Source organism: Rhizobium album (genome assembly GCF_003122325.1).
Classification (GTDB): domain Bacteria; phylum Pseudomonadota; class Alphaproteobacteria; order Rhizobiales; family Rhizobiaceae; genus Metarhizobium; species Metarhizobium album.
Genome location: NZ_QFBC01000028.1, coordinates 1 through 44,450 on the forward strand (window position 1 = coordinate 1; position 44,450 = coordinate 44,450).

59 protein-coding genes and 1 tRNA gene are annotated in these 44,450 nt (G+C 58.8%); 7 read left to right on the forward strand and 53 right to left on the reverse strand.

The window, feature by feature from the left end; translation table 11 throughout:
• The 53 genes from DEM27_RS31550 to DEM27_RS31805 all read right to left on the reverse strand — a co-directional run.
• Nucleotides 1–571, reverse strand: a 571-nt coding sequence (locus DEM27_RS31550; protein ID WP_205909000.1) for a baseplate assembly protein, incomplete at its 3' end; no start/stop codon positions are given.
• On the reverse strand, nt 568–948 hold the full coding sequence (locus DEM27_RS31555) for a GPW/gp25 family protein (protein WP_109462204.1): 381 nt from the start codon (nt 946–948) through the stop codon (nt 568–570). The genes DEM27_RS31555 and DEM27_RS31550, both read right to left, overlap by 4 nt.
• 9 nt (nt 949–957) lie before the next feature.
• Complete coding sequence (locus tag DEM27_RS31560) at nt 958–1,497, reverse strand: phage baseplate assembly protein V (protein WP_245446256.1); 540 nt, start codon at nt 1,495–1,497, stop codon at nt 958–960.
• Nucleotides 1,494–2,282 carry a hypothetical protein gene (locus tag DEM27_RS31565; protein WP_109462205.1) on the reverse strand — a complete coding sequence of 263 codons (789 nt, stop codon included), beginning with the start codon at nt 2,280–2,282 and terminating at the stop codon, nt 1,494–1,496. The genes DEM27_RS31560 and DEM27_RS31565 overlap by 4 nt, the downstream gene beginning before the upstream one ends.
• Before the next feature lie 17 nt (nt 2,283–2,299).
• Nucleotides 2,300–2,683: a hypothetical protein gene (locus tag DEM27_RS31570; RefSeq protein WP_245446258.1), complete on the reverse strand. Its 384-nt coding sequence runs from the start codon at nt 2,681–2,683 to the stop codon at nt 2,300–2,302.
• Nucleotides 2,684–2,702: 19 nt separating this feature from the next.
• Entirely contained in the window at nt 2,703–3,740 is a 1,038-nt protein-coding gene (locus tag DEM27_RS31575; protein WP_109462207.1) for a major capsid protein, read from the reverse strand.
• Nucleotides 3,741–3,804: 64 nt separating this feature from the next.
• Nucleotides 3,805–4,464 (reverse strand): head decoration protein, encoded by a 660-nt coding sequence (locus tag DEM27_RS31580; RefSeq protein ID WP_109462208.1) that lies wholly within the window; start codon nt 4,462–4,464, stop codon nt 3,805–3,807.
• Between the two features lie 17 nt (nt 4,465–4,481).
• Nucleotides 4,482–5,546, reverse strand: a complete 1,065-nt coding sequence (locus DEM27_RS31585) for a head maturation protease, ClpP-related (protein WP_109462209.1) — start codon at nt 5,544–5,546, stop codon at nt 4,482–4,484.
• Nucleotides 5,547–5,562: 16 nt separating this feature from the next.
• Entirely contained in the window at nt 5,563–5,784 is a 222-nt protein-coding gene (locus DEM27_RS31590) for a hypothetical protein (protein WP_109462210.1), read from the reverse strand.
• Entirely contained in the window at nt 5,784–7,403 is a 1,620-nt protein-coding gene (locus tag DEM27_RS31595; RefSeq protein WP_109462211.1) for a phage portal protein, read from the reverse strand. Before DEM27_RS31595 ends, DEM27_RS31590 begins: the two co-directional genes overlap by 1 nt.
• Nucleotides 7,403–9,361, reverse strand: a complete 1,959-nt coding sequence (locus tag DEM27_RS31600; RefSeq protein ID WP_205909001.1) for a phage terminase large subunit family protein — start codon at nt 9,359–9,361, stop codon at nt 7,403–7,405. Before DEM27_RS31600 ends, DEM27_RS31595 begins: the two co-directional genes overlap by 1 nt.
• Nucleotides 9,273–9,896, reverse strand: coding sequence for a hypothetical protein (locus DEM27_RS31605; protein ID WP_109462213.1), 624 nt, complete (start codon nt 9,894–9,896; stop codon nt 9,273–9,275). Before DEM27_RS31605 ends, DEM27_RS31600 begins: the two co-directional genes overlap by 89 nt.
• A gap of 202 nt (nt 9,897–10,098) precedes the next feature.
• On the reverse strand, nt 10,099–10,716 hold the full coding sequence (locus DEM27_RS31610) for a phage tail protein (protein ID WP_109462214.1): 618 nt from the start codon (nt 10,714–10,716) through the stop codon (nt 10,099–10,101).
• Between the two features lie 14 nt (nt 10,717–10,730).
• Nucleotides 10,731–10,805 (reverse strand) — tRNA-Trp (locus tag DEM27_RS31615).
• A 50-nt stretch (nt 10,806–10,855) separates the two neighbouring features.
• Entirely contained in the window at nt 10,856–11,362 is a 507-nt protein-coding gene (locus DEM27_RS31620) for a hypothetical protein (protein ID WP_109462215.1), read from the reverse strand.
• Nucleotides 11,359–12,189: a hypothetical protein gene (locus tag DEM27_RS31625; RefSeq protein ID WP_109462216.1), complete on the reverse strand. Its 831-nt coding sequence runs from the start codon at nt 12,187–12,189 to the stop codon at nt 11,359–11,361. The genes DEM27_RS31620 and DEM27_RS31625 overlap by 4 nt, the downstream gene beginning before the upstream one ends.
• A gap of 593 nt (nt 12,190–12,782) precedes the next feature.
• A complete protein-coding gene (locus DEM27_RS31630; protein WP_128755610.1) occupies nt 12,783–13,712 on the reverse strand; it encodes a hypothetical protein in 930 nt (309 codons plus the stop codon).
• A 61-nt stretch (nt 13,713–13,773) separates the two neighbouring features.
• Complete coding sequence (locus DEM27_RS31635) at nt 13,774–14,277, reverse strand: VRR-NUC domain-containing protein (protein WP_109462218.1); 504 nt, start codon at nt 14,275–14,277, stop codon at nt 13,774–13,776.
• Nucleotides 14,278–14,720: 443 nt separating this feature from the next.
• Nucleotides 14,721–16,844, reverse strand: a complete 2,124-nt coding sequence (locus DEM27_RS31640) for an AAA family ATPase (protein ID WP_109462219.1) — start codon at nt 16,842–16,844, stop codon at nt 14,721–14,723.
• Nucleotides 16,845–17,101: 257 nt separating this feature from the next.
• Entirely contained in the window at nt 17,102–19,639 is a 2,538-nt protein-coding gene (locus DEM27_RS31650; protein WP_109462221.1) for a DNA cytosine methyltransferase, read from the reverse strand.
• A gap of 11 nt (nt 19,640–19,650) precedes the next feature.
• On the reverse strand, nt 19,651–20,034 hold the full coding sequence (locus DEM27_RS31655) for a DUF6511 domain-containing protein (RefSeq protein ID WP_245446260.1): 384 nt from the start codon (nt 20,032–20,034) through the stop codon (nt 19,651–19,653).
• Nucleotides 20,031–21,101 (reverse strand): DNA-methyltransferase, encoded by a 1,071-nt coding sequence (locus DEM27_RS31660; protein WP_109462222.1) that lies wholly within the window; start codon nt 21,099–21,101, stop codon nt 20,031–20,033. The genes DEM27_RS31655 and DEM27_RS31660 overlap by 4 nt, the downstream gene beginning before the upstream one ends.
• Before the next feature lie 20 nt (nt 21,102–21,121).
• A complete protein-coding gene (locus tag DEM27_RS31665) occupies nt 21,122–22,525 on the reverse strand; it encodes a DEAD/DEAH box helicase family protein (RefSeq protein ID WP_109462223.1) in 1,404 nt (467 codons plus the stop codon).
• Nucleotides 22,526–22,564: 39 nt separating this feature from the next.
• Nucleotides 22,565–22,780, reverse strand: coding sequence for a hypothetical protein (locus DEM27_RS31670; protein ID WP_109462224.1), 216 nt, complete (start codon nt 22,778–22,780; stop codon nt 22,565–22,567).
• Complete coding sequence (locus DEM27_RS31675) at nt 22,777–23,127, reverse strand: hypothetical protein (RefSeq protein ID WP_109462225.1); 351 nt, start codon at nt 23,125–23,127, stop codon at nt 22,777–22,779. Before DEM27_RS31675 ends, DEM27_RS31670 begins: the two co-directional genes overlap by 4 nt.
• Nucleotides 23,124–23,453: a hypothetical protein gene (locus DEM27_RS31680; RefSeq protein WP_128755611.1), complete on the reverse strand. Its 330-nt coding sequence runs from the start codon at nt 23,451–23,453 to the stop codon at nt 23,124–23,126. Before DEM27_RS31680 ends, DEM27_RS31675 begins: the two co-directional genes overlap by 4 nt.
• Complete coding sequence (locus DEM27_RS33755) at nt 23,450–23,644, reverse strand: hypothetical protein (RefSeq protein WP_128755612.1); 195 nt, start codon at nt 23,642–23,644, stop codon at nt 23,450–23,452. Before DEM27_RS33755 ends, DEM27_RS31680 begins: the two co-directional genes overlap by 4 nt.
• Nucleotides 23,644–23,985 (reverse strand): hypothetical protein, encoded by a 342-nt coding sequence (locus tag DEM27_RS31685; protein WP_109462227.1) that lies wholly within the window; start codon nt 23,983–23,985, stop codon nt 23,644–23,646. The genes DEM27_RS33755 and DEM27_RS31685 overlap by 1 nt, the downstream gene beginning before the upstream one ends.
• Before the next feature lie 172 nt (nt 23,986–24,157).
• Nucleotides 24,158–24,352, reverse strand: coding sequence for a hypothetical protein (locus tag DEM27_RS31690; RefSeq protein ID WP_109462228.1), 195 nt, complete (start codon nt 24,350–24,352; stop codon nt 24,158–24,160).
• Nucleotides 24,349–24,999, reverse strand: coding sequence for a hypothetical protein (locus tag DEM27_RS31695; protein ID WP_109462229.1), 651 nt, complete (start codon nt 24,997–24,999; stop codon nt 24,349–24,351). Before DEM27_RS31695 ends, DEM27_RS31690 begins: the two co-directional genes overlap by 4 nt.
• Nucleotides 24,996–25,367, reverse strand: coding sequence for a hypothetical protein (locus DEM27_RS31700; protein ID WP_109462230.1), 372 nt, complete (start codon nt 25,365–25,367; stop codon nt 24,996–24,998). Before DEM27_RS31700 ends, DEM27_RS31695 begins: the two co-directional genes overlap by 4 nt.
• Complete coding sequence (locus DEM27_RS31705; RefSeq protein WP_109462231.1) at nt 25,364–26,137, reverse strand: hypothetical protein; 774 nt, start codon at nt 26,135–26,137, stop codon at nt 25,364–25,366. Before DEM27_RS31705 ends, DEM27_RS31700 begins: the two co-directional genes overlap by 4 nt.
• Nucleotides 26,138–26,353: 216 nt before the next feature.
• Nucleotides 26,354–27,523 carry an RtcB family protein gene (locus DEM27_RS31710; protein ID WP_109462232.1) on the reverse strand — a complete coding sequence of 390 codons (1,170 nt, stop codon included), beginning with the start codon at nt 27,521–27,523 and terminating at the stop codon, nt 26,354–26,356.
• A gap of 81 nt (nt 27,524–27,604) precedes the next feature.
• Complete coding sequence (locus tag DEM27_RS31715) at nt 27,605–29,290, reverse strand: DEAD/DEAH box helicase (RefSeq protein WP_109462233.1); 1,686 nt, start codon at nt 29,288–29,290, stop codon at nt 27,605–27,607.
• Nucleotides 29,290–29,787 carry an RNA polymerase sigma factor gene (locus tag DEM27_RS31720; protein WP_109462234.1) on the reverse strand — a complete coding sequence of 166 codons (498 nt, stop codon included), beginning with the start codon at nt 29,785–29,787 and terminating at the stop codon, nt 29,290–29,292. The genes DEM27_RS31715 and DEM27_RS31720 overlap by 1 nt, the downstream gene beginning before the upstream one ends.
• Nucleotides 29,784–30,050, reverse strand: coding sequence for a hypothetical protein (locus DEM27_RS31725; RefSeq protein WP_109462235.1), 267 nt, complete (start codon nt 30,048–30,050; stop codon nt 29,784–29,786). The genes DEM27_RS31720 and DEM27_RS31725 overlap by 4 nt, the downstream gene beginning before the upstream one ends.
• Before the next feature lie 25 nt (nt 30,051–30,075).
• Nucleotides 30,076–31,035, reverse strand: coding sequence for a PD-(D/E)XK nuclease family protein (locus tag DEM27_RS31730; RefSeq protein ID WP_109462236.1), 960 nt, complete (start codon nt 31,033–31,035; stop codon nt 30,076–30,078).
• A complete protein-coding gene (locus DEM27_RS31735; RefSeq protein WP_109462237.1) occupies nt 31,035–31,247 on the reverse strand; it encodes a hypothetical protein in 213 nt (70 codons plus the stop codon). The genes DEM27_RS31730 and DEM27_RS31735 overlap by 1 nt, the downstream gene beginning before the upstream one ends.
• Nucleotides 31,240–31,437: a hypothetical protein gene (locus tag DEM27_RS31740; protein ID WP_109462238.1), complete on the reverse strand. Its 198-nt coding sequence runs from the start codon at nt 31,435–31,437 to the stop codon at nt 31,240–31,242. The genes DEM27_RS31735 and DEM27_RS31740 overlap by 8 nt, the downstream gene beginning before the upstream one ends.
• Nucleotides 31,437–31,772: a hypothetical protein gene (locus DEM27_RS31745; RefSeq protein ID WP_109462239.1), complete on the reverse strand. Its 336-nt coding sequence runs from the start codon at nt 31,770–31,772 to the stop codon at nt 31,437–31,439. Before DEM27_RS31745 ends, DEM27_RS31740 begins: the two co-directional genes overlap by 1 nt.
• Before the next feature lie 2 nt (nt 31,773–31,774).
• Nucleotides 31,775–32,836 (reverse strand): DNA polymerase III subunit beta, encoded by a 1,062-nt coding sequence (gene dnaN / locus DEM27_RS31750; protein ID WP_109462240.1) that lies wholly within the window; start codon nt 32,834–32,836, stop codon nt 31,775–31,777.
• A 52-nt stretch (nt 32,837–32,888) separates the two neighbouring features.
• Nucleotides 32,889–33,401, reverse strand: a complete 513-nt coding sequence (locus tag DEM27_RS31755; RefSeq protein ID WP_165823708.1) for a 3'-5' exonuclease — start codon at nt 33,399–33,401, stop codon at nt 32,889–32,891.
• Nucleotides 33,402–33,412: 11 nt separating this feature from the next.
• Nucleotides 33,413–33,829 carry a beta-sandwich lipoprotein gene (locus DEM27_RS31760; protein ID WP_109462242.1) on the reverse strand — a complete coding sequence of 139 codons (417 nt, stop codon included), beginning with the start codon at nt 33,827–33,829 and terminating at the stop codon, nt 33,413–33,415.
• A gap of 56 nt (nt 33,830–33,885) precedes the next feature.
• A complete protein-coding gene (locus tag DEM27_RS31765; RefSeq protein WP_109462243.1) occupies nt 33,886–34,503 on the reverse strand; it encodes a hypothetical protein in 618 nt (205 codons plus the stop codon).
• A 23-nt stretch (nt 34,504–34,526) separates the two neighbouring features.
• Nucleotides 34,527–34,676 (reverse strand): hypothetical protein, encoded by a 150-nt coding sequence (locus tag DEM27_RS34280; RefSeq protein ID WP_165823709.1) that lies wholly within the window; start codon nt 34,674–34,676, stop codon nt 34,527–34,529.
• Complete coding sequence (locus DEM27_RS31770) at nt 34,676–35,011, reverse strand: hypothetical protein (protein WP_109462244.1); 336 nt, start codon at nt 35,009–35,011, stop codon at nt 34,676–34,678. The genes DEM27_RS34280 and DEM27_RS31770 overlap by 1 nt, the downstream gene beginning before the upstream one ends.
• Nucleotides 35,011–35,820: an ATP-binding protein gene (locus DEM27_RS31775; protein WP_109462245.1), complete on the reverse strand. Its 810-nt coding sequence runs from the start codon at nt 35,818–35,820 to the stop codon at nt 35,011–35,013. Before DEM27_RS31775 ends, DEM27_RS31770 begins: the two co-directional genes overlap by 1 nt.
• A gap of 90 nt (nt 35,821–35,910) precedes the next feature.
• Nucleotides 35,911–36,156, reverse strand: a complete 246-nt coding sequence (locus DEM27_RS31780; protein WP_109462246.1) for a hypothetical protein — start codon at nt 36,154–36,156, stop codon at nt 35,911–35,913.
• 92 nt (nt 36,157–36,248) lie between these two features.
• On the reverse strand, nt 36,249–37,226 hold the full coding sequence (locus tag DEM27_RS34485) for a ribosomal protein L7/L12 (RefSeq protein ID WP_205909003.1): 978 nt from the start codon (nt 37,224–37,226) through the stop codon (nt 36,249–36,251).
• A 2-nt stretch (nt 37,227–37,228) separates the two neighbouring features.
• Nucleotides 37,229–37,513, reverse strand: coding sequence for a hypothetical protein (locus DEM27_RS31790; protein ID WP_337250489.1), 285 nt, complete (start codon nt 37,511–37,513; stop codon nt 37,229–37,231).
• A complete protein-coding gene (locus tag DEM27_RS31795) occupies nt 37,510–37,767 on the reverse strand; it encodes a hypothetical protein (protein WP_128755613.1) in 258 nt (85 codons plus the stop codon). Before DEM27_RS31795 ends, DEM27_RS31790 begins: the two co-directional genes overlap by 4 nt.
• Nucleotides 37,768–38,104: 337 nt before the next feature.
• Nucleotides 38,105–38,974: a hypothetical protein gene (locus DEM27_RS31800; RefSeq protein WP_109462249.1), complete on the reverse strand. Its 870-nt coding sequence runs from the start codon at nt 38,972–38,974 to the stop codon at nt 38,105–38,107.
• Nucleotides 38,975–39,385: 411 nt separating this feature from the next.
• Nucleotides 39,386–39,988: a hypothetical protein gene (locus DEM27_RS31805; RefSeq protein ID WP_128755614.1), complete on the reverse strand. Its 603-nt coding sequence runs from the start codon at nt 39,986–39,988 to the stop codon at nt 39,386–39,388.
• Nucleotides 39,989–41,164: 1,176 nt separating this feature from the next.
• Between DEM27_RS31805 and DEM27_RS31810 the strand changes: the two genes are divergently transcribed.
• The 7 genes from DEM27_RS31810 to DEM27_RS33760 form a co-directional block, all read left to right on the forward strand.
• Nucleotides 41,165–41,908, forward strand: a complete 744-nt coding sequence (locus tag DEM27_RS31810; RefSeq protein WP_245446262.1) for an XRE family transcriptional regulator — start codon at nt 41,165–41,167, stop codon at nt 41,906–41,908.
• A gap of 473 nt (nt 41,909–42,381) precedes the next feature.
• Nucleotides 42,382–42,771, forward strand: a complete 390-nt coding sequence (locus DEM27_RS31825; RefSeq protein WP_205909004.1) for a hypothetical protein — start codon at nt 42,382–42,384, stop codon at nt 42,769–42,771.
• Nucleotides 42,768–42,911 carry a hypothetical protein gene (locus tag DEM27_RS34285; protein ID WP_165823710.1) on the forward strand — a complete coding sequence of 48 codons (144 nt, stop codon included), beginning with the start codon at nt 42,768–42,770 and terminating at the stop codon, nt 42,909–42,911. The genes DEM27_RS31825 and DEM27_RS34285 overlap by 4 nt, the downstream gene beginning before the upstream one ends.
• A gap of 35 nt (nt 42,912–42,946) precedes the next feature.
• Entirely contained in the window at nt 42,947–43,549 is a 603-nt protein-coding gene (locus tag DEM27_RS31830) for a DUF7666 domain-containing protein (RefSeq protein ID WP_109462255.1), read from the forward strand.
• A 25-nt stretch (nt 43,550–43,574) separates the two neighbouring features.
• Nucleotides 43,575–43,826, forward strand: a complete 252-nt coding sequence (locus DEM27_RS31835; RefSeq protein ID WP_109462256.1) for a hypothetical protein — start codon at nt 43,575–43,577, stop codon at nt 43,824–43,826.
• Entirely contained in the window at nt 43,823–44,188 is a 366-nt protein-coding gene (locus tag DEM27_RS31840) for an A1S_2505 family phage non-structural protein (RefSeq protein ID WP_109462257.1), read from the forward strand. Before DEM27_RS31835 ends, DEM27_RS31840 begins: the two co-directional genes overlap by 4 nt.
• A partial coding sequence (locus DEM27_RS33760) for a hypothetical protein (protein WP_133251705.1) occupies nt 44,188–44,450 on the forward strand: 263 nt, incomplete at its 3' end. The genes DEM27_RS31840 and DEM27_RS33760, both read left to right, overlap by 1 nt.

The following is a 44,450-nucleotide window of genomic DNA, read 5'->3' on the forward strand; positions in this document are numbered from 1 at the left end:
GTTGACCGCGCACCGCAGCAACCAGGTCCGTCGGCGCCAGCCCGTCGCCCTCGCGCGACTGCACCGCAACCGTCACCTCGCCGGGCGCCGGTGACCAGACGTCGACGTTGAGGACGCGAGGGTCAGCCGACAAAGCGTGAAAGACGTAAGCACCATGCGCACCCGCAGTCGAGAAGGCTTCTGGCGCGAGAAGAACACGACGTCGGAATTCCTCATTCGATTCCAGGACAGCCGGGGTGTTGCTAGTTGCTGGCGTAATGACGCGCCGGCTCACACCATAGAAAGCCGCAAGATGGTCAAGATCCGCGTCCACCGCAAAAGCGACCATGACGGCTCGCACTGCATCATTGATCGCTGCAATCACCAGCAGTTCGCGGTAGGCGTCGGTCTCTTCAAGGATAACCGCAGGGTCCGCTTCTAGCTGCGAAACGTCGTATGGAATATCGGCAGCAGTGAAAAGCTCAGAGAGCCTCGTCTTGCGTTGGCGAAGGATGTTTTCAAAGTCAATTCCCCGAATTGCTAAGGGAACTGGAAAACGGGAAAGATCCAACGTGGATGCTGAAAATCTCATTGCATCCCTCCAAGCACAAGGCGCAGGTTGGCGTCTTGTGCGACAGAGTAGTCCCCAAGGTGCCCGCGCGGATAGTAAGTGCCGATTACCGCCAACATCAAAGTGCCAGCGGAGTCTGCACGCGTCACCCGGCCTCTGGTCATCCGGAACCGCGGTTCCCATTTTGCAATAGCGCTCGCAGCTGCTGAATAAACAGCAAGAACGTTACGGCGCGTCATCTTGGCGTCGACTAAGTCCGGTAGATCAGATCCAAAATCGCGCCTCATTACCCGAGAGCCTACCGGCGTCATGAGAATTTTGGCTATTGATTGCTGCACATGTTCCCAGTCGGACATAGGCGTAGCCGTAACGGCGCTAACGCCAGTGGAGTGGGGCATTGAATCTCCTTAAACGGGTGGGCCTGACGTGCCTCCGCCTGGGATGACGCCGGCATGCTCGTGGGTGTCGCCGATGTTCTTGCCATTGTGGGTAACGGATCCGCCAACGACATCGAGAGATCCGCGGATCGTCACGTCAGCGATGATCTCAACCGACCCATCACCGATAGTTATCCGCGATCCGCCTTTTGTAATTACGGCTTCCGGACCATTATGAGGGCGCGGATTCGACGTTGATGGAGTGGACATATCAATTACAGCGTCGGTGATGTCTCCGCTTTCAGACACCACATCTACTTGCTCACCAACCGTCGGCGGTATGTGGCTCTTGATGCCGCCACTTGCGATTTCTTTCCAGGGTAGCCAAGGGCTGAGATAGTCCCGGCCATTTGGTTTAGCAAACAGGACGCGCGCCAAGCCTTTTGCATTGTCTACCTCTTTGACAGTACCAGTGCGCTTCCTGTTGCGTGCGCGGCGTTCAATTTCGGCGATCCTGTTAACCAGATACGCCATCTGCCCAGGCAGATCATTCGGAATGACATCACTCACCCGGAGACCTCAGCTGGCTGCGTATCAATCTCGACAAGCTCGATATCAGGCTCGGCGCCCTCAGGCGTCGATAGCAGCAGCGCGTCCATTTCTTCTTTGATCAGGCCATAGCGACGTTGAATGGTCTGCCATTCAAATGACGTGCCGGCGATCTGAGCCTGCATCAGCTCGATTTGTGTCCAGAACATAGAATCGTACAGCTCCTCTGCCTTCGCAAAGAACCGGCCAAGCGGACTTTGATCACCCAAGACTTTGCCGCGAGCGGGATCTGCCCAAAGGTCAACGGTTAACTTGATCTGCTGTGCCGCCAACCGAACGCCCCCGCTGTCACCGCTCGTGCGAGCGCGCTCAATTTTGGCGTTTCCAGAGTGCAGCCCTTGGAAGACCTGCGCCCACTCATTCTCAGGATCGGACAACGCGTCGCCAATCTGGCGGGCAACGATGTCCATCATGAACTCGAAGGCTGAATCCGTGCCGGGAATGCCGGGATAGACCACGCTTTCGCCCGTTTCCGGATTGGTCTCGACATGACTGGCGGTAACGCCCATCTCGAAGAGGATGTCCGTTTGGCCGTTCGCCACCCAGCCGCGAAGAACATAGCTCTCGGACTTGGAAGCATCGGTGTAGACCGAGATGAACGGGCGATCTTCATCCGTCCTCAGAGAGCCGTCGGCGTCGACTTCAAGTGCGCCAATCTGGCTGTCGAGAACGTTGTCACCTACGAGGGTGCGGCCCTTGAGGGCTTGCACAGCCGCGATGCGAGCTGCAATGCGTGTCAGTGACATGGGCCGCTCCGCGAGGGCTACGCCTCGTTCAAATTCAAGACCAGCCGCGTGTGGCTGCGGTCATCGACGTCGGCGACTTCAAACCAAGGCATTCCGTGTCGCGCCAAGGCGCGAACCTTGTCCCCAGACTGCGGTTGCGGCCCGGTATACTTCGCCCGATCTATGTGCAACTGAGCTTTGTCGGCAACGATTCTCGACCGCCAACCGTCACTTCGCGAGCCGGCGATACTGGTTGTTTTGCCCTCACCTACTCGCAGCACAGCTTCAATTTCGATGAGTGGCCGTGCAGGATCGGCCACTCCATTTTTTAAGAACGACAAGCGCACTGGCTCGGCTAAGACGAAATCAACGCAGTCCAACACCTTGTCGCGCAAATTATGAAAACGGGCAGCAACCGGCATGATCCCTGCCCTCCTTCACTTAGGTGTTCTTGGCCCGCAGAAGGGCGCCAGGACGCGTGCAAATATGCAGCGCATTCGTCTGCGTTTCACCGTAGACGCCCTTATCGAGGTCCAACAGCGCCTGCTTGGCGTAGTACTTCTTGCCGAGCGTGTTCACGGTGTCCATGTACGGCGCCGGAGCGTAATACGTCTTGAACATGCCGCGAGCGCCAACTGGGAAGAACTTGGCTTTCAGCGTGTCGATGCCCAGCTTCATGCCGTCGCCTTCGGCAGCAACGGCGCCGTAGTTCTCAAACACGATGCCGCCGAACGTGAAGATCGGATTTTCGGCGCGGCTCGGGCCGACATAGCTGTCGCGAAGGATCGCCGCTTCCGACCAACCCTTGTAGGTCTCGCGGACTTCCTTATGGGAAATCAGCTGGTCGAAGAACGTGTCGCCGACGAACGAGTGCACGTAGCCGAACGGCGAGCCGCCCATCTTGGTGCGCGTCGCACGGACGATGGCGGCGCAGGCCTTGCGGAGGACGCCCTCGCCCGGATTGGCGTTGTCCAGATCGAAGTCGACTTCGTTCGCCTGGGTCACGCCGAACTCATCGAAGAGGTTCAGCGTCGAGCCGTCGGCATAGGTGACAACGCCCTGAACGGCGCCAAGGCGGCTGTACTCGTTCGTGACATCCAGATCGGCCATGTTGTCGGCGATCTTGTCGAGAACGACGGCCATGACCGTTTCGGTCTCGGTCTCCGAGCCAAACTTGCGGACGCCCTGCACCTCATCGGCAATGACCGACCATTCGCGCAGGAAGTGCGGCACGGTCAGGTGCTTCATCGAGCGCTTCTCGGTATCCTTCACGTCGCCCTTGCCGCCGCGGGGAGTGGGCGGGACAAGCTGGATAGAGTCGCCGATGCGCTCGATTGCGACGGAGGTCGTCGAAACGGATTTTTCCTCGAACAGGCCGAGCGCATCGAGTCGGCTCGGGCGGTATTCGAGTTCGTTGATCGAATCCGTCAGGGAGGTGACGGAAAACGCGTCACCCTTGAACACATTAAGAACGCTCATTCGGAGCTCCTAAGAAAAAGGCCGCTCGAAGGCGGCCGTGCAGGTTGATTTTGGGAGCGTCCGATTAGCGGACGATGATGCCCTGAGCGGCAAGCTGGCTGATGCCAAGCGCCTTTTCAGCCGCTGTAATGTCACCCGGCCAAGTCAGCGCGACGCCCTTGACCTGGGCGAGCCGGGTGATGCCGGCCACCTTGCCGGTTGCGCCGGAGCCGGTGACGATGCCGTCATAAGCAATCGCCTTGGCGAACTGCGAACCGTCCGTGCCGTCCTGGTTGTACGCTACGTACTGAATGTCACCGGGCTCGACGCCGACATCGACATACCAGGTGTCACCGACAACATTCGGCGTGCCGCCGGCCGTGATGGTGAAACGAACGCCGCCCTTATTGAACAGCGTGCCGTGCGTCGAAACGCCGATCTGCTGGCCTTCAGGGTCGGTCCAGTCCACCTTCGTCGCAGCGGAAGCGACACCGACATAACGACCGTTCTTGGCGGTCGAGGTCAACGGAGTAGCGTCCATGGCGATCGTACCAGACGAAGCCGTGTTGCCGGCGTCAGCGGAAGCTACTGCGGTGGCGTCGGCGACCGTGACCTTGGCGCCGAGCACCTGGCCAGGGACGATGGTCTGGCTGATTGCGATCTTCAGGTTGTCGCGGCTGTAGCCTGCGGCGCCCTCGGACAGAATGAATTCACCGGCGTGCCGGCCTTCAGTGAGAATGGTCATCTAGACACACCTTCCGATTACTTGTTGAAGCGCTTGTTGGCGCGTGCGACGACCTTGGCCCACGAGGCCTTGGTATCCGGCTGCTTGTCACCGCCACCACCGAGTTCAGCGCCAGCCATGCGGGCAGCCTCGTAGTTCTCAGGCGTCTCACTGGCGACGGGGGCCGGCGCAAGCGCTAGGACTGCCTTGGCGGCTTCCGCGGTGCTGCCGGTCGAGAACAGGTGCTCGGCAAGAGCCTCGCGGCCCTTGGCCTCATCCAGCGACATGATCGCTGTGCGGCGGTCGCGGTCAGCTTTTACGGCGTCAGCGGTAGCGGCCGTTGCGGCTTCCAGGTCGGCCTTGGCCTTGGCTTCAGCGGCGGCCTTTTCGGCCTTCAGCGTGGCCAGTTCGGCAGCAAGCGCGTCCGCACGTTCCTTGTCGTTCATGTCGGTATCCCTGTGGTTCGCAGCGGACGACGCCGCATCGTTTAGTTTTGCCATGGACCACCCCTTGGCCTTGGCCTGGGCGGCGAAACGCTTGGGTGCGTTCGCATAGGCGCGGTAGTCGTAGGCGGCGATCGGCTTGGCCTTTTGCTCGCCCGTGTCGTCGGCAAAGCCCGCCGCAACGGCCTCATCGCCGTCGTACCAGGTCTCCGCCTTCATGATGTCGCGGCATTCAACGGCAGATTTGCCGCTGCGGCGGGCGTAGACCTTGGCGTAGGCGGTGGCGTAGGCCTCGAGTTCCTCGATGGTCTTCGCGTGGTCCGCGGAATTGCCGTAGGTGACGTTTAGCGGGTCGTGGATCATCATCACGGCGCCGTCGGCCATGGTGATTCTGTCACCGGCCATGGCGATAAGGCTGGCGGCGCTTGCCGCTATGCCCTCAATGACAATGTGCACGCTGCCGTCGTAGGTCGCCAGCGCCGCATGAATGGCTGCGCCGTCGGCTGCGATGCCGCCACCGCTGTTCAGCCGGACCGTGATGTCGCCATCCAGCCCAGCTAGCGCGGTCACGACCTCCGCATGCGTGAAGCCGTCGTCAAACCAATCGACGCCGACCGTACCAGAGAGTGTCACCTCCTGGCCGTTGACTTGAACAGTCATCTTATATCCTTGTCGGCTAGTACGGTCGAAACCTGCCGCGGATCGCATAGCGACGACGCGTGCCAGAGCATTTCGAAGAGTGATAGTCGATGAGGCGTTGCAGGGCCGCAGTGTCGGCTTTGAAGTACTGCACCTCGTCTTCGCCGAAGCGCGCCCGCTGAACGCCGTCACCAGAAACGATGGCGGTTAGTAGGCTGCGGAGGCGTTCGGCTTCGGCGCAATGGTCAACGTCTGCCACTATGCCGCCTCCGACGTTTCGTTGCCGTTTGGCATCGCTGCCCCCATAGGTCCGCCACCACCGGTACTGCGACCAAAGGGGATCGGGATCTTCTTTTCGCTAAGATCGACAATCTCGGCGGCGATCTTCTGGCGCGTGACCCCAGCATCCTTGCCCATAAGTGTGGATTCGTCCTCGAGAGAGGACAGCCCGAGCTCGATGCGCTTTGCGGCGGCCATCACCGATTTGTAATCGTCAGCAGTTGGCTGTGCAGGACCGGGCCATTCCGCGTTGCAGACCAGATCACGGTTAGCCGCAAACGCGGCATAACCGCCCTTGAACGGGATGCGCCCGGTGCCGATCATCTCGTCAAGCCAATTTTCGTATGCGGCTTGGCAGTACGGCGCCGCGATCCGCTCACGGCGGCGCGTCACGATCGGCCAAATCGACGCAATTCCCATCCGAATTGACGAATACGTCGCGCCCGAGAAGTCAAAAGTGAACGATTCCGCCGTGATTCCGAGCCTTCGGGCCATTTCTCGCTGCAAATTGCGGGAGAACGGAATGTACTGGCTGCCAGGCGTCGCCGCCGTGTGCATGTGGAATTCTTCACCGGGGCCGAGGTGGTTGATCCGCCCGTGGTCCGACATCGAGATGCCGTGATCCTTGAGCGCGTCAATTCGGTTGCCCCAGACGTCCATCAGGTCGGCGGCGAGGTCCGGATCATCGTCTTCGATAACCTTGATCGCCTCAAATGCTGCTTCCGATGGCTCCGGCGACTTGATTGTCGCAGCGAAAGCCGTCTGCAGCAACGCAGTCGTGAGCGTTGCGTCAGCAAGCTGGTCGTACTGCGCGGCAACCTTGAGTATCGGCGCCAGGACGGAGATGCCGCGGGCACTGTCGGGATTGTCGCCGCGATCCATGACATGCACTACACGCCTTAACGCGCCGTCATATGCTGGCACATCGTAATCATAGTCCTGGCCGTTCTTCTTGCCGATGAACCGATACGCGGCGACACGACCGTTATCGTCGTGGAAAATGCCCTGATCCAGGCCAGTGAACTCGCTGGTCTCGCGCTTCAGCCGATGAGGAGCAATCAATGAGACCTTCGTGCCCGTCTTAACTCCATAGCGCCTGCGCATGCCCTTCGGCATGAAGTCAAAGATGCCAAAGGCCTCTCCGCCGGCAAGATAGTACCTGATGACGCCATCAAGGTTTTCAGCTAGGGTCGCCTTGCCCTTGGCGTCAAACTCCTTTGGATTCCAGACATGCAAATGCCAAGCATCTTCTACGACCTTGCACCACTCTGCCGTCTCCTTGGCATCATATCCAAGAGATGAAAGCAGCGGCCGCGCACTCAGCTTGAGTTCGTCGCCGATCGTGTCGGTGATGATCTGGTCGACGGCACCGGCAATCCAACCGGAGTTCTGGATAAACGACCAGGCCAGCGCCGAAGCCCGCTCTGCAGACTCCCGGACGTCAACCGCACCATCGCGAGTGACCGCGCGCCGCATCGCAAGGATGCCCGTGCCTCCATCTCGAAGGTACTGCGCGCGTGTCCGCTTTCCGCCCGGCGCCGACACGATTGATCCATCGGTCCTTATTCGGACGCGCGGTTTTTCCGTCGGGGTATTCATTATCGATATGCCCCCCAACGTTGGCGCTCACGCCGCTTCGGGCGCTCTTCAGTTTTGGTTTCAGGCTGTTCTTTGATGGCCGGCAAAGACCGGTTATCGTTGTCAGCCTTGGACACCGGTCGCGGTTTCCGCGGCGGCGCCTTGTCGAGCTTCACAGGCAATGACATGCGTGCAGCCAAGGCTAGTACCAAGCAGTCCCAAGCTTCATTTCGTGCACCAACAGCTTTCTTGACCCAGGATCGAGTGATCTTGTCGCCGACTTGCTTTGTGACCGCGTGCTCTGACGTAAGTTGATCGAAGTAGTCTGCACTCAGGCCGGCGGCGGGAAAATGCACCGCCCTCGGAGTTGGCTCAAACTCGTGCGGGACGATGGCCAGCCTCGAAGATAGATCGTCCTTCGCGGTGTCGACGCCGATGATATAGGGCTTGTCACCGGAGTTTTTCGTCCTCGATGCCGTCTTCGGCCAGATCATTCGCGGCGCTTTCGGATCCGGATTGCCACGACCGATCGTCGCATAAATCCGGCGCCTTTTGCGGTCGCGGCAGAATTTGTAGACCATCTCACTGCGATGGCCTGCACTATCGATACATCCCGCCTGTGGGATAAGCCGCCTGCCCTCATCGGTTTCCAGCGGTTCAGCAATCAGCTTGTCAAGTTCATCCCATACGACTGGTTTCGACGTGTCGCCGTGCAGCACTTCATGCCGCGCGACCCACATCTCCCCGTGAGCGCCGTGGCCAACGAACGTGACCTCGATGCGGTCGTCCTGCGTGTCGGCACCGTAGGTGACAAGCCTTACATCGGACGGCAAAGTTTCGTAGTTATAAGGCTCGCAGCGTGACTTAAGCACGTCCGGATCGGCAACATTTACCACTTCCTTGTGCGGCAGACCCAGCACCAGGTTCACAAATGTCTTCTTCTGCATAGGGTCTTTGTAGACCCGCAGCCATTCAGCAGCCAGAAACCGCCACGCCGCATTGGGGAACAGACTGTAGGCCGCCCAAATGTGGAAGCCTGCGTGCCCCGTATGTGGTTTTGTGGCTACCCAATCGCCGCCATTGATGAGAGCGCGCTTGTCCTTTTCCTCAATCCGGCAACCGCCCGCTTCGCAGCGGAAGTATGCCGTATCTGGAAGGTGCTTGCCCTCTTCATCCCTGTCCCATTTGAAGTTTTCCCACTTCAGCGTTTGACGCGCCTTGCAGTGCGGGCAACCTACGAAATAGTGGCGCTGGTCGCTTTCTTCCCAGGACTTCTCAATGCGGCTGATTCCCTGAACTGTCGGAGTTGATCCCAAAATGATCTTCCGATTCCAAAACGTCTCCGACCGCTTCGTGCCGAGTGCGATCTGGTCGCCTTCGTTGCCAGCACCCTGGGCCGGATAACCGTCAACCTCGTCGAACGCGATGATACGGGCGGTGATGCGGCGGAAGCCGGCGGGGCTGTTGGCGCCAACAAACGCGACAGATGCGCCGTTTCGAAAAAGCCTCTTCTCGACCTTCTGCTGAGCGGCCTTTGAACTCAAGTCTCCAGCGATTGCCGCCAGAACAGGCGTATCTCGCAACATGGGCGCGATTTCGGTGGTGCTGTAGTCGCGCGCATCATCCTCTTTCGGTTGCACGACGAGCATAGGCGACGGATCCTGATGGATGAAAAAACCCACCATGTGATCCAAAAGTTTGGTGTAGCCGACACGTGCCGACTTCATGACGGTGATTTTCTGAACCGTCGGATCTGTGACGGCATCCATCATGCCGTCCTGGTATTTGAAAGACTTGAACTTGCCAGTGTGAGCACTCGTCTCACGAGACAAATAGGCAAACTCGTTCGCCCACTGGCTCAGCGTCAATTTCGGCGGAGGACGGAGCGCTTCATTGCGCGCTCGCGACATCCTCCTCAGCAGATGGGCCGAACCGGCCTTGTATCGACTCGCGGAGCTTGTCGAAGTCACGTTCTCCATCGACATCCACCGTCAGCTGGTTCAGCGCTTCAGTCACCTCCGCATCGATGATTGCCTTGATTTCCTCGGCCGACTGAAGCGTCGTGAGATCCGGCGCGATCTTTGCGCCAATACCAAGCAGCCGATTGCGCACGACCGCGTACTCAGCTGCGACAGCCACCACGACATCGTCGATTGCGACAACCGCACCGCTTTGTCGGTCGTATTCGAGCTGCTTTAGTCTCGCCGCATAATTTTCTTTGACCTTTTCGGCATCCGCCTTCGACCAAAGCTCCTCGCCGTCAGCAGACACAAGTCTGGCCGCCTCTTCGCGGATATCGACAGCGTCGGTTACTTGGGAGGTAACATCATCCTCACTTGTTACCGCCGACGACTTGATGCCGTGTTCAAGTAACAACTTGTCCGATGCGGCCACATCCACAAGGCCCTGCCCTGTGATGACTAGCAACCCCCTTTGTTTCCAGAGAGTTACGGTCTTTCTGCTGACGTCGCGGTGTGCGGCATATCCAGCTTGGTTCAGGTAGTCAGGTAACATGGCGTTACCCCCTTTTTTCAAACTGCAATGTCGGAGATTGGGCGGCTGCGTACCCGCTGGTACTGTTTTAGGGGATACGGTCCCTGACCTGGGGGTGGGTGGGGTCGCAGATCCCCATCATATCATACCCCATATCGTCACCCATGTCAACACCGATATCGAAATAAATCAGCATTTTATCGATATTTCTTCATTTAATTGTTTAACTCAATACGTTCTTGGTGATAGCCCGAACCGCACGCTCGATCTCGATTGGCATCCGCGTGTCGGCGATACGGTAGAACGTTGCGGCGCTCTCATCGCGCACCACTTCACGGGGGACAGCCGGCCCCCACAAGGCCTCTATCGCATTGTTGCGCTTGGAGACTTTGTTGAACTTGCCAGTGTTCTTGAAGACATGTCCACCAGCTCGTGCTCTGCCCACCGGGCCAACGCCGCTCGCCGCACGCCTCCCTTTATTCAGGAAGGTGCCATCGTATAGCTTGCGGTTGCCCCATGCTGCGGCAGTGACGCCCTTGCGTGTCTGACGCGGGCCGAAGTCTTTGAGCGGCATGTAACCACCGCGCACATCGATAGCCGCCGTGAGATTGGATGCCGACGCCTTCAGCAGCTTCATCCCGCCGTGCTTCACGACGTTCTGCTGAGACGTGCCCATCTGCTTGGCCACGGCCTTCTTGACGCTGGCGTTCACCGTTGTCGCTGTTTTGTTCAGCGCCATCGCGTAAACGCGCTTGCCCTTGCTTTCCGACCCCAATGCCTCGGTCGCCTGGCTCAGCAACTTAATGCCGTTGCCATGCCATGTCATCGATACGAGGGTCATGGAGTGCCCGCAATTGGCGCAGCGCCGCCAGAGTTGAACTGACACAAGCGGTTTTGGAGACCGCTGCTCTACCGTTGAGCTAGACGCGCTTGGGGTGGTTGCGCAATTTAATTGGCGTTTGATAGGAGATCAGTACTCTCTATTGAGAGTTGCCCAAGTCGGACTCCGAACCGTCTTCGCCTTGCTGCCCCGAATGAGGAGAGACATCAAGAGATGTCAACATGAAAATGGAAATGTAGATATCGTAAAGAACTAAAAGATTGAAAGTCACTATAATTATCGCGGCTGCATGACAAGCGGATATCCAAATTGCGGAAACGACACCGCCTTTGACGAATAAGACCACCAAAAGCACACAAAAAGAAGCGAACATGCTCCAGGCATTTCTTGATAGCTCACCGCGGGCTCGAATGATATTTGCTGTTAAATCGACTCCACTAGCCTTAAGATTGTTTTTAAGTCTGCCGAGAGCAAGATGAATGTTCGCAACCGAAGCCATTGTTATTGTCAACAAGACCACTAAAATCGAGAGGAGCTCATGCGTCACAAGCCCCTGAAGAAATGTGTTTTTTGCAAGAAGCTCGGGGTTGACGCAGGTAGCTAGTATCACAGAGAACGTAACGGCTAACAGGATAAGCCACTTCATTTCGCAGTTCCAAAGAGCATCGACGTCAACTTTCCTATCAAAGCCTCATCCTTCGAGGCGGGCAGGTCTTCCGTCGGGACGTCGACAGTCTTTCGGTTCTTTGCAGACGAAAACACAATCTTTTTCCCCGCCTTCATCTCCACTGAGCCAGCCCCATCAGAAGTGGTTTTTAGAGCAGCCTCAATATACTCTCCCTTCGGGTCCAAAGCGCCCTGAGAGTTCGTGTGCGTGAATTTGGTTTTTTCGGAGCCAACGGCTTTTGCCGCATCAACGATAGCTCTAATTTCCTCTTCCAAGCCGAGCGCATTTGGCGGAACAAACGTGAATTCCAGCCGTGTAAGTCGGCCACGGTACTTGTCGACAGCTGACCAAAAGTCTTGGGCATTTGACACATACTCAACGAACGCGACGTATTCGTGGCCAGGCGTTTTGTTTTCAATTGAGGCGAAGAGAGATTCGATCAACGCTTTTGTTGCAGCCATCCCGGTCTGCATGGCTATCAATTGGGAACTGCTCGACAGATCCAACAAAAACCAGGCAGTCTTCCAATCCTCGATCATTGCAATGGCGTAATCATCGTCGGGACCGCTATGAATCGGTTCTAGCGCCTGCCTTCCGATGCGCCCAACAAGGATGTCGCCAAAGATGCCGTACGTCAGGAAGGAGAACGTACGACCGTAGTGATCGAAGTCTAATCTCTTCCGATTGAAAACCCTCTCTAAGTAAAATCTGCGGGTTATGTCCCTGGCGGGCGAACCATCAGATCCTAGCAACGTCATTTGGTCCGGCTTCGCCAATGAGAGCCTTAAGTACTCGAATCCAGCCATAGTCCCCCCAATGCGGTTTCTTGCATTGAAGCAACTATTCAACCCTATGTGGAGTCTAAATCTACTGACTCGTTGAATTGGGTGCCTTAGCATGGACGGATAAGCTGGCCGAGCGCTGGACGTTGGCGGTCTCGTTTAAGCCGCTGCGTTCGCCGTCGCGGCACCATGAAGCAAAAGCGCCGAGGAGCCGCGGGGCTCAACTCGGCGCACGATTACCTAGCTGCGAAGAGGAGGAGAGACGCGCTGGGTAATTTCGAATGAAGAGCAAGAGGCGCACCCTGTACTGGCGTCGATCCTCCTGCTTGGCCAAAGCGACTTACAACGCCGCTCGGCGGATATGAACGAGACGGCATTGGTAACTTATTAGGCCCCAGCGCCTCCGTCTCGTATTTCGCGAAAACCCGTTGGAGCTTCCGCCCCTGAAAACGCGGCCATGCGGCTCGCGTCGGCAGGTGGGATAGTTACGCCCACCTCAGCGGCTGCAACGACCTGCAGCATGTGCGAGCGTCCGTCTCGCCGTGGAGATCGGAAGTATGTGGGGCCATTCGCGACCCCTTCATATATCCACACCATGGCGGTTACGAAAAGTGGACCTACGCTGCTGTCGCTGCCGAAATCGCGGCCATAAGATTGTCGTTTGCCGCAATTAACGCCCGCCTGCCGCCCTTGCGTCTAGCGTATTCTGGCGACTGGCGAACAGCGAGTCCAATTTCTGCATAGGACTTCGCATTTGCGGCGGCATTCAAAACCGTCAAGTCCTCGTCACTTAGACTCCGCTCAATCTCTTCCCACTTCTCGCGCTCAGCAATCTTGTCGGACAGATCCTGCCAGGCGATCGATCCGCCGCTCCCCTTTGGAGCTTTCTTCATGCCGATGAAGTTGTCGGCATATCGGGCCGTTCCCGCTGCAATGCCGTCCTCGCACTGATAGACCTCCGGCATCACTGGAGTGTTTGCAATCGCCTCCGCCAACATTGCGGCAGCCTCATCGCGACTGAAGCTCCGCCCACTCCGCCTCTTGCCGCCTGGCACATATTCATGGTGGCATACATCAAACGCATCACAGAACCAGGCATTGCTCTCCCCAGGCGACGCGCCAGTCCCACCAAGCGGACGCTCCTGCTGCTCCTTTGTTCCCAACATCGAACCAATTGGCATTCTGATGCTTCCGGCTACAGGCTCGCCGTCAATACCCGCCATCATGCATCGCTCGGTCTGTCCGCCATCGCTGAACCGAAGGTTTCCGATGCGAATGATCGGGCCAGGAACATTCCGCCGCAGCACTTCGCTGTAGACCTCCGGCCCGCGTTCGAAACGAGACTTCGACTGCCGCATCATTTCTTCAGTTGAGGGGCGAAGCGAGATCCGCCGCTCGACATGGACATCCGAGAAATCTTCAGGGTTGTTATCGTTGGCGGCAACCACTGACCAGCTAGTTTGGTCTGGTGCAGAGGTTTCCTCCGGCCGACTTACAAATTCTCGAAGCGCAGTCAACTGATCTGCAAGCGAACCGTGTCGAGCCATACCGCCCTCCTCTAGTGGTTTGAACTTGGTGATACCACTAGATGTAGTAAAATCCGCCCATTTAACAACTTGGCTCGTTGTCGTTCCCGGCCAACCACTTCCGCACCAGTGCGACGGCCTGCGCGGCTGCGTCATCCTCAGTGACTGCCCGTACCACGACAACTGGATGCCCAAGGGCCGCGAGCGCCGGATGTCTCGTGACCTGGCTTGGCTCAAGGGCGGCCCGACCAACCTTGTTCTCGATGAGGCCAAGCCGACCGCCCTTGAGATAAATCCGAAGGTCTGGCTCGCCGGCCGTCATGCCTGCGGCCTTGGCTTGAGCCGACGCCGTCTGGCCTCGCTTTGCAGCGTTCTGGTCGCCGGCGAACAGAAACTGCTTGCCGTATTCCGGCATATCGCGAAGAGCGCGGCACTGCGCGGCCTGGAGTTCCCATTCGAGCGGCAACGCGTCAGTGATGGTCACCTTGCCGTCTGCCCTCGTCTTGATGACCTTGCGGACACCGCCGATGCGGGCCGTCTGTGTGGTGGCGCGTTTGGTGGTGGACTGGCGAGATTGGCGGGGCATTTGTGAGGCTCCTTGGTGGTGGTAAATTCTATCGAAAGATGATCAGTCCAGCGCATCCATCATTTGCCGGGACAAAGCACCGGGACAAATTCCCCCTCTTAAGAGGGGGGAATATGTTGTCCCGCTGGATGCTCGCTGGACAAAGTTGCGGGACAAGCGGGACAAGCGGGACAAAAGTGCCTGTAAGTTATTGATTTTATTTGCCCTGATTTTTCAGGATTTTGTCCCGTTTGTCCCGCTGCCTATTTTTTAGCCGGACAAAAGTGCGGGACAAAGGGGTCTTGCGGGACAAGCGTTTTGTCCCGCTAGGTTGTATAGCTTTCAGCGCAACCATTAGGGGAATTCTTGTCCCGCTGTTTTGTCCCGCCACCCTGTAAACTATTGAAAAACAACCGGGACAAAGCGGGACAAGCGGGACAAAACGGCATTTGGCGCAGGTTGTATCAGCTTGGCCAGTACCAAAGCCCGATATTGTTGACATGCCCGTCTTCAATGAGTTGCTTAGGTGCCCGCTGGAACTGTTTGCGAGCGGTTTCTGCCGCCCCAGCAGACGTCATGTCGCGGCTGGCGTAGAACTCCATTCGCCAGGCCTGCTCGTCCACAACGAGGACGTCTTCGGGGTATTGTCGGCCATCAGGCTCAATGCCGTTCTTGGCCACGGCTCGCCTCAGGGCATTGAGTACGTCGCCTTTAGGGCCTTTCAGCGTTCCGCTGGAAGGCGGCTTTTCTGCTTCTGCGACCACGACGACTGGCGCAGTTGTTGGTTCTCCATCCTCGTTCACGCCAATCTCAACAGGCTTCATCATGAACGCCAGGACGTCGCCATCCTCGCCGTCGTTGGTGCCATCGCAAACCAGTTTGTGGACGTTGCCATCCTTCTTTACCATGAAGCTCGCGTCGACTGCACCGTCCAGGTCGATAGCGCCCTTCCCCCGTTCGCCGCTCCAGGCGCTGTGATGGATTGCTGTTACATGGGCTTTGGTTTCAGTCAGGATGTGGTCGCAGGACCGGACGAACTTGACCATGTCCTTAGAAGCGTTCTGGTCGCCGGCGCCAAACACGCGCGTAAGGGTGTCGATAATCACCCAGACGCATTTGTGACCTGTAATCGTTTCCGCGTCCCGGATGATTTTTACGATCTCCTCCGCATCCTTGAGGTCACGGGTGAAATCGAGCATGCCACCGACAACGAGCAGCGGAACGTCTTGAACGCCGTGGTGCTTTCGGAACGCCATCATGCGCCGCTCAGTGAGTTTCTTGCGCTCCGCAGCCACATAGATGACCAAGCCCTGCTGGACGCGCAGGCCGTGCCAATCCATCCCGGCCGCGATATGGCAGGCTAGATCCGTCGTCACGACACTCTTCCCCGTGCCCGGCAGCCCTGAAATCGTCGTGAACTCCCCGACGCCGAGCCATCCTTTCAGAATGGTCTCCTTCGGCTTGCCCTCAACGATTTCGTCGAACCAGGTGAGTTCGAACCGCTCCCGCTTCTTTGGCGCGGGCTCTTGCTGCGTGCTTTCGATAATCTCTGGGCCGGCGCGCTCCTTCTTCGTCAGGTTCCGCTCGACCATGGCGGCAAGGGCGCCGGGATCCGATCCGGCAACATTGTCATTGTCGCCCTGCGGGATTTGCCGCGGTGAATTAGCGGTTTTGTCCAAGCCTCGTTTTATCTTGTCCCAGCATTTGCGCTCGCCGTCGGTGGCGATGAGACCATTTGACCGAGCCGCGTCAATCAGGCCTTGTTCGGCGTCACTTCGGGAGATATGCCCGCCCGCGACGAACTCCCCGATGTTGCAGGCGCTTGCGAACAGCTGCTGGCCTCGCTGCCCTTTCGGAGCGGAAGCAAGGTTCTCAAGTTCCATCTCGAACGAGCGGCTTGCATATCGTGCTGCGGACGCGTCCTCCGGCTGATAGCGATACTCGCGAGCCTGGCGCTCAACTGGCTGGGGAGCTTTGGCTATCACCAAATCCAACAACCAATCGGGGGCATCCGCAATGTCTGGAATGCCATCGGCCTCGTGGTCGAGCCATTGATACCGCCGGCCGTCCGCCATCACCGAGCCGGGGGCCACGATGTACCCACCCTCGCCCCTGGTATCAACGCCTGATGCGATTGCGGCACGGTTGCGAACGCCGTCGACATGGCGAAAGAATATGTGCGTTCCGCCATTGGCAGTGCTGGCTCGAGCCGTCGGCGGGAGAGCTCCGTGCTTCGCTTCCATATCGGCGAGCCACTTGTGCCCGTCGCGATCGCCGTGTCTGTCGAGGTCAAGCACCCATGCCCCGAGCTTCTCGCCTGTTGGCACGCCGATAACGCCGGTCGGATACTTCTCGCCAAACCAGATATTGACGATACGGGCTGATGTCGTGGCGCCTTTCAAGCCATTGCTGGTATACGGCGCCTTTTCCGAATACTCGATCCATTCGCCAGTGCTCTGGTCCTCACCCCACTGCTTCGATTCACGACACGGGAAAACCGAAATGCCCGCGGCGATATACGCGCGGGCAACATCAATGGGAGCCTTGTCGTCCGCACTTAGCGGCTGCTTTGCCCATGGCTTAGACATTAGGATGCACTCCCTTGCCCAAAGAATAGGTCCACGCCACGTTGGCGCGTCTGGGCGGTTGTGTTATGATCAAGCATGAAACCTCCGAGGTATCGGCATGCAGAGAAATCGATATGACATGCGCCAGGAGGAAGACGAGTCGTGGACCGTCTTCGATATATTCACTGGCTTGCCGGTTTCTGTAAACGGCGTCCCTCAGGACGGCTTGGAGATGGAGCAGGCCGACGACTTGGTCGACCTGCTGAATTACCTGTACGTCACGCGGCGAGACGGGGTGACGCATTGAGGTTGTCGTTTGCAGGCATCGAGGCTTGTATGCGCATCCCTAACCATTGAAATTTAGGGACAGCCCAAGAGTTACCTAAGCTTTTATATCTCGGTCCATCCGCAGCCATGAGCCACCAGCCGCCATTCAAGTCTTTCTCCCACATGTCGGCTGGTCGGTTCTTGGTTATCTTCTGCGTGGCATAGTGCTTGATGGGTATCCTCGTATAATTATCCTCAAAACCCTGAAGGCGTTCGCATTCCATTGGCGTGAGGCGGCGGACGGCGGATGATACCTGCACTGCGTGGCTGTGCGACTTGGACAGCGTAAATGATGGATCGCCGTCATCACCTATCCCCAGGCCGGTTCGCTCACCAAGAGATTGGTGGCGCAGCCCGACTTGGGTGTTGATCGGGCGTACTTCGCAGATAGCCGGCATCACACCAGCATTCGCGTGGCTGCCCGTGAAGCCACCGGCCCGCAAGGTGGGCGACAGGTCGAATTGCGCATCGCCGCCGTAGTCCTTGGCGGTGAAGCACACCACAGCGTCGGGGCCACGATCCACGCAAGGCGAGCCATCGTGGCGAGCAGATAGCGTGCGCGCCACGTCGCTGCCGTCTAGTGTCTGCACAGCCACCATCGTGGTGGTCTCATAGTCCTGCGAGGAACCCTCGCGCGTTGCGTCGCAACGCGCGATCTCAGGTGCGTATGCAACGACGGCTTCCGTATCGAGACGGTGCGAAGCATTGCTCCTTGCGCGCAGACAAGGAGCAATGCTCGCTGAAGGCGTCAATTCACCGCAGCTTCCAAGGCCGCCCGTAGCAAAACCGGCAACGTCTTTCCCCGCTTCTCCGCGCGTCGGAGGATGCCTGCACACGCTTTCGGGCTCAAAAAGAACCGCTGCGGGATCGGCCCCGTTTCCAAAATCTGCGACAACGAGCACACGGCGGCGTCGTTGGGCGACTCCAAAAAATTGGGCATCCTTGACAGCCCACGCCGCCCGTCCTTTTGGTCCAGAGACCATACCATGACGGGGCCACTTTCCTCTTGCCGGCGGATCGATGGGGGCATCAGCGCCCACAAGTCCGGCGAGGAAGCATCCGAAGGCGTTGTCTTTTGTGCTGAGAACGCCGACGACATTTTCCCAGACGGCATTCCGAAGTCCATTGCGATCTGCAAGCTCATGCGCAAGCCTCACGAATTCGAGTGACAGATTGCCGCGCGCGTCGGCAAGTGATTGGCGAAGGCCGGCCACGCTGAATGCCTGGCAGTTATGTACGACTGCGCTCTGCACGACATACGAATGATCTTCATCGACCTCGATGTTGAATACCGTCTCCTCGCCCACGGGGGTGAAGCCGGAGACCGTCCTGAGCATCATGCCGTGCCGAACGCGAGACTTCCGTGACATGGGTTGCGGGTATGCCCGAACCTGATAATAGTCGCGCTGGTTGCACGTCCTACCTTCGATCACGCAAGTGTCTGGCGTCTCGACGAGGGCGACAGACGAGACGTAGCCTTCGGCGGCCATGAGGTCGGAAATGCCGTAGGCGACGGGACGGCTGGTTGTGCTGATGCTGACCTTTCCGTCGTTTGTAACCGAGCCATCTGTGTCGAGGAATCCGCGAAGAAATTCGCCGCGGAAGCTGTGCCCCATAACCCACGACGGCACGGTCTTCATGTGTGAGTAGTGCGCGAATTCGGCCTCCAGCCAATCAGCGAAGGCCGTATCATGGATGGAGACACGCACGGTTGTTCGCTCATGGCTGACTGTGTGGACCGCATTGCCAATGGCGGCCTTCAACTTCACGTATTTCCCGGGGTTGATGCCAAGCACGACGGACTTCTTGGCCTTGCCATCATGCCTACGTATCCATCCGTCACCGAGATACATGCCAGCGATGTACATAGCCGTCTTTACGTCGAACTTGGCGGATTCCGGCGCACGGTTGTCGTTGTCATGACTCAACAACTGGCACCACTGGCGACCAGGCATATCCTTCGCCGCGACCCACTCAGGGTGGCCGCAATGCTCCACTTTGGTGTACAGATTGTCGCGCCTGGTGTTCTGATTGCGCCACTCGACCGACAGGAACGGATGGTCTGCTGTGCAAGTGATTGGTTCGCACATGCCAACGCCGGTCAGGACGCCAACTTCCTTCCGCTCATTGCCGATACGAACGACCGTGCGAAGTCTTCCCTTGTGGGTGACGACTTCGTCGCCGACTCTGATTTCCTCGATGGGCACATACCCCTTCGCAGACAGCACCATGTGACCCGCCGTGAAGCACGGCGTGCCTCCCGCAAGAATGTCCACGCGGCCGAGCGTCGTTGTGTCGATCTTAGTGAAGTCTCCAAGGTTCGGCACGTCTGGATAGTGATGCGCCAGGACGGCAGACGGAAACTTCTCGATTTCCGAGTAGGCCACAGCCTTCCAGCCAAGCGGATGCCAGGCGACAGAGGCTGCTTCTATTCCGCTGCACACGCTCAAGAAGCGCAGGCCGGTGTTGTTATCATTATCGTGTTTCATTGTTCCCCCAATCAAAACGGCGCCTCCCGCAATGCGGCCCTTAGCCGGTCAGCACATCCAAGCCACGCCGCCTTCACCAACATTCGCGCATCTAGCTCGTCCAGAAGCGCCAAGTCCGAAATTCCGCGTTCGGTGAGCCATTCGCCGACCGCCTCGACGCCGCCGTCCAGCGCCTGCAGTTCGAACGGATCCAGCCGCCGCATCTTGGCCAGGTCCTCGATGATGAGGACGCATTCGCCGCAGAGGTAGCCTGGGTCGTCCTTCTGCTTTGTTAGGCCTACGCCCGTTCCGATGGCCCGCCTGGCACAGCAGCGGCAAACCGTCGGCGCGCCCTGGGCGTCAGCTGTGGGCGTGAACGGGATGGCGGGCTTTTTTAGGTTTGGGATGACGGTCATGCGGCTTCCCTGGCCGGATGGTTGTCGTTGGCGGCCGAAAACAAATCTGCGACCGGCTGACCTTTAGTGCCCAGAGAAGCAATGTTTTTGGCCGCCTGTCGGAAGTATGATGGCTTAAGTTCGAAACCGACGCCCTTACGGCCCATCTCGACAGCTGAATAGACCTCACTGCCAATCCCAAGGAACGGCGTCAGTACCGTCTCGCCGTGCATGCTCCATAAGTCGATGCACCGCTCAATGACATCGAGCTGCAGCGGCGAGATATGTTGTTCGTCCTGCTCGTCACGCGCTGATCGATATTGCAGGGTGCGGGTCTGGCGAACATCGCTCCATACAGGAGAGGCGTAGCGTTGCCAGACAAGGATGGACTTCCACTGCTCAAACGGCCACGGCTGCTTGCCCTGCGCCAACGTCTCGGCGGCATGACGGTCATAAGCCTCGCGGCTGATATCCAGTCCGCCATCTTCGCCAGGCTGCGCACCGATCCACTGCGACAACGGACCATGGATCGCGCACTCGTTCTCGCCCGGCTTGCGGAACGACACGATGTAGTCGGCAAGCCCCTGCCCGCTGATGCTGCTGTCCTTCGCCAACTGCTTATGCAGTAGCCGGATAGACTTCGTGCGCTGCTGTGCAACGACGGGGTCTTTCCAGATGCAAACCTCGGAATGGAAGAGCCAGCCTGCATCCTCGTAGGCGCGAATAATCTCACCGCGGAAGTCTCGCATGCCGATGAAGCCATTCCGTCTCTTGCTCGTCGGCAACTGCATGCAGTGCACGCTGTGGATGCGGCCCGGCTTGGTGACGCGCAGCAGCTCTTGGATTAGGAATGCGTAGTGCTCCCAGAACGCGCCGCCCTCGTTGTTGCTGATATCCCGGTCGAAGCTAGAAAACTTGTACAGCCCCTCGAAAGGAGGGGAATGGATACCGAAGTCCACGCTGTCGCCGGGAATGGCGCGGATCAGTTCGCACGAATCTCCTTCGTATATGGCGTAGTTGTCGGTAATAACCTGGTTCACGGCGTTGATGCCTGCGGTCACGGTCGGCGTCGTATGGGTGTTGGTCATGGTGTCTCCTCGTGGTAGCGCTAGGCGGTGAGCCAAGTCGGAATTTGCATCGGGATTTTCGGGTCGTAGCTGGCCTTCTCGCGAGCTTGCGCATTGATTGCCTGCTTCGTGATGTTGGCGGTGTGGAGCACCATGGCCGCAGCCATGCGGTCGGCGTCCGCCTCCTTGCGCTTAAGGTTCGCGACCACAGCGCCTTCCGTCTCGGCGGCAATGAAGTGTGCCGTCACCTCGTTCTGCTGCCCAAACCGCCAGAACCTGCGGATGGCCTGATAGACCTGCTCGAAGCTGTCATTGAGACCGACAAAGCCGGTATCCGCACAATGCTGCCAGTTCATGCCAAATCCGCAAATCGACGCCTTGCTGACCAGCACGCGGATACGGCCTTCGCTGAAATCGATCAGCTTCCGCTCTTTCGCGTCTTCGCTATCTGAACCACGAACCTCAACGGCACCCGGAATTGCCTTGGCAAGCGCTTCGCTTTCGGAATTTAGATTGCACCACCAGACGAATGGGCGATCAGTCGGCGTCAATGACGCCGCTGCGGCCACGCGATCCGCTACGCTGTCCCGACGAGCCTTGATGCGATCTTGCAGTGTGGACGCACGGCCGCCGGCTAGATCATCTGCCGAGTTGTCCACGGCCACCGTGTGATGGATCTGGTGCAGCGTCGGCAGCGAATATGCGCCATCGTCATATCCGAGGTCGGAAGGCTTGCGCAGCATGACAGCCCATGAGGCCATCCAGCGCCAGAAGTCGCTCTCGGCATGCCCTTTCAGCCGCCACTTTTGTGTTTCTCCACCATCGTGGGTGAAGAACGTCGCGAGCATATCTGAATAGGACATGATGCCGAGAAATTCAGCGTGGTTGCCGAGTTCCATGAAATCGTTCGGGGCCGGCGTCGCGGTCGCCGCCAGCCGGAACGGAATGCCATGACAGGCTTCCACCAGTTCGTTGCGGTAATGTCCCGTCTCTGATTTGAGAATGCTGCTTTCATCGAGGATGACGCCAGCAAACTCGGCGAGGTCGAAATGCTCGATCTTTTGGTAGTTGGTGACGTTGATGCCTGGACCGCATTCCGCCTGCGAGCGAACGTGCCGCGCCGGAATGCCGAACTTCTCTGCTTCTCGGACCATCTGAGCCGCGACAGCAAGCGGCGCGAAATGCAGCACGTCGCCGTGCGTGGCCGTATGCACGGCCTGCCCCCAGGAAAGTTCCATTAGGCTCTTGCCAAGGCCAGTGCCAGCAAACAAGGCAGCACGGCCGCGTTTGAGCGCCCACGTCACGATATCGCGCTGGAACGGGAATAGCGCCCCGGGGAGCGACGGAATGTCATGCATGCCAGTTGGTGGGTCAAGGATCGCCTTCCGCGCCAGAAACGCAGCGTAGGCGTCCGTCTGCGCTGTCTGCGCGACGATCGGGTTCATGAAGTCTCCTCTTAGTGGTGTCAGCGCGGTGGTGGCGCGCTATTGTGCGATAGCCGCCCGCAGCAACTGCGAAGCCGCCAGCCGCAGTCCAGCAGCACTTGCGCGATGATGCACGGCGGCCTGTGCGGCACGATTGCGGATTTCGACCGCGATCCGCGGCTCATCGTTAGCAATCTCGTCGCAGGATGCGGCCTGCTTGTCGTGCCATTGGGCGGTCAGGTAGTAGGCGGTGGCGAGTTGGGACGGGGTGGTCATGATGCCACCAGATTGCGCAGCTTACCGACCGCTTCTGTCTGGTTGCTCACGCCGAGAATTTTCCACAATTCGGCGAGTGCACATGACGTCGATTGGGCCGCAATGCTGTCCGACGTGTAGCCCTTCGCCCAGATCGGCCGAAGCAAGTCAGCAGCCGCCACGCGGGCTTCAGCGAGATTGAGTTCATCGGCCAGCATTCTGATCGCCTGAGCCGCAGAACAAGGCCCGTAGCCCGCCTCGTTGGCGGCTTCTATAGCCTCTTCGTACCACGCCTTGTAATCATCCCCGCCCCTTTGTTGCTCGGCAACAATCGGGCGGTCCGAAGTTTCGATGCAATCTTTGGTCACTGGCGCACAACCTCCATCCGATAATCAACGTAGAAATCGACCTGACCGAACCACAGGTCACAGGACGGCGAATAGCCGTCCTCGTCTATGTCGTCTGGCCGTTCAATCCGGTTGTGCTCGACCACCCACGCCACCAACTTGCCCTCGCCCGGTTCTTCCGGGTCGTCGGATTCATAGACCCTGATGTCTTCAACATACTCAGGCCATTCCGGGTCGCACTGATCGCGGTAGGCGTTTATGAGGCTGGTTGCGGATGCGAGGGCCGCGTCCAACGAAGGCTGCGGCGTGTATTCGCAGAAGCCAGGGTCGAAGAGGTAGAGCGTCATCGCCATCCCTGCCGTCGATCGGCCTCCCGGCGCAGTGCGCGATCCTGTGCGGCATCTTCCCGCTGCTGCTCATAGGTAGGTCGCGAACTGCGCACGCGAACCACGGCGGACGGCAGGTCTGCGCAAAGCGAGCAATGGGACATGTGTTCGCCGCAGCGGCCGCAGATGTGGTCGCAGTCAGTGATACCCATCACGCCCTCCCCTCACCCAGCCCATCAATCTGCGCCAGGCAGTAATCGACGCGAGACCGCGCCTGGTTCAATTGATCGCCCCAGTGCGCCCGCTCGCTGGCCACGAGCGTCGCCGCTTCTTGCTCCGTCGCCGGTCGCTCATAGGTGATGCGGATCTGCGGGTAGCTATCGCCTGCACAGTCGAAATAAGGTTCGAAGTCGATCTCAGCCGTTGAGCGATATTCGGCGGGAATTGAAAGCCTCGCTTTGTTAAGGAGTAGCAGGACTTCGTCAAGGCCGTGTGGGGCTTGCCGGTCGCCTGCAACGCTCCAGTTCAGGGCGGTTTCGGTGATTGTGGTCATGGTTTTGCCCTCCCGGAACCAGAGCAGTCAGCGCATGTCTCTGTAGCCATTGAGACGTATCCCGTCTCGTGGCGGGCATAGCGCGAACCGCTGCCGTTGCACATAACGCACTTGACCGGCGTTACGGGCAGTACGCCGAGGCCGCCACCGATCATTTGCTTCTCGGTTGCCATCACACCCTCCTCGCCATCGCTTCGCAATCATGCCCGACGCGCGTCAGATCCATCGACAAGTCCATATGCTTCAGCTCGGTCAGCCGCATGGTGGCCTCGTGAAGCCACATGGCTGCGATTTCGAGTTGCACCGTCGGCGTCTCGGCTCGGGCGGGTGGGGTGGTTGTGGGTCTTCTTTTCGCTGCTCGGTTCATGCGACCTCCCTCATCTCGCCGTTATCGTTCGCCGCTTCGATGGCGGCGCGACCTGCATCAAACTGTTGAATCCCCCACAGGATCGCCCGACAGCACCAAATGTAGTGGTAGGTGTAGTCCTCCAGGTCGTGCTCGTAGAAGTACACGAAGCGCTGGCCGGTGATCGGGCACTTCCAGTCCATGACCTCGCGAACGGCATGGTGGTGATCACTGCCGCACGCATTGTAGAAAAGACCGTCCCATTCGTCGTCGATCTCCTTCCACGCGGCTGCCTTCTGCTCATCGGACTCGAAATGCCATTGCTTAAAGTCTTCGGCGACGGCTTCCTTCAATCGGTCCTCGCTGAACTTGAGGTGGCCGCCATGCTTGTTGGTCGCCTGGATTTTCTCTGCCCAGTAGCAAGGGTTGATCCACTTATCGCGGAAGAACTCGAACATGTCTGTCAGGCGCGAGAACACGAAAGAGCCCATGTCGCCGCTGATGCAGAGATAGCCGGGCCACGTCGTGATGTGGAAGCGGTAGACCGACGAACCAGGCCGGCTGAACGTGATGTGGCGATAAACGCCGTCGATGATGTGGCCAGTGATCTTGTGGTCCGCAACGTCTCGCAGGAAAGTCTCTTGATCGGGTTTGTAGGTGTCGGTCATCCAACGGACCTCTGCTTCGCCCACCACTCGTCGACGTACCCCGGCACCTCATAAAGCGGATTGCCGGTGAACTCCGACTGATAGGCGCCCAATGCTTCATGATGACCGACAACCTTGCCGCCAATGACGTTGGCGGAAGAGCCGGGCTCGCGGCCGGGCGCATACCAACCAGTGCGACGCTCGCCGTCAGACAACGTTCTTCTCTCGTCGTAGGGGCCGATTTCAGACGCGCCACACTTCTCGCAGTGATACGGGCCGCATTGTGTGTAGCCGACCCCGACATCAACGAAATCAGCGTCACACTCCGCGCCGCAGTACGGGCAGGCCTCTTTCGGCTCCGGTTCGCCGTAGCAATACCCGCCGCTCACGCCGCCACCTTCTCATCAACAACCTGGAACCCCGGCACGGCACGAGCGCCACCGCGAACAAGCTCATCGGCATTGCGCTGCGCAACGGCCAGCAACTCCGCCTTGGCGCGCGCCCAGCACCACTCCATCGCAGCTTCCTCGTCCACCAGCTTTGCCGACCAGACTGTCCGCAGCCCGAGACCGGTCGTCGCCGCCTTGTCGGCGCGCTTCGCCTGCTTCTGCAGGGTGGCGGCGTGGGCCAGTTGCTCCTCGGCATCGACGCGCGCCGCGAGGTTGCCCGCTGACGCGCGGATTGCTTCTTGCGCAGCCTGTGCCGCAGCAGCAGCTTCAGCGGCCTTGGCGGCGGCCTCAGCGGCCTTTTCATCGGCGACCTTTTTGCGCCAGACCGCGAGCAGCTTGCCAAGCTCGGACTTGCCGAGATCAACCTTGCCGCGCTTGGCTTGGATCAGCGGGTTGTAGGCGGCTTGGATAGCGGCGATCTTGTCGTCGAGCGGCTTCTTCTCAGCAACGCGCAGCGTGTCGGCACGCTTGCCTGCATCATGCAGCACATCGTAGAGCTTCTCGACGGCATCATGCATTTCCTGGCTGGAAATGGGCTCGCCGTCGCACCAGTTGGTGGCTTCCTCGAAGAGGTCTTCGATTTCCTTTTTAATCAGGTCAAAGGCGCTGGGCTGGTCGTCGTTGGCCGGCGGCTGGTTGTGGTCCCTGGGCGGCAGGTTAACGGCCATAGGGTCGAAGTTGTCGGCAGGCGCGCGTCTTTGTGCGGGCATGATGTCTCCTCTTTGTGGCGGTGGTCAGAGTGCCGGCAGCAATCCCCGGCTTGCAGGCGATAGGCGTGCCGTGACGCCTCGTTTTATTCCCTTACTGACAGGCTCTTACGAGCGGGCCAGTGAGCCCTACCGCACCGCTAACGACGCCTCCGACGAGGCTATACCGGCAAGGGTCTCGCTCTGCTGATTACGCGGTTGCTACCCGCGATTTATGGCTCAGTCCTTGTAGGGATCGAATTCGTTGCTGCCCGCCATGATGACGCCGCGAGGCTTCAGGACGTGCTCGATCGAGATCGTGCCTGCGTGAGCGGCGAGAACCTCAGGCAGGCGTCGGTAGGCCTGCGGTGCTTCGTCGAGGTCGCTGCCAAGCACGGTGACACCTTTGTCGCGAATCCACCGCTGCCACTCATCGTGGCGCACTTTGCCAGGCTGGCGGATCTTCTTCCCGTCCACCTTCACAAACTTGCCGCGAGCTTCGGTTCGCGACATCACACGACCGGCGCCGTGCACGGTGGAGTACAATGATGCTGCCGACTCCGGCGTGTCAACGCCGCGCAAGATGACGGCGTCATCGCCCATGGAGCCACCGACGAAACCATACTGGCCTGGGAATGCCGGCGTTGCGCCTTTGCGAACCACCCACATGTCGATTCCGCCATGGTTCTCGTGCCAGGCAAAATTGTGGTGGTTGTGAACACTGAACGTGACAGCGCCGCCAATGATTTGACGGACACGCTCAACCACCCACTCACGGCCAGCGTAGGCGTAGAGACCACCAAGTTCTATGCCCGCTAGATAGCCTCGCCCCGTATCGCTGTCTGCAGGAAGCAGTGCCGGCGGCACTTCCATTCCATCTTTGGCGCCAGCGAGCGCGAGGTACTTTGTCGTAATCTTGTGGCCGAGCCCGCGAGAGCCAAAGTGCACGCCGATCCACGTGGCGCCGTCGTCGCCCTCGAAGATATCGACATAGTGATTGCCCGAGCCGACAGTGCCCAGTTGAGCTTGCGCCATCGATTTCAGGTCTGCGACCTCGGCAGCGTCCCAAAGGTCGCTCTCAAAAATCTCATGCTCGACACGCTCATCATTTTTACGACCGACTCCGAACGAAACGACGCGGGAGATATCCTGGAGTATCTCACCGATGCGCGGCGCGATATCGGCATAAGGCGTATCGAGGCGGACTGCCATGTTGCCGCAAGCGATGTCGAAACCCACGCCGCTGATGCTGATGTGGTCGGTGTAGCCCACTACGCCACCGATCGGATGCGCGTAGCCCAGGTGTCCGTCAGCGCACAACACGCCTGCGGCAGCACTGCCGGTGTTCATGCACGTTTCCATCTGCCCGATGGTTTTGTCGTCATGTTGACCATAAATCTTGAAGGTCATGATATCTCCTCTTGTGGTGGCGACGCATGGTAGGCGCTGCATGTTGGCGACTACGCCGGTCGCAAACTCAGACGTCAACCGCTAAAATGGGATGTCGTCGTCCATCTGGGCGCGCCAATCGACGTTGTCGTTCGCGGGCGGTTCGCGGTTGTCATTGGCAGCAGCAACCCCGACGCGGTGCGCCATGATATCGGGATACTTGGGATCCCGCTCGTAGTTCAGCTGGATCTCGGTAGTATCCATCAATTCAGCTTGCCGCTCCAGGAACTCCAAAACATCGCGCGGGAACGGGCGCTTTCCGCCGTGCATCATCCACCACCGATCGGCTTTTGATTTCGGATATCCGGTGTGGGCACAGCAGACCCACTCATTCACCTGCTTCATGCCGACGAGGTAGCTGACCTTGACACTGTCCGGCTTGCCGGGCTTGCCTGGGTGATGGAAGAACGACCTTGCCGAAACTACATGCCAAGGCTTTTCGGTTGAGAGCACCGGCGTAATGTCGGCCTTGGCCGTGATCTTCTCTTCCTCATTTGGTGGGAAGACGTAGCCGCAGCACTGACACGTCATGATCGAAATCGGAATAAGCTCACCACACCCGCACTGACCATTTATGTCCGGCGCATCGGGTGGGCACAGCTTCTTCGGCTGCTCGCCAAGACCTTTGCCCGGCTCGCGCGGCCGAATCTGATCAATCGGCCCATGATACGCGAGATTCCGTCCATGGTCGGCCACCAGGCAGTCGGTCTTGCCCGGTGAGTTGCGGGTGCCGCGGCCAAGAATCTGCACCAGCTTTCCGGCCGACTTCGTGCTGATCAGCAGCGATATGAAGTCGACGAAGGGGAAATTCGTGCCGGTGGTAATCATGTTGACCGACACGATCGACCACAACTCCCCGGCCTTAAACGCCGTGAATATGCGGTCCATCTCGTGAGCGTTATCGCTGGTCAATGCTTCGCAGGTCCGGCCGTGTCGCCGGATCGCGTCGCGTATGTGGATCGCATTTTCCTTGCTGGTGCAGAAGAATAACCCCGCCCGCCTGTCGGCGGATGCAATCATGTCTTCGGCGATCGCCTCCTCGATGATGTGTTCTGCCGCTTCGGCCACCTGCCCTGGGATGTAATCGCCACCACGGGTGCCGATGCCCTTCAAATTTATCTTCGCTGCAGTTTTCTGGCTGGTTAGGCGGGTGAGATATCCTTGCTCCATTAGATCGCCAATGCCGATCTCGTAGACGACGTCATCGAATAGTCGGTCGTCGCCTTCCGTCAGGCGACCGGAATCCATCCGGTAATCTGTAGCGGTCGTCCCGCAAACGCGGCTGTCCGGATTGGCTTCACGAACCGCTTCGAAGAATTTTCCGTACTGCGTGTCGGAATTCCGGCTGATCGCATGCGCTTCATCAACAATGACCAGGTCGATTTCGCCAATCTGCGCCACCTTGTTCCATACGGACTGGATGCCGCAGAAAAGCACCTGCGCCGACGCGTCGCGCCGCTTCAAGCCAGCCGAATAGATCCCCGCGGGCGCGAACGGAAGCAACCCGACGAATTCCTTGTAGTTCTGTCCGACAAGATTGGCGGCATGCGTGACGTTGAGGATACGCATGCTGGGATAGTCGGAGAGTAGTTCCTCGATAATCTTGGCAATGACCAGCGCCTTGCCGGCGCCAGTCGGCAGCACGATAAGACCGTTGCCGCCGCCCTTCCCCCAGTATTCGTAGAGAGCATTAATCGATGCCCGCTGGTAGTCGCGGAGTTCAAGCATCACGCCGCGTCCTGCAACGCCCGCCGGCCCAGTTCCTCGCGCTGGCGTATACGCTCTTTTGAAACGCCATACTTTTCTGCGATCTCGCGCAAGCCATCACCCATCGCCCGGCGCAAGACGACTTCGCCATGACGGTTGGCGTCCAGTTGTTCCAGCGTCTGCAAAAGCTCGAGGCGTTCGATTTGGTTCGGCAAGTAGCTTGCCGACACCATCGACTCCTCATCGTCAACGAACGTGATGCGCGTTTTGCGCTTCGCCTCGCGCCGGCGTTTGTCCTGGGCTTTGTGGCGCATGCACAAGGTGATCCAGTTGTAAAAGCCACCGTCTGGGCGGAAGCTTTTCCAGTGGAGCAGGATATATGCGAGTGATTCCTGCACCAGTTCTTCGCGCTCGTCGGTATTGTTGCACAGGCGGGAGGCGAGCCGCTTTAGGTGCGGCATGTAGCCTAGCAGGCGCGCATCGAATTCTGCAGGACGGTTATCGTTGGCCGGGGTCATGCTGCTGCCCTCCCTTGGAGAATTTCAAATTCGATCGACTGCGCGATCATGAAGGCGATTGTTGATCGGGCATCGTGGTCGAGCCCGCTTGCCTGTCTGTGCCAGTAGTCGGCGCCTTGCGGCGTCCGCGCCCAGATGAAGGCGCGCTCTAACGCCGTCATGTCGCCAGCAAGAACCTGATGAGCTCTGGCGATATCGAGGCGCATTGCGGTGAGGTCATAGAAGGGCACGGCTCCGCCTTGCTGCCCGAGGTCAGCAAACATGTCGGTCTCCTCTTTCGATGTGGTGTCAGGCTGCTTGGTCGGCGGCCGGAGTGTTGTCGGTAGCGGCGCCGTCCACCCAAAGCTCGCCGTTGGGCAAGCGGTAGGTAATGGTCTCGCTGGCTTCATCGGCGTTGATCATTTCGAGCCCGGCAAGCGTCGTCGGGATGAAAAGGTGGGCCGGGCATCCGGCTGCTTGGTCGTCGAGCGAGAGCGGTTGATGCCATCGCGCGCAATCCCATGCGGCATTGCCTGTCATCAACGGCGTGCTGTGGATGCATGTTCTGCAGTGGGCGCGCGGCATTTGCTCGCCCCAACACACCGCAGCCTGGCGGCAGAACCGCCCGCGGAAGTCGTCTCTTTTCTTGCAAAGCCGCACGGGCGGCTCGGGCATGTTGATGATGCGTTCAATGCGGGCCACCGCTCTGATGGCAAATGCGGCGTCGTATTCGACCCGCTCGAGGTGCAGATCCTCGTCGTTCTTGTTGCTCATCATGTAGTAGACGCGATCGACGCCCAGGCCGAACATGTAGAATTGAAACGTGGCGTAGTGATCTGGCTTGCCGGCCTTTACGCCCTTATTCTTGACGACGCGGAAAACTTCCTGCTTTGCAGATTTGCACTCCACAATGTGCTCAGTCTTCGGCGCCTCGACGATACCGAGAGCGCGGCCGTCGATCTTGCCGCGGAGGTGCCCGCCAGCGGCGCGAACCCTGTCCTGCTGCCCCCACACCTCACATCCGACCAGCCGCAAGAGGTCAATTAATCGCTCTTCTTCGATGTTGCCGCGCTCGAAGATCCGCCGCTTTTGCCAGTCGATGCGCTCCCCTGGCGAGGCTCGCCGAAACGAAAGCCAGATCTGCCTGTCGCATTCAAGGCCAATGTCGCCGGCTGGCACGCCGACGGATTCCCAGTCGTCATGTCCCGCCTCGAGCGCGGCTTGAATTTCGAGCAAGGTGCTGGATGTGGGCTTGGGGATTGGGACCATTAGACAGTCCACCCCATGAAACGTTGCAGAGTTGCACCCATGCGGGCGGCGACGCTGCAATGCTCTGGGGTACGCCCGTAGGTCGTCATGTGCTCGCCATGGGGCTCAGGGCTGTCGTGGCAGCGACGAGCGTAAATCACGATCTGATCATACCCGTACTCATCGGCGATCCGCTTCGCGGCGGCGATTGGGATTTCTGTCATGTCACGCATCGAGCAGCCTCCTTTCGATTTCATAGCAATCGTCGCCGCCCGTGTAGCCGCCGGTGTGCGTGATGCGGTGAGCCGTTCCATCCTGCATCGTGACCACCAATGCCGTGGAAGTGTACAAGCGGTCCCAGTGGACGCTGGCGACCAGATCCTTGTTGACGGCGAGTTCTTTGGTCAGGCGAGTTAGGGCCATCAAAACATCTCCATCGTTTTCAAGCATCGAGCCGGGAAGCGTGCGTCCTGCTCGAAAGCCAGGCACGCGGCCAGCCCGTCACGTGTCACCCACTCCTCGACTGAATTCCCCGTCATCCCGCAATCCAGGATGACGCAGCAGCCCGGAACGTGGTTGCCGAATTCATCTTCCCAGTCTTCAGCCTTGTCGTGGATGCAATGACGGCACCAATCACGCTCAAACTTTTCGGCTTCGGCTTGATCGGCCGGCCGCCAGAGCCCTGCCGCCGGAGCAGCAGGGACAAAGCCAACTTGAGCGCGCAAAGCCTTGGCGAAGTAGGCTTGCAGGTCTTCCATGGTCAGACCCTCATAGGCATCAGGACGCCGGTCCAACCATCAAAACCCGCCGACGTGATAACGCCCGGCGCGCCGCCATCGAGAAGCGCCAACTTGACCGGGCCAGCCGGCACGACTGAGAAAAGATCGCGGATGTACTGGCTGTTGAACCCAATATCGAGAGGTTCGCCGCCGTATTCCGCGGCGATTTCATCGCTGGCGCTGCCCGATTCCGGGTTGTTGACAGACAGGCTGATAGCGCCCGGCGCGATGCTGAAACGCACAGCCCGACCACGCTCAGATGAGATCGTGGAGACGCGGTCTGCGGCTTTCATGATCTCGTCGCGGTCGACAGTGATGATCTTGTCGTTGGCCGTCGGAATGACGCGATTGTAGTCAGGGAACGTCCCGTCGATCAGCTTGCTGACGATGACCAAATCACCTGCTTCAACACGGATCTTGCTGTCCGACACGGACACCGTCACCGAGCCCTTCGGCAACAGCCCAACAATCTTTCGCGGCACGATGATGCCTGCGAACTCGGCACTGGCCGCAACGTGATGCCGCGAAAGACGATGACCGTCCGTCGCCACTGCGATGGTCTTGTCGAACTCCCCCTTGAAGAAGATGCCATTTAGATAGTAGCGCGTTTCCTCGGTTGAAATCGCAAATTGAACCGGCGCGAACAGGGCGGCGAGATCAATGTCAAAGGTGGCGTTGTATGTGCCGGCTGTTAAATCGGGGAAGTCCGATGCTGGCAACGTTGCAAGTGAAAAGCGCGACCTGCCTGACTTGACGATTAGCTGGTCGCCCTCAAGCGTCAAGCTGACGTCGTCGTTGCCCGCCTTCTTTGCGATGTCCGCCAAAAGCTTGGCGTTGACGCAAGTCTCCCCGGCTGCGTGAACCGAAGCGGCGGCCGAAGCGGTAACTTCGACATCCAGATCGGTACCTCGCAGTGTCAGGCAATCGCCGTCAGCCGACAGGCGCAGCATGGACAGGACCGGGACGGTGTTTCGCGCCTCGACCGCTCTGCCGACAGCAGTGACGGCGCGCGCAAGGTCTGCGCGCTTTATGGAAAGCTGCATGATGTCTCCTCTTGTGGTGGGAATGGCGCCGGTGGTGAGCCGGCGCGGTAGGTTAGGCTTGCGGTCCGAAACGGCCATATGCCTCGATCACGCCCATTGCCTGCGCTTTCGCATCATCAAGAGCGTTGTGGGCGATGCCAACGCTTGGCTGCGTGGTGCCCGTGAGGTCAAAGAGTGTACGGCAGTCCCTAGGCGATCGGTAATGCCAGGGCGTTTCCATTCCACAAGCTTGAAATGCCGATTCAATCAAAACTAAATCAAACGATGGAGGTTTCGCCCACACGCGATCCGCACACGTACGTCGAACATATGTGGAGAATTCTGCTAGTACTCCGCCAACCTGGCGGTCGCCGGCAAATGCCGATCGACGAGCCTCTTCCGATTGTTCCATCCACCATTGAACGGTTGCAGCATCGATGGTCAGACCTGCCTTCGTGGCGCTCGCTGGATTGATGGAAGCGTAAAATTCTTCTCCGAATTCTCCGGTCAGGGCGTCGAAAGTAACTGCTCCGATGCTAAGAATCACGCTTCCCGGTTTCGTGCCAAGGGTTTCAATATCGATCATTAGGTCTCGCATCACTCACCTCCCGAAAGAAGTTCGCCGGCGTCGCCGCGGAAATCGATGTCCGGCAAGATGGACTGCGGCTTGAAAGTGACGCGATAGTGGTAGGCGCTGGCCTTGGCGGGTTCCAACTGCTCGACGAAGAAGGTCACGTTGTCGGACAGGCCGAGGAAGTGTTTCTTGTATGAGGACGGCCCAGTCTTGCAGGTGATCGTGACTTGGCGAGCAGGATCGTTATTGCCGAGCGAACAAAGGCCCTCGATGCTCAGCATGTAGCCGCCGGTAATTCCGTTATAGAACACGACGCGGCGGGTGATTTCGAAGTTGTCAGCCGCCTTCGAAAGATTGTGCGACGCTACATCGGCGTCATTTGTGCAGCCAGTCAGCATCAGAGCAGCGCCAATCGCAGCTGCAGCAATCCGTTTCAACATTTAAGTCTCCTCTTGTGGTGAGGCGGGCCGCTGGTAACGGCCCGCATACGGCGTGGTTACTTGCTCCACGGGTTCTTTTTGGCACCTCCCGCCGCAGCAGCGGGCGCCGGTCTTGCCGCAGCGGGCCGGTTGTCGTTGGCAGGCGTTCTTGCCGCGCCGCTCTTAAACGGTGGGCGTTTCGCAGTGCCGTCGCCGATCAAGCCGAGTTGCGGCACGGGTTCTTTCGCTGCGGCGTCTTCGAAGAAGAAGCGAGCGATCTGGTTTTTGTCTTTGTAGTTGCCCGAGCCGTCAGCCTTCGGGCCGCCTTCTTGGATCTCGATTTCTGCGACGAACGACTTGAACAGCAATTCGTCGGTATCGGTGTCGCCGGTGATATTCACATCGACGGCGCGGCCCAGGCGGTCGAACTGCGGCTTGCCGTATTTGTACTGGCCGTGATTGAAGCCGTCGGCATGGACGATGGTCCAGTATGCCCAAAACTTCTTGCCCTTCAGGTCTTCCGGCTCCTGCACCTCGAAGGTGATTTCGGCCTGATAGCCCTTCGTGTCGTTCGTAGGCTTGAGCTCGATCGCCTCCGCCCAGATGCGGCAATAGCTGTGCGGGATGAGCCCGCCACCGCCCTGTTTGTCGGTATTCTCGAAGTCCACCTCGTAATCAAATCCGAGTTTGGCCATGCATGGTCTCCTTGTGGTGTGGTTTAGAGCAGGTAGTAGCGATAAGGCACGCTACCGAAGGGCGTGGATGTCTGGTCACGCCAGACATTGGTGAGCCAAACCCAGATGAGCCGTCCGCCGCGAGTGCGGGCCTTGACCGGGAACCAGGCGAACCAGGATTCACCGCGGAACATCAAGCCAGCTCCCGCGAAGGACCGATGACATCGGACAGGTCAATGCCGACGAGCTTGGCGATGGCGCGCAAAAGCTCCATCTTCTCTTCGACCTCGCAGTGAGGCTCGTGGTTGTCCTCGTCGTACTTCTTCGCCCGTTTCAGGAGTTCCTTCATTTCCTGCACGTCACGCTTGAGGGCGTCGAACTCATCGCGGGTGATGTCGGGCTTTAGGTTGAAGGGAATGCGGGGCCGTGCTGGCGCGGGGTCCACCTCCCACGGCTGCGGGAAGTATGGTGCCCAAGGGCCGCGCGTCTTATCAGCGAAGTGGTCGCCAACCATCGACACGACACACATCAGGCCGCATCCTCTTCTTCCGCGGGCGCCTCTGTCACGACGTCCGGCTGCGGCGGGAAGTACTGGTTGAGGATGTCGAAGCCCTTGCCCTGTTTGAAAGGCAGCGTCGGCTTGGGGATGGAATACCGGTTGCCGGCGACGTAACCTGGCCTCTCCTGCACAGCGATGGAGACGTCGCCACCGCCCTGCCCGCGGTTGGCAGTCTTCTTGAAGCCGAGATCTTCCTTCTTGATCGACACCGGCTGGTGCAGAAAGCCAATAAGGTCCGATGCGGCGCAGATGGCCGACGATGAATCGTCGCGCAGGTTGAGGTTGTAACGCGGATAGCTGTCCGTGGTGATGCCCGGAACAGTCTTGGCTTTAACGTGAGCAATGAGCACCACATAGAAGCCAGCTTTCTTAAGCTCGAGCACCTTGGCAATGAATTCCAGCCACACGGCATGTGCGGCGGCATAGCCCTTGCCGAAGCCTGGCGCCTCGATGTCGGGCCAGTCGTTGCGTGCGCAAGCCTCTGCGTTGATCATCGTCTCGAGGCCATCAAGTGCGTCAAGAACGAAGGTGCGCCGGTCGTGCTCGGCCTGCAGCATGAATTCCATCTGGTCGATGACGTCCTGGTAAACGTCGGAAACGCCGAAGGACTTCATGGGCGAGCCAGCGGACTGCCTTTCGCCCTCGCTGGTCCGGCAGTAATAAGGCGCGGGCCACTCCGACGCGAGGGTGGTTTTGCCGAGTTTCGCCCCGCCATAGATGGTTACAACGGGCGGGTCGGTATCTGATGTGTCTTCAAGCTTATCCCAAGAGATAGCCATGTAGCTCTCCTCATTGCAGAAAGGCGAGGATGAAAAGGAAGGCGGCGTAAGCGACGACCAGGTGCACGTCGTTGCAGCGCGGCTTGCGCGTCAGTCGGGGTCGAACAGCTTGCAAAGCAGCCACCAACCGATCAGCGCGAAGATCATGAAGAGCACGACCGCTGGGGACGAAACCAAGGCAGCAACGAATGCAGCCGCGCAGCCGGCCGCATAAATGCTACGGCGAAGGGTCGGCGGCTTGAATCGAAACGGTTTAGTTGGGATGGGCGTGGCGTCAAGCCGCGAGACCGGGACATAGTCGAGCGGCGGGCCGGTGAGGTCTGCGTCTTTGGTCATGCTGCGCTCTTGATAAAAACAGACATAAAGCCTCCTCTGACCTCTTGCGCATAGCGCAAGAGGTTTGGTGGTGGTTTGTGATTTTGGTGGCGTTAGGCGGCTCGCGCGGCCCAGTCTTCGACGGCGTTTTTTGCCGTGGCCAACCCCAGTCCCGTAATGGCGCGAAGCTCCTTGATCGCATTGACCTTCTGGCCTGCGGCAGCTAGGCGCTGCCACTCATGGTCATAAGTCGGCTTGGGCACCTGGAACGTACCGTTCAGCACGTAGACGCCGAACTCCTGGCCCTTGTGCTTGGCGGCAAGGCGGTTGGCCTCGGCGGTGGCAGCCCCCACGGTGTTGTGGATGTACGGTCGTGCCGCAGGCTTAGGCTGGCCGTCCTCGATGAGGGCAACGATTGCGGTGGGGTCGACACCATGGGACGCCGCCGACCGCACCAGCCAATCGCAGCTAGACAGACTGTAACGCATCGGAATGCCAAAGGAGTCGATCCAGAAGGAATCTCCTTCAATGTGGGCCACTTCGTAATAACGAAGCCAACCGTTGCCTGGCCACTTGACCCAATCCCCAACCTTGAACTTCGGCTTGGCAACGTTGTCATTGCTCGCCGACGGTGTGCTGGCAGAGCCGCGTCCGTATTCGTCAGACAGGGTGTCGGACTGGGCGGCAACGTTGACTTTGGGCTCGGTCCATTCGGACACAAGGTCCGTAGGTCCTCCTCGATCTATCCGATAATATCGTTCGCCGGTATCGATCCAAAGGCGCCCACTGCCTTCGGCCGCCCAGGTGTCGCCGTTGAACTTATACATCGGCCCGATTTTCTGGCCATCGCGCGTCTTGTAAAATTTGCCTTTCTCTATTTTTAGAGGCGCATGTCGAATCACTGAGGGTGAAAAAAACCACCGGTTTTGTACTTTATCGCCGAGGCTGCCGTCATGGCCGCCCGCCCATCCGTCGCCAAACTCCACAAGCACGGAATAATCGTCGAAAGCCGAAACCACGCCTTCGTGCTCTCCCACTACACCGCCACGCCCCTTTGCAATGACCCGGTCGTCAACCTTAAACTTGCCCATGTTCAAGCCCTCCCCGCGGCACGAACAGCCGCCAAATCGATGATGTCTGCGGACGGTGCATCCGCCGGCGGCTTTGCGGCGCTGCCGCTGTTGTCGAATTCCGGATCTGGCTCAAGCTCGATGAATTCGTACCAGACCGGTTGGAGCACGCCGACGAGGCGCACCTGATATTCACGGCCCCAAGAGCGCTCGCCGATGATCTGGCCGGTAACGAGATGATTGGACGTCAGGCGAACCTGGTCGCCATAGTCGAAGAAGACGCCTTCGCATTCGTCGCACATATTCATGCTGCCACCCTGGCATGGCCGTCGATGGTCGGTATGCGTTTGAGCGTCACAGGCATAAGGCCCGAAGTCGTCGAGCAGCCGCCGTTCCGCGGCGACATGACGGTGATGCGGTCAGGATAGTTGTCGTTGTCAGCGACGGGCCGCGGCGGCTTGCGGCCGTTAATGGCCTCAAGGATAGTTGTCTTTCCGAAGCCGAACTCGTGGGCGAGCGTCTGAAACGATGCTCCCTCAGACTTGCGGGCACGGATGCGCATTAGCATCCCGTCAGGGATCAACTTTGGTCTCATAAAATCTCCTCTGTGGTGTATCCAACTTGGTGGATGGATGTCGCGACCCTGGCGGTCGCAAACTCTATACGCAAGTGAAATCTTGACATCTTAAACGCCAAGACATAGATCTTGCGTTGAGGCCGCAAGGTCTCCTCAATGAGCTGGCGGAGGTTGTGGTGACCGTTGATGCCAGGTCTTAAACGGGGCGGGCTACGGGTGGTGCCGGGCTGTTAACGCCCCGTTTTGTTTTTTGGGGTGTTTGCGGGGTTAGGCGCCCGTTAGCTGGGTTTCGATGGTGCCGTGGCCACGCCCCACAATTCCTTCACCCCATGCACCGGCGCCATTCGGCGAACATCATCCGCAAGAGGCGCTTTTCGGTGTATCGCTTCGCCCGATTTGCGGCGTGGGCGGTATAGCTGTCTTTGCCGGTTTTCGATTCCTTGATGGCTTCACCGGTCTTGTGCGGCAGGCGTTCTGCCTCATAACGGGCGCGATTCGCAAAGACCTTTTGCAGCGTCGTGTATTCCGTGTTGTCGTCGATGACTTCGCCGAACAGCGGACGGAATTTGCCCATACCGAGGATAATCGAGTTTCCGACATTCCACATCAGTGAACGCCGGGTCGGCGAGTACGCGTGAAGCAGCGCTTCGTCTCCAGCCTTACGGCGCTGGCGTTCACCGCCGATGACGGCCAATCCCATACGTTTCCAGACGGCCGAAACAGACTTGAAGTCGCCCAGGCTGTAAAACTCACCTGTTTCGCGGTGATATCCGCTGCACTCGCCAATGATACAGGCGGCCGACACGTCGCCAAGTCCCTTGATAGACTTCACCCATTCGAAGACCGGCAGCTTCTTGACGGCACGAACGAGCTCCTTTTCGTACCTGCCTTGCTGGTCGTCGAGGATCTTGAGCGACATAAGGTAGGGCGAAATTGCGCCGTAGTATTCGTGCTCTTCGTCTTTTGATGCCGCAGCGAAAGTGGCTGCGGCCTGCTCCTTGTCGCCATCGAAATGCCTGCGCAACGAAGCCTGCGCCTGCAAGATCAATTTGGTTCTGGCCTTCACCATGTCCTGGCGTAGGCGATAGTACTCAATGATATCTTCAATCGCCTCGGTATAGATGCCCGACGTTTTGAATGGCGCGGCGGGCATTGTTACGGGCGGAGTTGCAAGTTCGGTATTCAGATACATGGTGGTCTCCTCTTATGTGCCGAGCCAATGGGTTGCGGGCTTCGGCGTGGTGGTTTGGGGTCCAGAAGGCGCGGCAGATAACCGATGGGTTGCACTCCGCCAATGGCCGCGCCTTCTGGGGTTGGTTGCGAGCGGGCACGGCGCATGAAAGGTGCACGTGGCGTCGATGGCGCCTGCTCGTTGCCTGCCGTGCAGGCGATAGGGATGAAGTGGCGCGGCGGTGTGGATGTGGGTTGCGCTTGGCCCATAGCCGCACCACTTCAAACAGGTTGCAGATGGGTGGCAACAACCGCAGGGGCTGCGTTCTTCTCCAGGCCATTCCACCTGCAAAGGATTTGCTCGATGACTGGCGTGTATTCGTTGGGTTGCGCGCTACAAGTGGCCATCCATCGAGCAATTCAAAGCCCAAACCTAGACTTCCGAGGCCAGCGCCTTGCGCTGCAACTCCTCGATCCGCTTGAGCGACAATGACTTGTGAATGGGAACGCCGGGCTTCGCTGCAGATGCGATAGCAGAGAGCCAGCGGCCGGTGCGAACCATAGTGGCACCCTGGCCGAGATAATGGGCGATAGCGGGCGCGAGCTCTTCGGGCTTGGCCTGACCGAGCAGCACTTCGCCGCCTTGGCCGTCTTTAAATTTGGTGAGGTAAAGCCCCGTCAGCACCGCGCCAAAACGGCGGGCTCGGGCATTGCTAGCGGCCTTTGATGCGGCGCTCTGTTCGACGAACGGCACAACAGTAGATGGAAGCGGGTCGTTTGCGGCCTCGTCGACAATTTGGACCGAGCCGATATCTTCGCCGCGCAAGACGCGCTGACGGTCGGATCGAGAAATGGCGCCAACGATTGCTGCTGCGGCTTCCCGCCAGGCTTCTTCATGCAGCGCCGGGCGCTTGCGGAGTTGTGCGATCACAAGCTCAATTGCTTTGCCGCTATCGCGGCCAGCCTCATCGTACATGCGAAGGCATGTGGAATGCAGGTTTTCGGATCTCGCGCCTTGTGGTCTTGTTGCTGTCATAGTGGTCTCCTCTTGGTGGGGTGGCCTGCCGGGCGCGATTTCAATGGGTTGCGTGGGACGGTTGGCTTGGCAGGTATTGGTGTTGCGGGTGGCGGCGCTTGGTGACTGGGTTGCGGTGTCCCTTTGGCATCCACCTGCAATTCGGGTTGCGACGACGGTGGCGTCTTTCCCACGGACCGCGACAATTCCCTGGCCACCGTCGTCACAATGTTTGCTGATCGGCGAACATCTACTGGGCTGCGTAAGGTTCGTGGCCGATCAGCCCGCCTCGCGGCGGAGTGGGATTGAGAGAGGCGGCTCTCGCGGTTTGGGTTGCGGCGACTTCCTGGCCACCCCTCTCAATTTAATCACGAACGGCGCGGCGGCTTCTCGATGGACACCACGTGAATGATGGCCGCGCCGTTCGTATTTCTGGCCGTGTCGCCGCTTGGCGCCATCGGGTTGTTGGGTTGCTTGCCGCTGCGAACGCGGAATGGGTTGCGCGTTGCCATTGGCAACAACAAGCAATAAGGCTGAGAGCGGGGCGGCGCTGTTATGGTTTTCGCGGGCGCTCTGGCCACACTCTCAATTTCTGCTGACCGGCGCGTTTCCGCTGGATTTCGTTGGGTTAATGGCCGGTCAGCGCCCTCTCGGGCATGGGTTGCAAGTGGTGCGGCGCCATGTTCGTGGGTATCGCCGTCGTCCTGGCCACACCACTTGCGTTCGGTCGGGGAGGATGGCGGCGAGGCCGTTTTGAGTTTCGCCGCCTTTCTGGCCGCCACCCTACCCTAGCTAACTTTCCACAGCGCCGCTTGCGGCGTTCTGGAAAGCGGCCCGTCCTTTCTCGCGGGCCTATGGCGGCCCTCTCGCAGGCCACGCTCTTCTTCTATCCACCGCGCCTCGCGGCGCGCGTCTTCTTCTCTCACCTTGTTTGTCCTGATACATAATCCGCCCTCTCAAAAATTGATGTCACCGTCTTGGGTCGGCTAATGGTGGCCCGCGTTCCCGCGCAGGCCTGGTTCTAATTGTGTCTCTATCCTCGTTCGGTAGTCTTGGCATTCTCGGTCCTCCGTGAAGGACCCCTTCAGCGGCGCCCCTGTGCGTCGTTGACGAAAAGACCAATAGGCGATTCATGTACGTTATGCAAATTATTTTTTCACACATTGTACAATTAATTTTTGCTACATGCCACACAATATGAAAAAACCAATTTCGACTGACGAAGTGACGGCGATTATGGCTCAACGTCTTGTGGAGGCGCGGATCGCCGCCGGCTTCAGCAGGCGATCAGATGCCCTCAATCGGTTTACAAGCTGGAGTCCAAGCACCTACGCCAGCCACGAGTTAGGTCGGCGTCGCTTCGACTCCGATTTTGCTGAGAAGTATGCTGTCGCATTCAAGGTGCCGGTATCGCATCTCCTAGCGCACGATCTCTATTCTGCAGAAGAGACGAAGCCGACATCGAATATTGTCCGACTTCAGCGTCCGAGGCCAAACGCGAGCTTCCCTCCGATTTACCAATCGTTCAATACTGAATCGACCCTGCCTCTCCTAGGGCAGACTACCGGCGGTCCAAATGGGCGCTTCATCCTGAATGGAAGCGAAGTCGGCCGAGTCTTTTGCCCACCAATGCTGGAGGGAGTTGAAGGGGCGTATGCAGTGCGCGTCTTCGGAACATCCATGGAGCCACGCTTTAAGGCCGGCGAAACGGTCTGGATCAACCCACACGAGCCCGTTCGCGCCAAAGACGACGTCGTCGTGCAGCTGCTGACCGACGGCGAGGACCAGCCAACAGAAAGCTATATTAAAGAGTTTCGCTCGCAATCTTCAAAAGTTCTTCGCCTGTGGCAGCACAATCCTGACGAGGACGAAAGCCACGAGATGGTTTTTGACAACGAAGACGTCTTCTCTGTACACAAGATCGTATTTCATGCGGTTTGAGCTTCGCCACGCTCTATCCATGTAGGAATGATTGTCAGATTACGCTGCATTAAGGGGCGCTTAGGGCACTCTCCGCACCTTATTTTTCTGCACAGCTGCATGTAATTAGCTACGCCTATCTCATTAACCTTTCGCAGGTTCGAGCGGTAGAGCAGCCTTGAGTGCCCGCAATCATCACACGCAACATAAACTCGCGCCAGCTCGACGACGAGCCGCATTGCGTCAGGATGACTAATCGGAGCACTCGACATTACCTTTCTCCCATGTTCTCGTTATGTTCACATAACAAGCAGGTTGCGATTAAAGAGTCGAGTCGTTTGTTGCGAATCAGTTAAAAAATACAACCAGGCAAACTTGTGTACGTTTTGTGTTTGACAATTTGACGTAACGTACATATAGATCTCCTCACCGCCCACGAAGAAGCTCCCACAAGAGCCGATCTGGCCGGACACCCCACCACCGAGGAGACCGATATGTTCAGACAACCAGACGCCTACATCATTCCATCCCATCTCGACGACAGCGTCGATGACCTGCCTGTCGCGGCCCATAGCGACGAGCCCATGCCGCGCCCGGATCATAAGGCGAAAAAGCATGGCCGTCCCATGCGCCGTCGTTGGCCTAATTTCCCCCATGCTCGCCCGAAGGAATCTATCGGTGCGGGCTATTTCGTATTCAAACGCGGCGCGACGACCGGCCGGATTGAGACAGCGCCGCGCCGGTTCGCGGGCGGCATTCCGTTTGAGCACGAGACCTTTGAAGGCGCGGTCGACGAAGCGGCTCGCCTGACCGTAGAGCGCGGCGGCACGTTCGAGGTGTTCGCCCGTTGCGCGTTGGCCCAGACACCCGGCAGGCCGGAATGAACGCCATCCACGTCACGCCCATGACGCCGCTTCAGCGTTGCGTCGTCGACATCAGCGTTCTGCGACTTCGCGCCGTTGAGGTCGCCACCGCTGCTGGCATCCTGTTTTGGCTTGGCTGGCACGCCGCAGCCAGCTTCTAAACCACCTAACACCACAATTGAGGAGACTTATAACTATGGCAAGATCTGCCGAGAATGATGACGCACGCCTTGACGCTACCCCAGCTGCCAAGCTCGTAACCTATAAGGGCTACAACAAAGACCTGTCCTGCAGCCCCGATGGCGTGAAGTTCCAATATGAAATCGGAAAGACCTACGACAACGGCGGCCGTCCGGTACGCCGTTGCGGCGACGGCGCATTCCATTCGGTGGAAATGCCAATGGACGCTTGGAGCTATTACGGGCCTGCAAAAAGCCGGTACACCTTAACCGAGGCGTTCGGAGATATCGCGCGAGATGCAAACGGCGATTCCAAAATTGCATCAGCCAAGATCACAATCGGTGTCGAGTTGTCCCTCGGCGACCAGGCGCACTCGGCCACCACCGGCAACCGGGCGCACTCGGACGTGAAGGGCGCGAATTCAGTCGCGGTCGCCGTTGGCCGCAACTCCACGGCGACCGCCCACGAAGGCGGCGCCATCAGTCTTGCAGCTTACGACGACAATGTCTGGCCGCCTAAGCTGGTCGCCGTTCGCTCGTCGCTCGTCGGCGAGAATGGCATCGAGCCCGGCAAAAAATACCGGCTCACCACCGGCGGCGAATTCGAACTCGCCGCATGACCCAACACCACTGAGGAGACTGACTATGGAAAGAAGACCGCCCCCGCGCGGATACCAACCAAAGCCGTATCGCGGGACCGACTTGCAGGTAATCGCCAACCTGTCACCCGCGCGCGCCATCAAGCTCGGCATCCCCGCAGAGCGGCTGCGCTGGGTGTCCGAGTGGCACGCCTCGTTCAAGAGCAGCCGACACCAACACATCGCCGGACGGCTGAACCAAATCGCCAACGCGATGGCGTCCGTGAACGACAACCGCCCGCGGAGGACGGTGGCATGATGTCAAACGAGGCGACCGAGATTTTCGTGTTCGGATCCAACCTCGCCGGTATCCACGGAGCGGGCGCCGCCCGCTTCGCGGTCCAGCAGCACGGAGCCATCTATGGGCAGGGCATCGGCTTTCAGGGCCGCTCCTACGGCATTCCTACCAAGGATCACAAGTTAGAGACCTTGCCGCTTTCTGAAATCGAGAGACACGTCGAGGATTTCCTTGAGTTCGCTCGAGATCACGACGAGCTGACCTTCTATGTCACGCCCATCGGCTGCGGCCTAGCTGGTTACAGGCGTCCGCAAATTCGTCCGATGTTCGAGGACATGCCCGCCAATTGCAGGTTCGCCGAAACGTGGGAGGATGAGGAGTGATGACGGATGCGATAACTGACGAAATGGTCGAAGCCGCATGGCGGGCTTGCCCCGTGGGTAGCTTCGATCGTCATGTCGTGCGCGGCATGCTCGATGCTGCATTTTTTTTGGCTCGCACACCAGCACCCCAGGAGCAAATGACGGGCTTCGAACTGCCGGCCGACGTCATCGAAAGTCTGCTGAAAGTTGGCCTTGTTGAATGGGGCCAGACCTTTTGCCAGTCGGACGAAAAGCACATCGAGGATTATCGCGACACGCTGCG

Excerpts from the sequence above, each read along its gene's own strand:
- DEM27_RS31555 (WP_109462204.1), bottom strand. The coding sequence starts at position 948 with ATGCCCCACTCCACTGGCGTTAGCGCCGTTACGGCTACGCCTATGTCC.
- DEM27_RS31565 (WP_109462205.1), bottom strand. The coding sequence starts at position 2,282 with ATGTCACTGACACGCATTGCAGCTCGCATCGCGGCTGTGCAAGCCCTC.
- DEM27_RS31570 (WP_245446258.1), bottom strand. The coding sequence starts at position 2,683 with ATGCCGGTTGCTGCCCGTTTTCATAATTTGCGCGACAAGGTGTTGGAC.
- DEM27_RS31575 (WP_109462207.1), bottom strand. The coding sequence starts at position 3,740 with ATGAGCGTTCTTAATGTGTTCAAGGGTGACGCGTTTTCCGTCACCTCC.
- DEM27_RS31580 (WP_109462208.1), bottom strand. The coding sequence starts at position 4,464 with ATGACCATTCTCACTGAAGGCCGGCACGCCGGTGAATTCATTCTGTCC.
- DEM27_RS31585 (WP_109462209.1), bottom strand. The coding sequence starts at position 5,546 with ATGACTGTTCAAGTCAACGGCCAGGAGGTGACACTCTCTGGTACGGTC.
- DEM27_RS31595 (WP_109462211.1), bottom strand. The coding sequence starts at position 7,403 with ATGAATACCCCGACGGAAAAACCGCGCGTCCGAATAAGGACCGATGGA.
- DEM27_RS31600 (WP_205909001.1), bottom strand. The coding sequence starts at position 9,361 with ATGGAGAACGTGACTTCGACAAGCTCCGCGAGTCGATACAAGGCCGGT.
- DEM27_RS31605 (WP_109462213.1), bottom strand. The coding sequence starts at position 9,896 with ATGTTACCTGACTACCTGAACCAAGCTGGATATGCCGCACACCGCGAC.
- DEM27_RS31610 (WP_109462214.1), bottom strand. The coding sequence starts at position 10,716 with ATGACCCTCGTATCGATGACATGGCATGGCAACGGCATTAAGTTGCTG.
- DEM27_RS31620 (WP_109462215.1), bottom strand. The coding sequence starts at position 11,362 with ATGAAGTGGCTTATCCTGTTAGCCGTTACGTTCTCTGTGATACTAGCT.
- DEM27_RS31625 (WP_109462216.1), bottom strand. The coding sequence starts at position 12,189 with ATGGCTGGATTCGAGTACTTAAGGCTCTCATTGGCGAAGCCGGACCAA.
- DEM27_RS31630 (WP_128755610.1), bottom strand. The coding sequence starts at position 13,712 with ATGGCTCGACACGGTTCGCTTGCAGATCAGTTGACTGCGCTTCGAGAA.
- DEM27_RS31635 (WP_109462218.1), bottom strand. The coding sequence starts at position 14,277 with ATGCCCCGCCAATCTCGCCAGTCCACCACCAAACGCGCCACCACACAG.
- DEM27_RS31640 (WP_109462219.1), bottom strand. The coding sequence starts at position 16,844 with ATGTCTAAGCCATGGGCAAAGCAGCCGCTAAGTGCGGACGACAAGGCT.
- DEM27_RS31650 (WP_109462221.1), bottom strand. The coding sequence starts at position 19,639 with ATGAAACACGATAATGATAACAACACCGGCCTGCGCTTCTTGAGCGTG.
- DEM27_RS31655 (WP_245446260.1), bottom strand. The coding sequence starts at position 20,034 with ATGACCGTCATCCCAAACCTAAAAAAGCCCGCCATCCCGTTCACGCCC.
- DEM27_RS31660 (WP_109462222.1), bottom strand. The coding sequence starts at position 21,101 with ATGACCAACACCCATACGACGCCGACCGTGACCGCAGGCATCAACGCC.
- DEM27_RS31665 (WP_109462223.1), bottom strand. The coding sequence starts at position 22,525 with ATGAACCCGATCGTCGCGCAGACAGCGCAGACGGACGCCTACGCTGCG.
- DEM27_RS31670 (WP_109462224.1), bottom strand. The coding sequence starts at position 22,780 with ATGACCACCCCGTCCCAACTCGCCACCGCCTACTACCTGACCGCCCAA.
- DEM27_RS31680 (WP_128755611.1), bottom strand. The coding sequence starts at position 23,453 with ATGACGCTCTACCTCTTCGACCCTGGCTTCTGCGAATACACGCCGCAG.
- DEM27_RS33755 (WP_128755612.1), bottom strand. The coding sequence starts at position 23,644 with ATGGGTATCACTGACTGCGACCACATCTGCGGCCGCTGCGGCGAACAC.
- DEM27_RS31685 (WP_109462227.1), bottom strand. The coding sequence starts at position 23,985 with ATGACCACAATCACCGAAACCGCCCTGAACTGGAGCGTTGCAGGCGAC.
- DEM27_RS31690 (WP_109462228.1), bottom strand. The coding sequence starts at position 24,352 with ATGAACCGAGCAGCGAAAAGAAGACCCACAACCACCCCACCCGCCCGA.
- DEM27_RS31695 (WP_109462229.1), bottom strand. The coding sequence starts at position 24,999 with ATGACCGACACCTACAAACCCGATCAAGAGACTTTCCTGCGAGACGTT.
- DEM27_RS31705 (WP_109462231.1), bottom strand. The coding sequence starts at position 26,137 with ATGCCCGCACAAAGACGCGCGCCTGCCGACAACTTCGACCCTATGGCC.
- DEM27_RS31710 (WP_109462232.1), bottom strand. The coding sequence starts at position 27,523 with ATGACCTTCAAGATTTATGGTCAACATGACGACAAAACCATCGGGCAG.
- DEM27_RS31715 (WP_109462233.1), bottom strand. The coding sequence starts at position 29,290 with ATGCTTGAACTCCGCGACTACCAGCGGGCATCGATTAATGCTCTCTAC.
- DEM27_RS31720 (WP_109462234.1), bottom strand. The coding sequence starts at position 29,787 with ATGACCCCGGCCAACGATAACCGTCCTGCAGAATTCGATGCGCGCCTG.
- DEM27_RS31725 (WP_109462235.1), bottom strand. The coding sequence starts at position 30,050 with ATGTTTGCTGACCTCGGGCAGCAAGGCGGAGCCGTGCCCTTCTATGAC.
- DEM27_RS31730 (WP_109462236.1), bottom strand. The coding sequence starts at position 31,035 with ATGGTCCCAATCCCCAAGCCCACATCCAGCACCTTGCTCGAAATTCAA.
- DEM27_RS31735 (WP_109462237.1), bottom strand. The coding sequence starts at position 31,247 with ATGCGTGACATGACAGAAATCCCAATCGCCGCCGCGAAGCGGATCGCC.
- DEM27_RS31740 (WP_109462238.1), bottom strand. The coding sequence starts at position 31,437 with ATGGCCCTAACTCGCCTGACCAAAGAACTCGCCGTCAACAAGGATCTG.
- DEM27_RS31745 (WP_109462239.1), bottom strand. The coding sequence starts at position 31,772 with ATGGAAGACCTGCAAGCCTACTTCGCCAAGGCTTTGCGCGCTCAAGTT.
- dnaN (WP_109462240.1), bottom strand. The coding sequence starts at position 32,836 with ATGCAGCTTTCCATAAAGCGCGCAGACCTTGCGCGCGCCGTCACTGCT.
- DEM27_RS31755 (WP_165823708.1), bottom strand. The coding sequence starts at position 33,401 with ATGATCGATATTGAAACCCTTGGCACGAAACCGGGAAGCGTGATTCTT.
- DEM27_RS31760 (WP_109462242.1), bottom strand. The coding sequence starts at position 33,829 with ATGTTGAAACGGATTGCTGCAGCTGCGATTGGCGCTGCTCTGATGCTG.
- DEM27_RS31765 (WP_109462243.1), bottom strand. The coding sequence starts at position 34,503 with ATGGCCAAACTCGGATTTGATTACGAGGTGGACTTCGAGAATACCGAC.
- DEM27_RS34280 (WP_165823709.1), bottom strand. The coding sequence starts at position 34,676 with ATGTTCCGCGGTGAATCCTGGTTCGCCTGGTTCCCGGTCAAGGCCCGC.
- DEM27_RS31770 (WP_109462244.1), bottom strand. The coding sequence starts at position 35,011 with ATGTGTGTCGTGTCGATGGTTGGCGACCACTTCGCTGATAAGACGCGC.
- DEM27_RS31775 (WP_109462245.1), bottom strand. The coding sequence starts at position 35,820 with ATGGCTATCTCTTGGGATAAGCTTGAAGACACATCAGATACCGACCCG.
- DEM27_RS31780 (WP_109462246.1), bottom strand. The coding sequence starts at position 36,156 with ATGACCAAAGACGCAGACCTCACCGGCCCGCCGCTCGACTATGTCCCG.
- DEM27_RS34485 (WP_205909003.1), bottom strand. The coding sequence starts at position 37,226 with ATGGGCAAGTTTAAGGTTGACGACCGGGTCATTGCAAAGGGGCGTGGC.
- DEM27_RS31790 (WP_337250489.1), bottom strand. The coding sequence starts at position 37,513 with ATGAATATGTGCGACGAATGCGAAGGCGTCTTCTTCGACTATGGCGAC.
- DEM27_RS31795 (WP_128755613.1), bottom strand. The coding sequence starts at position 37,767 with ATGCGCATCCGTGCCCGCAAGTCTGAGGGAGCATCGTTTCAGACGCTC.
- DEM27_RS31800 (WP_109462249.1), bottom strand. The coding sequence starts at position 38,974 with ATGTATCTGAATACCGAACTTGCAACTCCGCCCGTAACAATGCCCGCC.
- DEM27_RS31805 (WP_128755614.1), bottom strand. The coding sequence starts at position 39,988 with ATGACAGCAACAAGACCACAAGGCGCGAGATCCGAAAACCTGCATTCC.
- DEM27_RS31810 (WP_245446262.1), top strand. The coding sequence starts at position 41,165 with ATGAAAAAACCAATTTCGACTGACGAAGTGACGGCGATTATGGCTCAA.
- DEM27_RS31825 (WP_205909004.1), top strand. The coding sequence starts at position 42,382 with ATGTTCAGACAACCAGACGCCTACATCATTCCATCCCATCTCGACGAC.
- DEM27_RS34285 (WP_165823710.1), top strand. The coding sequence starts at position 42,768 with ATGAACGCCATCCACGTCACGCCCATGACGCCGCTTCAGCGTTGCGTC.
- DEM27_RS31830 (WP_109462255.1), top strand. The coding sequence starts at position 42,947 with ATGGCAAGATCTGCCGAGAATGATGACGCACGCCTTGACGCTACCCCA.
- DEM27_RS31835 (WP_109462256.1), top strand. The coding sequence starts at position 43,575 with ATGGAAAGAAGACCGCCCCCGCGCGGATACCAACCAAAGCCGTATCGC.
- DEM27_RS31840 (WP_109462257.1), top strand. The coding sequence starts at position 43,823 with ATGATGTCAAACGAGGCGACCGAGATTTTCGTGTTCGGATCCAACCTC.